The sequence below is a fragment of the Magnetovibrio sp. genome (assembly GCF_036568125.1).
Taxonomy (GTDB): domain Bacteria; phylum Pseudomonadota; class Alphaproteobacteria; order Rhodospirillales; family Magnetovibrionaceae; genus Magnetovibrio.
Map to the genome: position 1 here is coordinate 1 of NZ_DATCTF010000014.1, position 56,553 is coordinate 56,553.

Sequence of the window (56,553 nt, forward strand, 5' to 3'; positions counted from 1 at the left end):
CTTCCTATACAGGAAGCCCCCGTTTCGCGTTTGGGTTTTTGCAAAACGCTCAGTTGACGGATTTGTCGCTGTTGGCGAGCCAATGCAACGCGTTGGATGCGTTCGCGAAGGATTCTGGGTCTTCGGCCTGCAACTGGTTCATTTTGTTGGATAAATCATAAAAAGTGGAAACCAGGCTTTCGGGCACGTGGGTGGCTACGTTGCAGTCTGAGGAGATCAGGCTGGGAGTCACTTCAGCGCGGATATTGGGCAGTCCTTGCACGGCGTTGATAGGGCGCACTTGCGTCATCATGGCTTTGACCACCGTCAGGAGGGACGAAAGGTCTTCCACCGTTTCGGCTTGTTCGATTTCTTCATGAAGATAATCGAGCATGTGGTGCAGGTTTTCCGGCGAATAATGCGTTTGGCTGGTTTTGCTCATAGCTTTTCCTTGTGCGAACAACCACCGTTGACGATCCTCATTGAGAGTGACCTTGAGCGGTGTAAAGTCGGTCGAGGCCGTTATGTCCTCATCGTGAAAAGTTGAGCATATGTGCGGGGGTTAGGGAGCTACGGAGACGCGTAGGTAGGTCGCAATTGCCGTCTACAGAGGTTCCACTGACTGCATACGTAAGATGAGTTATGTTGAGCGTGCGTATTCTTTGTTGTGGTGATAATATGAAGTGGTGCATTCTAGTGTGCTGACAACGATATAGAGAAACACTGGCAACGAATAAGAGAGCGACCAGTAGCGGTTTGGGATTTGGGGCTACTTCATGACCGTGGCGGAATTCATCGAGAAATCTCTTGGGATAGATGACCCTAATCGTCTGTTCGGGGCGTATTTGCAGGCTCTTTCCGAGTACGGCGTCGATCGGGTCATGTATCTTCCGGTTCGCAATACCCCTTACAGCAACGCGATGATGCCGGGGCTTTCACACTGCTATCCTGAAGATTGGCTGACATACTATGTCGAGCAGAATTATGCGCCGATCGACCCAACCCTCTTGCACGGCATGGGGGTCCGGGATGCATTTTCGTGGGAGGATATGAAGGCCTACCGCGACTTATCCTCACGGCAAATCCTGTTGATGAACCAAGGTAAAGAGGCTGGCCTAAACGATGGTGTCGGGGTGCCGTTGCACGGTCCTATGGGCGAAGTGTACGGCGTCGGCTTGGCGTCCAGCGAACCCAATCCAAGGTTGGCCCAACACCTCAAAGAGCTTCAGATCCTTTCGACGAACTTTCATGTTTTTTATGCCGCGATGCACGACGAAATGCGCAACGCCCATGGCGTTCAATTGACACCGCGCGAACTGGAAGTATTGAAATGGTGCGCCGCGGGTAAAAGCAACTGGTCGATCGGTGAAATTCTGAGCATTAGCGAACATGGCGTGGATTTCCATATGCGCAACATTTTGCGCAAATTGGATGCCGACAACCGCATCACGGCGGTGGTCAAGGCCATCCATAGCGGTCTCATTTCCCTTTAAAAGCGAAAATAACGCCTTGTCCTACGTCGGTACGTAGGTTCGAGCATCGCCAAACGTTGGCAAGCTAACCCTTGTAGTTTCGGGAACAAAGGGTTTTTGCCATGTCTATCGATTGCTTTAACATGACCACCGCTTATCTGTTCGGGGACGCTCTGGCCTCTCAGTTTCGGTTGCGAAAGCGCGTTTTTATTGATCGTCAAAATTATGCAGTGCCGAGTTGGAAGGGCATGGAGTTCGATCAATACGACACGCCAGCGACGCAATACTTCGTGTGGCGCGATGAAGAAGGCGAGGCTCGAGGTGTCGCCCGGTTAGCGCCGACAAGCTTGAAATATATGCTGGAAGAGATTTGGCCTGAAAAGATCACCGCCATCGACCTGCCGCATTCCGACCGCGTGTGGGAAGCCACCCGCTTTGGTGTCGACAACAACCTGCCTCCGCGGGTGCGCAACCAGATCGTCAAGGAACTGATTTGCGCATTGTTGGAATATGGCATCACTCATGGCATCGACAAAATCATCGGCCTGACGGCTGTTGCTGTCATTCGCAATGTTTTCATGCGCAATGGCTGGAGCGCCAAAATGGTCAGCCCGGTATGGCTCGAGGACGGTATCGAGGTGCAGGCGGGGTTGTTGCCGGTGTCCTTGGAAACGCTGCAAAACGTCCGGCGTCATACCCAGGTGGGCACCGTTTTGAACCTTCTGGGCGAAGACTTGGATGGCCGCGAGACCCGCGTCGCCGCTTAAGCTCGCAGCCCGTCGTTACAGACACCGGGGGGCGATTGCTCCCCGGTGTTGCTGTGTGAGCAGTCAGCCAGTTGGGAACTCATCGTACGGGTTCGGGAACGGAATGTGGACGTGAAGCACAAACGCGCTTAAAGGCTGGAAAAAAGGGAGCCTTGGTGTAATATCCCGGTCAAATTCGGGCGTAGAGTCGCGCGCCCTATGTTAAATTTTGTGAATGGGAAAACGTTTGCCATGTCCGATGCCCCGAAATACCGGCGTGTGATGCTGAAATTGTCGGGCGAGGGACTGATGGGGGACAAAGATTTCGGTCTTTGTACCGAAACCGTGAATCGCCTCGCCGATGAAATCAAGGCCGTGCACGATTTGGGCGTCCAAATCTGCTTGGTGATCGGGGCCGGCAATATCTTTCGCGGCGTATCAGCGGCTGCGTCGACGATCGAACGCACCAGCGCCGATTACATGGGCATGCTGGCCACCGTGATGAACGCCTTAGCAATGCAGAGCGCACTGGAAGCCAAAGGCGTCAATACCCGCGTACAATCGGCCATCCCTATGGATACCGTGTGCGAACCGTTCATTCGTCGCCGCGCAGTTCGCCATCTGGAAAAAAACCGCATCGTGATCTTCGCTGCAGGCACCGGCAACCCGTTCTTCACCACCGACACCGCCGCCGCGTTGCGCGCGATCGAGATGGGGGCTGATGCCTTGCTCAAGGGAACCCAAGTTGATGGCGTGTACAACGCCGATCCCAAGACCAACCCGGATGCGCTGCGCTATGACACGCTGAGCTATCAGCAGGTGTTGAGCCAGAACTTACGCGTCATGGACACCTCAGCGATTGCGCTGGCGCGCGACAATAAATTGCCGATTTTGGTGTTTTCACTGCATAAACCCGGCGGTTTCGTCGACGTCGTGCATGGTCGAGGCACTTATACCATCGTTGAATGATGCGCGCCGCGCCGGACAACAGCAATTGGCTGTCGGCTCGGATCGCGCTACAAGAACAGACCTAAGACTATAAGGGGATAAATCGTGGCGGACATTAACGCTTTGAAATCGGATCTGACGCGCCGCATGGAAGGCGCGATCGAGGTTCTTCACAAGGAGTTCAGCGGCCTACGCACGGGGCGTGCGTCGACGAGCCTGCTCGATCCCGTTACCGTGGAAGCTTACGGTCAGGCCATGCCTCTCAACCAAGTCGGCACCGTCGGGGTGCCCGAACCGCGCATGTTGACCGTGCAGGTGTGGGACAAAGGTATGGTCAAAGCGGTAGAAAAAGCCATCATGGACGCTGGCCTTGGTCTTAATCCGCAGGCCGACGGTCAGTTGGTCCGTATTCCGATTCCGCCGCTCAACGAAGAACGGCGCAAGGAATTGGCCAAGGTCGCGGGTAAATATGCTGAGGAAACCCGCGTTTCAGTGCGCAATGTCCGCCGTCACGGCATGGATGAGCTGAAGAAACTAGAAAAAGACGGCGCTATTTCCGAAGACGAACTGCATCAGTATTCCGATGAGATCCAAAAAATGACCGACGCCAGCGTGGCCAAGGTCGATCATGCGCTGGCGCACAAAGAAGAGGAAATCATGCAGGTCTAACGCGTTCTCTGCGCGTTTTGAAACTGCCGTGAGCATCAACGAGTAAGCAATTTATGCCCATAAAACCTCAATCCCAGAACGGCGACATTCATGTGCCGACGCACGTCGCCATTATCATGGACGGGAACGGTCGATGGGCGTCCGCACGTGGATTGCCGCGTACGGAAGGTCATCGCCAGGGCGCGGAATCCGTGCGTGCGGTGATCAAGGCCGCATCGCGCGCCGGTGTCGAATACCTGACACTGTTCGGGTTTTCCTCAGAAAACTGGAAACGTCCCTCCGGCGAGGTGATGGATTTGATGGGCCTGTTGCGACTATATCTCCGCAAAGAATTGGCCGAGTTGCACAAACAAGGCGTGCGCTTTCGCGTGATTGGCGAGCGCAGTCGTTTGGCGCCGGATATTCAGGCTTTGATCGAAGCGGCGGAAAACCGGACCCGCGATAACGTCGGTCTCACGCTGGTTCTGGCGCTCAGCTACGGTGGCCGCGCCGAAATCGCCAACACAGCCCGTGCGTTGGCCGAAAAAGTTCAAAATGGCGAATTGCTGCCGTCGGATATCGACGAGAACCTGTTCGCTTCGTCACTCGAAACCGCTGATATTCCCGACCCGGACCTCCTCATTCGCACCAGCGGCGAGCAACGCATCTCCAACTTCTTGTTGTGGCAGACGGCCTATACAGAGTTCGTGTTCACCGACACCCTGTGGCCGGACTTCCGCGCTGACGAATTTGAGGCTGCGCTGTCCGCGTTCCGTTCCCGCGATCGTAGGTACGGGGCCGTCGGTGTCTGACATTTTCAAAAAAGCCCTTGTGCTGCGTATTCTGTCGGCGTTGGTGTTGGCACCGTTGGTGTTGGCGACCGTACACTTCGGCGGCATCTACTATAACGTTCTGATCGGGGTTATGGGGCTGATCTTGGCTTCGGAATGGGCCAACATGGTCGGCCGCAGACCGGCCTGGATGGCGCTCGGCGTGCTTTACGTTGCGGTTTCCGTATGGGCATTGTGGCGTTTGCGTCTCGATCCCGAATGGGGCGATATGACGGTCTTTTGGTTGCTGGTGGTGGTGTGGGGCGCGGACACAGGCGGTTATGTGTTCGGCATGAGTTTGCGCGGCCCCAAACTGGCACCGTCCATCAGCCCCAACAAAACGTGGTCGGGATTTTTCGGCGGTACGTTGCTCGGTGCCTTGGCAGGGTGGGGCATGGTGTCTTATTTTCGCCCCGAAATCGCGTTAGAGATGGCAGCGTTTCAGATCGTCGCTTTCAGCGCCGTCATGGCGGTGGTCAGCCAAATCGGCGACTTGCTGGAAAGCTGGGTGAAGCGCCGTTTCGACGTTAAGGACAGTGGTGCGATTATCCCCGGTCATGGCGGCTTGTTCGACCGTGTCGACGGTTTGGTTGCGTCGGCCATCGTATTGGCCTTGATTAACATCGTATTGCAGGGCAACGTTCTGGTATGGCTGTCGTAAGTGCATCACAGAAAATACGACCCGACGCGAGTGCGCAACCGCGCTCGGTGAGCGTTCTCGGCTCGACCGGTTCGATCGGCTGCAACACAGTCGATTTGTTGATGCGCAATCCAGATACTTTTTGTGTCGAGGCATTGACCGGGAACCGCAATGTCACGCTGTTGGCCGAGCAGGCCGTGAAATTGGGAGCGCGCCAAGCAGTCATCGCCGACGAAAGCCTTTACAGCGAGTTGAAGTCGTTGCTTTCGGGAACCTCTGTCGAGGCTGCGGCCGGCGACGCTGCGGTGGTCGATGCGGCGGGGCGTCCCTCTGACATCGTGGTGGCGGCGATTGTCGGTACGGCAGGGCTCAAACCGACGCTGCAAGCCGCGCGACGCGGTGCATTGGTGGCTTTGGCCAACAAGGAAACCTTGGTGTCGGCTGGCGCGATCATGACTGAAGAGGTCAAATCTGGCGGTGCGACGCTCATTCCGGTCGACAGCGAGCACAGCGCGATCTTCCAGGTGTTCGACTTTGATCGCGCCGATGCCGTATCCAAGATCACGCTGACCGCATCAGGCGGCCCGTTTCGCGAAAAATCATTGGCCGAAATGGCCGCCATGACGCCCGAACAGGCCGTTGCACACCCCAATTGGGACATGGGCGCGAAAATCAGCATCGACAGCGCGACGATGATGAACAAAGGCCTTGAAATGATTGAGGCATTTCATCTTTTCCCGGTGGCGACGGACCAGATCGAAGTGCTTGTCCATCCCCAGTCGGTGATCCATTCGATGGTTTCTTACGTCGATGGCTCGGTGTTGGCGCAGTTGGGGACGCCAGACATGCGCACGCCGATCGCTTATGCCCTGGCATGGCCGGCGCGCATGGCTGCACCGTCGCCGACCTTGTCATTGGCTGAAATCGGTACACTCAGTTTCGAAGCGCCGGATATGAAGCGCTTTCCGGCCTTGCGGTTGGCCCGCGAAAGTCTGGAAGCGGGCCGTAGCGCGCCGACGGTTCTCAACGGTGCCAACGAGGTGGCCGTGGCGGCTTTCCTCAACCGCGAGATCGGATTTCTCGACATTGCTCACGTGGTTGAAACGGTGTTGGATGAGATGGGCGCCGTAACTCTCGGCGATATCGAAACGGTGTTCGCCATCGACGCCGAAGCCCGCGCGCGTACGGTTGCCGTAATCGCCAATAAATGATTCGTCTTAAACATTAACAAAACAGAGTAAGACGCTTAATAATATGGATTTTATAACCTTTATCCTCCAGTATGCTGTGCCGTTTCTCGCGATTTTAACGGTGCTTGTGTTCGTCCATGAACTGGGCCATTTTCTCCTGGCGCGGTGGAACGGCGTGAAGGTTGAGGTGTTCTCGGTCGGGTTCGGCAACGAGTTGTGGGGCTTTAACGACAAGCACGGCACCCGTTGGCGGTTGAGTTCGGTACCTTTGGGCGGCTACGTCAAGATGTTCGGCGAAGGTGACATGATCACCGGCGTTGACGACACTGAAGATCGTCCCATGACCGAGGATGAGAAAAAGGTTTCCTTCCATCACAAGAACCTGCGCCAACGCACCGCAGTGGTCGCTGCTGGACCGCTAGCGAATTTCCTGTTTGCGGTGCTGGTGTTTTGGGCCATCAATGCGGCGTTCGGTGTACCTACTCTTCTTTCGGCGGTGGGTGAGGTGATCGAAGACACCGCAGCCGAAGAGGCCGGTTTTCAGGCTGGCGATGTCATTTTATCGATTGATGGCCGTGCTATTACCGAATTCAACGAACTCAGCGAAATCGTGTCCGCCAATCCTCACGTCACCTTGAATTTTGAGGTGTTGCGCGGCGATGCGGTGTTGCATCTCAACGCCACCCCCCGGACCTGGAAAGACCCAGAAGCGGACGACGAAGAGTCCGAACACGCAAACACAGGGACCTCCAAAGGCTTGTTGGGTGTGCGTCCGTCCATGGAACATGTGCGTACGGAGCGAACCGGTATTTTCCACGGATTGGTGCTGGGCGTCGAGCAAACCTATTTTTTCACCGCCAACATTCTCGCCGGCTTGGGGGAGATGTTCTCGGGCGAGCGCAGCGCCAACGAATTGGGCGGGGTGCTATCCATCGCGCAGTTTTCCGGTGAAGCGGCCCAAGGCGGCATCGTCAGCACCTTGCGGTTTTTGGCGATCTTGTCGATCAACCTGGGCCTGATCAATTTATTCCCGGTTCCGGTTCTGGACGGGGGACATTTGGTCTTTTACATGGCCGAGGCTTTGCGTGGTAAGCCATTGAGTCAAAAGCTACAAGAATACAGTTTCCGTTTTGGTTTGGTTCTGGTATTGCTTCTTATGATATTTGCGACCTGGAACGACTTTGGGCGGCTTTTTGAAAAGTTCGGATGATCAATTCCGATCTGAACAAAACGCCCGAGGGCGGTTTTTGTCGTTTGGGGTTGGAGCCTTCGGGTGGTCATGAAGTCGAACACGCATAAAAATAAAATGACGAGGGTGGGGCACATCGTGCACAGGTGCGTATTTACTAAATTGATGGCTGTCATGATGCTGGGCGGGCTTTTGTTCGCCTACGCACCGTCCGCTCAGGCCCAAGAAAGTGACCGTATCGCGGCCATTGCCGTCGAAGGTGCTGCGCGCGTCGAGGCGGAAACCGTGCGTTCTTACCTTTTGGTCCGCGAGGGCGACAGCTTCGATCCATTGCGCATCGATCGTTCATTGAAGTCTTTGTTCTCTACCGGTTTGTTTGCCGACGTCTCGTTACGCCGGGAAGGTAACACCTTGGTCGTGGTGGTGTCGGAAAACCCGGTCATCAACCGTATCGCGTTTGAAGGCAACAATCGCATCAAGGATGAAGAGCTGGCGGCGGAAATCTCCTTGAAGCCCCGCGTGATCTACACCCGCTCGAAAGTTCAAAACGACGTCAACCGTATTCAGACCATTTACCAAAAAAGTGGTCGTTTCGCGGTGTCGGTCGAACCGAAAATCATTCAGTTGCCGCAAAATCGCGTCGATTTGGTCTACGAAGTGGACGAAGGCGCGCAGACCGAGGTGCAAAATATCCGTTTTGTCGGCAACCGCGTGTTCGACGACGGTGATTTGCAAGAGGTTGTTCGCACTCGTGAAACCCGCTGGTATCGTTTCCTTAGTTCTGACGACACGTACGATCCTGACCGCATCACGTTCGACCGCGAATTGCTTCGTCGGTTCTATCTGCAAAATGGCTATGCCGATTTCAAGGTTTTGTCCTCAATCGCGGAATTGACGCCGGATCGTAACCAATTCTTCATCACCTTCACGGTTGAAGAGGGGCGACGCTACAAATTCGGCGAAATCGATCTGAAGGCCGAATTGCGTGACCTCAAGGCCGAGGATGTGGCGGATAAGCTGCAGGTCGAAACCGGCGATTGGTACGATGCCACCGCCGTCGACGATACCGTTACGGCATTGACCGAGGCTGCGGGCAACCTGGGCTACGCGTTCGTCAATGTGCGCCCCAACGTGCAACGTAACGTCGAATCTGGTGAAATCGGGATCACGTTCGAAATCGAAGAAGGTCCACGTGTGTTCGTCGAACGCATCAACGTCACCGGTAACGTGCGTACCCTCGACGAGGTGGTGCGCCGTGAATTCCGCATCGTTGAAGGCGATGCTTTCAACGCTGCAAAATTGCGTCAATCTCTAACGCGCATCGAGGATTTGGATTTCTTCCAGAGCGTGAAGATGACCCAGACCCAGGGTTCGGCGCCGGATAAAGCCGTCGTCAATGTCGACGTGCAGGAAAAATCCACCGGATCGCTGTCCATCGGTGCAGGGTATTCGACCAGTTCGGGTGCGTTGGCGGAATTCGGAATCCGCGAACGCAATTTGTTGGGGCGCGGCCAGGATTTGAGCTTGAACCTGCGGGTGTCCGAGCGTCAAAGCCAGATTGATTTGAGCTTCACTGAACCGCATTTCATGAACCGCGACGTTAGCGCCGGGTTCGATTTGTTCAGCACCGAGACCGACAATCAGACGGCCAGTTCCTATAATACGAAAACCAACGGTGCAGGGGTGCGGTTCGGGTATCCGATCACCAGCCACCTCAAACAAGCTTGGCGCTATACGCTCAAGGCATCGCAGATTTCCGGTGTGCCGTCGACGGCGTCGATCTACGTGAAAAATCAGGCGGGCGACAAAACCTTGTCGGAAGTCGGACACACGCTGTCTTATGACCGTCGCAACAGCAAAGTCACGCCATCTGAAGGTTACGTTGTGCAGATGAACAACGATTTGGCCGGTTTGGGAGGCGATACCAACTATTTCCGCAACCAAGTCGTCGGCGCGCACTACTTCAAGATCGCGGACGGCTGGGTGACGACCACGCGCGGCAGCGCCGGTGTCATTATGGGCATCGGTCAGGATGTCGGCCTGTTGGATCGCTTCTTCGTCGGTGGCGACAATTTGCGCGGTTTTGAAATGGGCGGCATTGGTCCGCGCGACACCTCGTCGGACGATTCACTGGGGGGTGAGTTCATGTATACCGGCAGCGTGGAGCTTTCGGTGCCGTTGGGCCTGCCCAAGGAATTGGGTGTTTCGGGCAAAGTGTTTACCGATTTTGGTAGCCTGATGACGGTCAATCCCTCGGGCACCAATGTGGTCGATAACGGTTCCATTCGCTCTGCCGCTGGTGTTGGCGTCAGTTGGATATCACCGGTGGGCCCGATCAGCTTGGATTTCTCTCAAGCGATGTCCAAAGAAAGCTACGATAAAACTGAAACGATGCGTGTCAACTTTGGCACCAAATTCTAGGAGATGGCATTGACCCTCAAATCTATCGCGTTTTCGTGCGCAGTTCTGCTGGGTGCCTTGTCCTTTGCACCCGTGGTGTCCGCTCAAGATGCGGCTCCGAACGAAGACCCCCGCGGTGGTGTCGTGTATTGGGCCATTTTGGATACCGATGGTGTGTTCGCCGAGTCCAAGGCGATGAAGGACATCCACGAGCAAATGGCTAAGTATCAGGCTGAAATCCAAGCCGTGATCGACAAGGAAAAAGATGCCGTCCAGAAGGAAGAAGAAGAATTGATGCGCAAGCGCAATCTTTTGGCCCCGGAAGTGCTGGCCGAAGAGCGCAAGAAATTCCAAGACCGCATCGTGGGCTTGCAGCGCCGTGTTCAGGAAACGAACCTGAAACTCAATCAAGTGCGCGCCGAAGCTACCGAGAAGGTTACCGATGTCTATCGTTCGGTGGTCGCCGACGTGGTTAAGATCAACCAGATCAGCATGGTCTTCCAAAAAGCCCAGGTGGTTTACGCGGACCCTAAGCTCGACATCAGCGCAATTGTTCTCCAGGACTTGGACGCACGATTGCCGTCCGTTCAGGTTGCCAACCCCAACAAATAAAGGGGGGCGACGATGGCTGACGCCCGATTTTTCGTCAACGCCGGTCCATTTTCTCTGAGTCAACTGGCTTCGATCGCCGAAGCCGAGATTGCCGTGGGCGATCCTGAGGCCATGTTCGCTGACGTTCAGCCGTTGCAATCGGCGACGGCTGAACAGATCAGCTTTCTCGACAACAAGCTATACATCGATGCATTCGAGAACAGCACGGCAGGGGCGTGTCTGTGCGATCCCAAATATGTCGAACGCGCGCCCGACGGCATGGCGCTGCTGGTGACGACTGAGCCCTATCGTGCCTATGCACGCGTTGCGCAGGCTTTTTACCCACAACAAGCGCCCGTTCCCGGCATTCATCCCTCGGCAATTGTCAGCGATACGGCGGTCCTGGGGGTGGGGTGTCAAATCGAAGCCGGTGCGGTGATCGGCGATCACGCCGAAATCGGCGCCGCCTGTCGCATTGGCGCCAACAGCTATATCGGCACCGGTGTGGTGATGGGCGACGGCTGCGACGTCGGCCCAAACGTGACGATCCAGTGCGCGCTGATCGGAAAGGCGTGCGTGTTCCATCCCGGTGCGCGGATCGGACAAGACGGATTTGGTTTTGCGCCGGGTGCGGTGCACCTGAAAGTGCCGCAATTGGGCCGCGTGGTGATCGGTGACGGCGTCGACGTCGGCGCAAATGCCTGCATCGACCGGGGTACCGGTCCCGATACCGTGGTCGGTCCCGGCACCAAGATCGATAACTTGGTGCAAATCGGCCATAACGTTCAAATCGGGGCGGGGTGTTTGTTCCCGGCGTTGTCGGGTATCTCCGGCAGTACCAAGATCGGAAATTATGTCATGATGGGGGGCGCCACTGGAATCGCCGGCCATCTGCACATCGGTGACGGTGCGCGCATTGCCGCACAAAGTGGCGTGATGCGTGATGTCGAACCGGGTCAGACGGTGGCCGGTTCGCCAGCTTTGCCGGCCAAGGAATACTGGCGGCAGGTTGCCGCGTTGAAGAAACTGACAAGACCAAAGAAGGGGGCTTGAACATTGAGTTCCGAGACCGTGATTGACGTAAACCGGATCATGGAAATGATCCCGCACCGCTATCCGTTTTTGATGATCGACCGGGTCAAGGACGTGGTTCCCGACCACCAGGCCGTAGGTATCAAGAACGTCACCGCGAGCGAGCCGCATTTCCAAGGCCATTTCCCAAACCACCCGATTATGCCGGGGGTTCTGATCGTCGAAGCCATGGCCCAAACGGCGGCCGTTTTGGTGGTTGAAACCTTGGGCGCGGAAGCCGAGGGCAAACTGGTGTATTTCATGTCGGTCGACAACGCACGCTTTCGCAAGCCTGTAACCCCAGGCGACGTATTGGAAATCACCGTGACCAAGGTGCGTTCGCGCGGTAACGTTTATAAATTCGAAGGCAAAGCTCACGCCTCCGGCGTCTTGATGGCCGAGGCCGTCTTTTCCGCCATGATCATGGACAGCTGATATGACCAATATTCATCCCACCGCGATCATCGAAACAGGCGCGGAGTTGGGCGAAAACGTCACCGTGGGGCCGTACTCGATCGTCGGCGCGCAGGTCAAACTGGGCGACGGCGTGCGCCTGGAAAGCCATGTGGTGATCGGCGGCGACACCACCGTCGGCGCCAATACCCACATTTTTCCGTTTGCATCCATCGGTTTGCAACCGCAAGACCTGAAATTCAAGGGTGAACCTTCGCGCCTTGAAATCGGTTTCAACAACGTCATTCGCGAACACGTGACCATGAACCCCGGCACCGAAGGCGGCGGTCTTTTGACCCGCGTCGGCAACAACTGTCTGTTCATGGTCGGTGCGCACATCGCGCACGATTGCCAGATCGAAGACCATGTAATCTTGGTCAACAACGCCACCTTGGCGGGGCACGTGACAGTCGGCGAATTCGCCATCATCGGCGGCCTGTCGGCGGTTCATCAGTTCGTGCGTATCGGTAAGCACGCCATGCTGGGTGGGATGTCGGGGGTCGAAAGCGACGTCATTCCCTACGGCACCGTGACGGGCAACCGGGCGCATCTGTCGGGCCTCAATTTGGTTGGCTTGAAGCGTCGCGGCGTCGATCGGGAAACCATCCACGCATTGCGCAACGCCTACCGTTTGCTGTTCGCCCAAGAGGGCACCATGGCCGAACGTTTGCAAGACGTCGCGGAAATGTTCAAAGACAACGAACCGGTGATGGACATCATCCGTTTCATCGAAGGCAACGGTTCGCGCGCGATTTGCCAGCCGAAAATGGAAGATGCCGCCTGACGCGCCGAAACTGGGCATTCTGGCCGGTGGCGGGGAACTGCCGCGGCTGTTGATCCAGTCGTGCCGCGATCAGGGCCGCGGCGTGTTTGTGATCGCCTTCAAAGGCCAATGCGACGCGGAAACCGTCGAGGGTGTCGATCACGCATGGGTGCGGCTCGGTGCTGCAGGCGCATCGATCAAGTTGCTCAAGGATAACGGTGTCACCGAATTGGTCATGGCCGGTCATATTCGTCGTCCCTCCATGGCGGCATTGATGCCCGATGCGCGCGCCATCCGCTTTCTCGCCGGCGGGGCGATGAACAAGGGCGATGACGGATTGTTGCGGTCGATTATTTCAGGTTTGGAACGCGAAGAAGGCTTTCGCATGGTCGGCGTGCACGACGTGATGCCCGAATTGCTGTCGCCCGAAGGCCCCATCGGTCACATTGCGCCCAACGTCCAGGATCAACACACCATCGACGTCGCCGTCAAAGGCGCATTGGACTTGGGCGCGGCCGACAAAGGCCAGGCCGCCGTGGCCCTGGACGGCGCGATCGTCGCTTTGGAAGATCAAGACGGCACCGACGCCATGTTGCGGCGTCTGGGGAAATCGGGTCAGGCGCGAGGCGGAGTGCTCGCCAAAATGACCAAACCGGGTCAGGAACGCCGCGCCGACTTGCCCGCCATCGGTCAACTAACGGTGCAAAACGCCCACGCCGCCGGTCTCAAGGGCATCGTGGTCGAAGCGGGCGGCTCCATAATCGTCGGCCGTGGCGCGCTGGTAGAAACAGCCGATGCCTTAGGTCTGTTCGTCGTGGGGGTGACGCGGTGACGAATACGGAACGCGTGCCGTTGGTGTTTCTCATCGCCGGTGAAAATTCGGGCGACGCCTTGGGCGCGAGCTTGATGAAGGCGCTTAAGCTGAAAACAGATGGCCACATCCGCTTCGCCGGGGTCGGCGGCCCGGAAATGACCGCTCAAGGTCTGACCAGCCTGTTTCCCATGCAGGACTTGGCGGTGATGGGGGTGTTCGAGGTGCTGCCGCGCTTGGCACTGTTGCTGCGGCGCATGACGCAAACGACGGATGAGATCGAACGCCTCGCCCCCGACGCGGTGGTGAGCATCGATGCCCCAGATTTCTGTTTTCGCGTGATCAAGAAACTCAAGTCCCGCCGGGTGGACAGCCCCGTCATTCATTACGTCGCCCCGACCGTGTGGGCATGGCGCCCCAGCCGTGCGGCCAAGGTGGCGAAGTTTCTCGACCATCTGATGTGCCTGTTGCCGTTCGAGCCGCCGTATTTCCACCGCGAAGGCCTCGACGCCACCTTCGTCGGCCATCCGGTGGTGACGCAAACGTTTACGCCCGCCATGGGGGGGGAGTTTCGTGATCGCCACAACATCGCAGTCGATACCCCGGTTTTGTGCGTACTGCCGGGCAGTCGCAGCGGCGAGGTGTCGCGCTTGCTGGCGGTATTCGGCGAGACCGTGGAACGCTTGCAAGCCCAATTTCCTGCCCTTACGGTGATCATTCCCACCGTCGATCATGTGGCTGAAACGGTGCGCGCCACCGTCGCAGCGTGGAATACCCCCACCGTGGTGGTCGGCGCCAACGAAAAGCGCGCCGCCTTTTGCGCATCCGATGCCGCCTTGGCCGCCAGCGGTACGGTGAGTCTGGAATTGGCCATGGCCGGACTGCCGCACGTGATCGGCTATCGCGTCAACGCCTTGACCGCGTTTGTCGGCAAGATGCTGATCAAAACCCCGTATGTGAATTTGATCAATATCTGCTTGGGGCGCGAAGTGGTGCCCGAATTCATTCAGGAAAATTGCACCCCGGACAATCTGGCACGCGAAGTTGCGCGCCTACTGGACGACGAAGGCGCGCGGGAGGTACAACGTGCGCAAGCGGCGGATGCGTTGACACAGCTGGGCCGTGGCGGCCCACCACCGGGGGAACGCGCCGCGGATGTGGTGCTGGGCGTGATGAACAAGATGCACAAAAGGGAGGGATGAATGGATACCTCGAAGTTTCGTTTTCTGCACACCATGATCCGGGTGCTCGACCTGGATCGCTCGATCGATTTTTACACCCGCCATCTGGGCATGCAGGTGTTGCGCCGCAGCGACTATCCCGAAGGCAAATTCACCAACGTGTTTGTCGGCTATGGCGATGAAAATGCCAACGCGGTGATCGAACTCACCTACAACTGGGATCAAGAGACCCCGTATGAACTGGGCAGCGGCTTCGGTCATCTGGCGCTGGCGGTGCCCGACATTTACGCCGCCTGTGATGCGATGGAAAAAGAAGGCGTGTCCATCCCCCGTAAACCCGGACCGATGAAACACGGCACCACCGTGATCGCGTTCATCGAAGACCCTGACGGCTATAAGATCGAACTGATCGAACGGAAGTGATGCGCACATGAACATCATCATCATCGGCATGCGCGGTGCCGGAAAGTCCAATGTTTCAAGGCGCTTGGCAGTTCTGACCAAACGCCCGGTGCTGTCGTCGGACACCCTGATCGAATATGAAAACGGCGGCAAGACCATCGCTCAAATCATCAGCGACAATAACGGCGACTGGCGGGCGTTTCGCGATATGGAATTCGAGGTGATCCGCAAAATCGCCGCCATGGATGGCGTGATCGTCGACTGCGGCGGGGGGGTGATCGTCGATTTGGACGCTGACGGCAACGAGGTGTTTTCCACCCGCAAGGTCGAGGCGCTGAAGAAAAACGGCACCATCATCTGGCTGAAAGGCGACATCAAGCGGTTGGTCGAAAAGGTCAAGGACAAGGCCGAACGACCGACTTTGGATCTTACGCGTTCCGCGGAAGAACTGATGCGCCGTCGTCTGCCGTTTTACGAAAAGGCCGCCGACATCGTCATCAATATCGACGGCAAGAAACGCCCGGAAATGGCCGAATCCATCGTCAAGATGTTCAAAGATCAACTCTGATCCGTATCGCTCTGCGCACTAATGAAGTCTGTGGCCAGGACGTAACGGTTTTTGCCCAGACGTTTCGCTTCGTACATCGCCGCATCGGCTTTAGACAACAGATGCTTGAGATCAGAGCCGTCATCGGGGGCGAAGGCGATGCCGATACTGGCCGAAAGGTTGGTGATCTGACCACAGGACAAATCATACGGCGCTGCAAGAGTTTCGAGCAGCTTTTGCGCCACCAAGATTGTCGTGTCGCGCGACACTTTGCCTTCCAAAATGACCGCGAATTCGTCGCCCCCCATGCGCCCGGCGATGTCGCTTTTACGCAACAGCGTGACAATGCGCGCGGCGATTTGTTTAAGGGCCTCATCACCAGCTTCATGACCGCACTTGTCGTTGACGTCCTTGAAGCCATCCATGTCGATGAACAACAACGCGAGTTGCGTGCGGGTGCGGGCGGTTCGCGCCAAGGCGTGTTCGAGGTTGGTGTCTAATTCGCGGCGATTGGCGATATTGGTCAGATCGTCCAGGCTGGCGAGGGCTAACAGTTTGTCTTCGAGTCTTTTGCGTTCGGTGATATCGAGCATCACGCCGATGATGCCGCCGGGTTGATCGTTGGATTTGCGGAATACGGCTTTGTGGAACATCACGTCGTGGATCGTGCCATCGCCATGGGATACGGAGGTCTCGTAGACCTGAGAACCACCTTGACGAATCAGGTCGAGATCCGCCTGATGGTAGATCTCTGCGAGCTTGGAAGGCGCGACGTCGTATACCGTCTTGCCGACGATTTGATCGCGTGACAGGCCCAAGTACTTCTCGAATTGTTCGTTGCAGCCGGTGTAGACGCCATCTTCGTTTTTGTAAAAAATCGGCGCCGGGATCGCATCCATCAGGCTTTCCAAAAGCCTTGTTTGATCTTGCGCTTTGTTTTTATCTTCGGCCAAGCGCGGGAATATCCAGAAATACAAACTTCCCAACAGTGTGATCGATACGATTGTCGCATCGATGGCAGCCAAACCGATGTGGGAAATGGTCGTGACATTATGAATCACGACCATTATGCCAAACTCGATCGCAAAGCACAGGACCGTCACCCATGCGAAATAGCGAAAGTGCGGCTTCAACTGCAAAAAATTCGGTTTGGACATGAGGGCGCAACCGATAACAGACAATGAAGAGTGCGGCGATAGCGTAAGAAGTGCAGCGACTTACCCGAACAATTTAAATTCTATACCATAATATTGTATGTGGAAATAATCGCCTTGATCTAGGGGCTTGCGTGCGAAATGTTAGACATAAAAAGAAACGGCGGCCCGAAAGCCGCCGCTTATATGAACTTGATGGCCTTCGATTAGGAACGTGAGGAAATCGGCGCGTAATGGCGTTCCGTGTGGCCGGTGAACAATTGACGCGGGCGGCCAATTTTCTGCGACGGATCCTCGATCATTTCGTTCCATTGCGCCACCCAACCGACCGTGCGCGCCACGGCGAATAGCACCGTGAACATGTCGGTGGGAATGCCCATCGCGCGGAAGATGATACCGGAATAGAAATCCACGTTCGGGTAAAGCTTCTTTTCCACGAAATACGGGTCTTCCAAGGCGATCTTTTCCAACTCCATGGCCAGCTTGAGCAGCGGGTCGTTTTCCGCGCCCAATTCCTTAAGCACCTCGTGTGCGGTCTGGCGCATGACCTTGGCGCGCGGGTCGAAGTTCTTGTAGACGCGATGGCCGAAGCCCATCAGGCGGAAGGCGTCTTCCTTGTCTTTCGCGCGGGCGATGTATTCGGGGATGTGATCGACCGAGCCGATTTCTTCCAACATGGTCAAAACCGCCTCGTTGGCGCCGCCGTGCGCAGGGCCCCACAAGCACGAAATGCCCGCGGAAATGCATGCGAACGGATTGGCCCCGGACGATCCCGCCAAACGCACCGTCGAGGTCGAGGCGTTTTGTTCGTGATCGGCGTGCAAGATCAAGATCCGGTCCATGGCGCGCGCCAGCACGGGGTTGACTTCGTATTCCTCGCACGGGTTGGAGAACATCATGTAAAGGAAGTTTTCCGAGTAGTTCAGGTCGTTGCGCGGATAGACGAACGGCATGCCCTGGGAATACCGGTACGCGTTTGCGGCGATGGTCGGCATTTTCGCGATCATGCGCGTGGACGCGACGAAGCGGTGCTTGGGATCGGAAATATCGGTGCTGTCGTGATAAAACGCCGCCAACGCGCCGACCACGCCGACCATAACGGCCATCGGGTGGCTGTCGCGGCGAAAGCCGTGATAGAAGCTGTGGATCTGTTCGTGCAGCATCGTGTGGTAGGTGATGCGGTGGTTGAACTTATCTTTTTCTTCCTGGGTCGGCAGTTCGCCGTAGATCAGCAGGTAGCACGTTTCGACATAATCGGAACTCACCGCTAGCTCTTCGATGGGATAGCCGCGATACAACAATTGGCCTTTGTCGCCGTCGATGTAGGTGATGCCCGATTGGCAGCTGCCGGTGGAGGTGAAGCCGGGGTCATAGGTAAAGTGACCCGTCTCGGCGTACAGTCGCCGCACGTCGATCACACGCGGTCCCACGCTGCCTTCCAGCACGGGCAGTTCCCAGCTTTCGCCGGTATCGTTGTTGGTCAGCGTGAAGGTGTGTTCGATTACATCTTTTTGTTTCATGGGGCTCCTCACCAATTCTCTTGTCGTCCTGGCCGCGCCTTCGCAACCGGACGGTCGGTTTCCGACAGGGGGGATCCTGTCAGTCTGGGCGCTTGTGCGCCTCTTGAAATAGGCTTTATGCAGTGCTGCCTAAGGCGTCATCAATACGCCCCAGGGTTTCGTCTTTACCCAAAATTTCCATGACCTCGAACACGCCGGGCGAGACGTTGGATCCCGTCAGCGCCGCGCGCAAGGGCTGGGCGACTTTGCCCAGTTTCAATTCGGCCCCTTCGGCGTACGCCTTGGCCTGGTCCTGCAACGGCCCGGAGTGCCAGTCGTCAAATGCGGCCAAAATGTCGCGCATGCGCTGCAACACCTCGCGGCCTTCGTCGTTGAGCAACGCGATGGCCTTGTCGTTCAACGGGATGGGGTGAGTGCGAGCGTAAAATGAAGCGCTTTCAGTAAGTTCTATGGTGTTCTTCGCGCGAGCCTTGAGGTCGGTCATGCCGGTCAGAATGCGCTCGGCGGCGTTTTCAGCCACCTTGCCGTCAAGCAATTGGACCACGCCGGGCCAAATCAGTTCAAACAAGCGATTGTTTTCGGCTTCACGCATGTAATGGGCGTTGAGGCTGGCCAGTTTATCGGCGTCGAAGCGCGCGGGGGCTTTGCCGACGTCGACGACGTCGAACCATTCGATGGCTTGCTCGCGCGAAATGATTTCCGCGTCGCCATGGCCCCAGCCCAGGCGCAGCAGGTAATTGTTCACCGCTTCGGGCAGCAGACCCATGTCGCGATAGGCCTCGACCCCCAGCGCACCGTGGCGCTTGGACAGCTTTTTGCCGTCCGCGCCGTGCAACAGCGGCATGTGGGCGAAAATCGGCCGTTCCCAACCCATGGCGTCGTAGATTTGCATCTGGCGGAAGGTGTTGGTCAAATGATCGTCGCCGCGTACCACGTGGGTCACCCCCATGTCATGGTCGTCGACCACGACGGCGAGCATGTAGGTGGGCGTGCCGTCGCCGCGCAAAATGACGAAATCGTCGATTTCGGCGTTGGAAACGGTCACTTTTCCTTGGATCAGGTCCTCAATCACCGTTTCGCCGCTGTGTTCGGCTTTGATGCGCACCACCGGGTCCACGCCCGCGGGCGCTTCGGACGGGTCACGGTCGCGCCACAGGCCGTTGTAGCGCATCGGCTGACCGGCGGCCTTGGCGGCTTCGCGCATTTCGGTCAGTTCTTCCGGCGTGCAGTAGCACTTGTAGGCTTTGCCTTTGTCGAGAAGTTCCTGGGCGACCTCGGCATGACGTGCGGCGCGGGAAAATTGCGACACCGCTTCGCCGTCCCAATCCAGTCCCAGCCATTTCAGCCCGGCGGAAATCGCATCGACGGCTTCCTGGGTGGAGCGCTGGCGGTCGGTGTCTTCGATGCGCAGCAGGAACTTGCCGCCCATATGTTTGGCGTAGAGGTAATTGAACAACGCCGTGCGGGCGCCGCCGATGTGCAAAAAGCCCGTGGGAGAGGGCGCAAAACGTGTGACGACGGTCATGATTGCCGTATTTTCTCTCAAATCTAATTTCGTGTAATCTAAATGCGCTTGGCACCAATTTGGTGTGGTTTAGCACATTCTCTTCGCTATTGCAGCATTTGGCTATGAATTTATCGCTGCAACGGGTTCGCATTCATACGTTAAATGATCTTCAAAGGACAGAGAAATCCTGATGATGTCGCGCCCGTTCAGATCAGTTTTGCTTGTATACCAAGCCTTTATAGGCGATCGGGAACGCTGGCCGTTGTGGTTGCCGGTGCTGTTGGGAAGCGGAATCGAGATCTATTTTTCTTTGCCGTCCGAACCACCCTTATGGGCGGGGTGGGCGACGGCGGCGATTCTGGCGACCATCGCGTGGCGACTCCTGGGCAAGAGCGATGTGTTTTTGCTGTTTCTCGCGTGCGCGGTCGTCTCGCTTGGTGTCGGCGTATCGAGTTTGCGCACCTGGTGGGTGGCCGCGCCGGTGATAGCGACGGAAACCGGCCCGCTTAGCCTTACCGGACAGGTTCGGCACGTGGAACACTTGGTCAGTGGGCAGCGCGTGACCCTCATACACCTGAGCGGATCGCGTCTAGCCCCGGCCAGCACACCGCAGGCGGTGCGCGTCAAATTGATGGGCGAACAGCCCCCCTTCGGACCCGGCGATTGGCTGGAGCTGCGCGCCAACCTGTTGCCGCCGCCGCCGCCGGCGATGCCGGGGGCGTTCGATTTTCAGCGCCAAAGCTATTTTCAGGGTCTAGGTGGGGTCGGTTTTGCATTCGGCAAGGTCGCGGTTATCGGCGCGGCGCCACACATGGGCATCGACAGCCTGGGCTTCGCGTTTCAGCGTGTGCGCGTCGATCTGGCGCGGCGCATCGGCGCGGGATTCGCTGACGAACCAGCCGGGCGCGCCGTGGGCGGGGTCGCCACCGCACTGATGACCGGCGAGCGCGGCGCCATCCCTGAAACCGTCCTGGACGACATGCGTGCCAGCGGCTTGGCGCATTTGTTGGCGATATCCGGTCTGCATGTCGGCTTGATTGCGGGCATCGTGTTTTTCGCGCTGCGCGGCGCCCTGGCCCTGATCGCTCCGTTGGCGTTGCGCTATCCGATCAAGAAATGGGCCGCCGTGGGGGCATTGTTCGCGGCGTTCGGTTACGCGCTGCTGGCCGGTGCGACGGTGCCGACCCAACGCGCCTTTTTGATGATCGCGTTGGTGTTGCTGGCTGTGCTGTTCGATCGCCGCGCCGTGTCCATGCGCTTGGTGGCGTGGGCGGCGATGGCGATTTTACTGCTGAGCCCGGAAAGCCTGCTGGGGGCGAGCTTTCAGATGTCGTTTTCCGCCGTGGTTGCGCTGGTCGCGGTCTACGAATACCTCAGGCGCAAAGGCGTGTTCGACACGCCCCCGCAAACCTGGAGTGGCAAAGTCGGGCGCTACGTCGCGGGCGTGGCGCTGACCACCGCCGTCGCCGGGGTGGCGACCGGAGTATTTGCGGCCTATCACTTCAACCGGGTGGCGGATTTCAGTTTGGCGGCCAATTTGATCGCGGTGCCGGTTACGGCGTTGTGGATCATGCCGTGGGCGGTCGTGGCGTATGCATTGATGCCGTTTGGCCTGGAATATCTAGCCTTGGCGCCGATGGGATGGGGGATCGAGGCCGTAATCGCCACGGCCCGCGAAGTCGCCCATTGGCCCGGCGCGGTTACGGACATCGCGGCGTTTTCCGTGTGGGGGCTCGTGTGGGTGGCGGTGGGTGGGCTGTGGTTGGCGTTGTGGCAAAGGCCTTGGCGCTTGTGGGGGGCGCCGGTGGCGGTCTTGGGGCTGCTCGGCGTGCTTGGCGGCCCGTCCGCGCCGGATGTGTTGATCCATCCGGACGGTAAGCTTGCGGCAGTGCGCACGGGGGCGGGCGATTACAGCGTCTCGACCCTGACGGCGGCGAAGTTTGAGCGCGATGTGTGGTTGCGTCGCGCCGGGCTGAGCGCCAAGCCCCGCCGTTGGCGCGATCCGGATACCGACCCGCAGCAACTGCGTTGCGACGCTCTAGGCTGTTTATACCGCACGGCGGGACGCAGCGTGGCGTTCACCCGTGCGCCGGAAGCGCTGAACGAGGACTGTTGGCGCGCCGACGTGCTGGTCGCGGCCATGGCGTTGAACCCGGCTGCACAAGACAGATGTCGCGTCGCCACCCGTCTGATCACGGCTGAAGATTTACAACGCGGGGGAACCCATGCCATTTGGCTGGGGGATGGGAAGGGGGGCGATAGCGGCCCGGTGCACATCGAAACGGTGAACGGTCAACGCGGTGATCGCCCTTGGGTGATCAAGGCCAAAAAGTAAGCCAAATCCTCAATATTTGCGCAGCAGGCCCACCAAGCGGCCTTGGACCTGCACGCGGTCGGGGCCGAAAATACGGGTTTCGTAGTCTTTGTTGGCCGGTTCCAAGGCGACCTTGTCGCCTTTTTTGTGGATGTATTTGAGGGTCGCTTCCTCGTTGTCGACCAAGGCGACGACGATCGCGCCGTTTTCGGTGCGTTCGGTCTTTTGGATGATCACCGTGTCGCCGTCGAAAATGCCCGCGTCGATCATCGAATCACCGTCGACTTCCAGGCAATAGTGATCGCCACCGCCAAGCATGCTCGGCGGCACTTCGATGAACGAGGTGGGATCGGAAATCGCTTCGATCGGCGTGCCCGCAGCGATGCGGCCCAAAAATGGTAGTTCCACGCCGCTATCGGGCGCGGTGTGGGCGGGGGTCGGCTTGGCGCCGAATTCACCCTTGACCACGTTGGCCATGTGCGACGGCGTTTCGGATGTGGAGGCTTGTTCGCGTTGGTTTTCACGGTCGCGCTCGACGTTTTCCGGCATCTTGAGGACTTCAAGCGCGCGGGCGCGATGGGGCAGGCGACGGATGAAGCCACGTTCTTCCAAACCGCTGATGAGGCGGTGAATGCCCGATTTGGACTTTAGACCCAAGGCATTTTTCATTTCTTCGAACGACGGCGGCACTCCGGCTTCGTTGATGCGCGCTTCGATCAAAAGCAGAAGTTCGTACTGTTTGGTTGTCAGCATGGCGTCACCTGCATCCGCATGAAAAATGAAGTCCTTGGTGCGTATGGCGTTGGTGTTCAAATGATAAAGAACAAAACAAAAACACGCATTTATGTTCTACTTTGGTTCCATTGTGCGGTCAAGGGCTCAATTGGAAAAAAATGTCTCGGATTCTGAGTTGCTTGCCATCGATGTGAAGGCACATAATGCGTCATGGCTCAGAAACGCTTCATGTTCGGTGGGCTTGGTGCCCTGTTTACGGTTCTGGTGCTGGCATCGTGCGACGCCGAGCCGCCCGCCATCGAGCCGGAAGTGGAGCATTGCGCCATCACTGCGGGGCGCGCGACGCAAACGTATGGCGACATCACCATCGTGCGCATGCGGCATTGGACCTTGGAAGACGTGCGCGGGGTGCAGTTGCGGTTCGAATACCCGCCCGATTATGAAGAATTCCGCTTCGGCAACATTTTGTGCACCTATGCGTTTCCCTTAGACATTCGCTCAGATCTCAAGCGCATCGTCAAAGCCCAGTCGGTTTACTTCAAGGGACGTTATCTGTCTGAAAGTGAACTGCATTTTCTCAACACATCGCCATTTCGGCCGCAGCCAAAATTTAAGCTTACACCGTAAGCCTTATTTCAGATGTCGAGGCAAAATGCATCCGGGTATATGACAAAACCGGAGAAATCGTCAAAAACGCCCTGTTTTAGGGTCAAAACCATCGAAAATGGGCCTGAAAATGGGCTTTTCAAACATTCGGCGATTTGGGCGCTGAACCCAAAACGCGGATAAAACCGTTCATGACCCACGACAACGACCGCTTCGATGCCGTTTTCACGACATTTTTCAAGACCTTGACGTACAAGTTCAGATCCGATGCCGAGTCGCTGGTGGGTCGGAGCTACCGCCATGGGGGCAAGGGCTGCTGCGCGAATGGACCTCTTGTGGTCGTCAGAGGTCACCTCAAGCTCTGAAAACAGGATGTGACCGACGATTTCGCCATATTCTTCCGCCACAAGCGCGGTTATCACCAAATCAGCCTCGCGCAGGCGATCGATCAATTCAGACTCGTCCGTGCCGCCGAACGCGGCGTCATTCACGGCGCGAATGCCCTCAAAGTCGTCCGGTTGCTCTTCGCGGATGCGCATCACAGCGATATGCGGCCGGTGCGAAGCGGGACAATCTCGACAATCTCACCGGCCTTGCGCGCCGGGTCATGGGGCGGGCGGATCACCAAACAGTCGGCCTCGGCGAATTTGGCGAGCATGGCGCTGTCTTGCTTGGAAAACACGGTCGCGACGCGCTCGCCGTTCTCATCCGTGGACAAGGTCGCGCGGCTGTATTCCTGGCGCTGGTCGTTTTCGCCGACATCGTGGGCTAACTTGGCGGTGTCGGGATGGGTGTTCTCGGCCTTCATCCCCAGCATCGCTTCGATCGCGGGGCGCAAGAACACGGCGCTGCTGGCGCCAACGCTGACCGGGTTGCCGGGCATGCCCATCACCGGGGTGCCGTCCAGAAGGCCAAAGATAACCGGCTTGCCAGGACGCATCGCGACCTTGGAGAAGAACAGCTTCATGCCTTCGTTGCCAAGCACCTGGGCCACCAAATCATAATCACCGACAGAAGCGCCACCGATGGTGATCAGCATGTCGGCTTGCTTGGCCGATTGCACCAAACGGGTGAGAGAGGCCATATCGTCGCGTGCAATCCCGAGGTCCAGCGGCTCACCACCGAAGGCCTTCACGGTCGCCGACAGCATCACCGAATTGGAACTGATGATTTGATTGTCGCCCAAGTCATCGCCGGGCATCACCACTTCGTTGCCGGTGGCGATGATCGCGATGCGCGGTTTGCGCCGCACCTGCACCCATGGCACGTTCGCCGCGGCCGCCAAGCCAATGTCGCGTGCCGTCATCACGCGACCGGCCTGGATCAACACTTCACCGGCTTTGAAATCCAGCCCCGCCGGGCGGATGAAACGCCCGGCGGGCGCCGTTTCCAGGACCTTGACCGTATCGCCTTCGCGTTTGGTGTCTTCTTGAATGATGATGGTGTCTGCGCCGCGCGGCATCGGCGCGCCGGTGAAGATGCGCACCGCTTGCCCTATGCCGACCTCACCGTCGTAGCACCCGCCTGCCGGGCTTTCGCCGATGACGTTCAAGTCGACCGGCACCGTCGCGACATCGGCCTGGCGCACCGCGTAGGCATCCATGGCCGACACGTCCGCCCACGGCTGGGTCAGGCGCGCGATGATGTCTACGGCCAGAACCCGGCCCAAGGCATCGGGCAGGGCGACTTGTTCGGCGCATGTCTCGTTGACGTTGGCGATGACCTGGGACAGCGCTTCGGCGACGGAAATCATCTCATTCGGTCCTTTAATCGGCTGTGAATTCGCCGGATTTTCCACCGGCCTTGTGCACCAAGCGGATGTCGGTGATGTGCATGGCTTTGTCGACCGCTTTGCACATGTCGTAGACCGTCAACGCCGCCACCGACACGGCCGTCAGCGCTTCCATTTCCACCCCGGTCTTGCCGCTGAGCTTGCAGGTCGCTTCGATGTCCACCGCATTTCGCGCCGGATCGCAGCTCAGATGCACTTTGACCGAGGTCAGCATCAGGGGATGGCACAGCGGGATCAGGTCGGGGGTGCGTTTCGCGCCCATGATGCCCGCCAACTGCGCCACCGACAGCACGTCGCCTTTTTTAAAGCCGCGCTCTTGGATTTTTGCCAATGTTTCCGCCGCCATCAACACGGTGCCCTTGGCGGTTGCGGAGCGTTCCGTGACGTCCTTGTCGCCGACGTCGACCATGCGGGCGTTGCCCTCAGCATCCATGTGGGTGAAGTCAGACATCTGCAGGTTCCTTGGTGAGAATGGCGCGGGTCGCGGCTTCGACGTCGTCTTGGCGCATCAGGCTTTCGCCGATGAGGAAGCAGCTTGCCCCGACCTTGGACATGCGCGCCAGGTCGGCGGGCGTGTTGAGGCCGCTTTCCGACACCAGCAAGCGGCCTTGCGGCACCATCGCGGCGAGCGCTTCGGTGGTGGCGAGGTCCGTGACCATGGTCTTGAGGTTGCGGTTGTTGACGCCGATCAGCTCGGTCTTGAGCTTCAGCGCACGTTCCATTTCCTCGGCGTTGTGGACTTCGACCAAAACGTCCATGCCGAACTCTTCGGCGACGCTTTCCAATTCGGCCGCTTGCGCGTCGCTGAGCGACGCCATGATCAACAAGATGCAGTCCGCGCCAAAGCCGCGCGATTCGATCACTTGGTAGGGATCGAGCATGAAATCCTTGCGCAAGACCGGCAGCTTAACGGCGTTTTTGACCGCCACCAGATATTCGTCCGCGCCTTGGAAATAGCGCTCGTCGGTTAACACCGACAAACATGTCGCCCCGGCGCGCTGATAGGCCTTGGCCAGCTTGGGCGGGTTGAAGTCTTCACGGATCAAACCCTTAGAGGGCGAGGCTTTCTTAATTTCGGCGATCAGGCCGTAGCGGCCATCGGCCACTGCGGTTTTGAGCGCCTTGATGAAGCCGCGCGGCGATTCAGCCATGTGCGCCATGTTTTCCACGTCGCCGATGGAACGGATGGCCTTCATGTTGGAAACATGATTGCGCTTGTAAGCGTTAATTTTCTTGAGAATGTCGGACATCAGCCGCCCACCTCGTCGGTCATCGCCTCGGCATCGGCGTCGTTGGTGATGTTGATCAGGTTTTCCAGCGTTTCCAAAGCCTTGCCCGCATCCAGCGTCTGAGCCGCCTGGGCCGCGCCGTCTTTGAGGTCTTCGGCTTTGCCCGCGACCAACAACGCGGCGGCGGTGTTGAGCACCACGCAGTCGCGAAACGCGCCTTTTTCGCCTTGCAGCATTGCTTTCATGGCTTCGGCGTTTTCTTCCGGCGTGCCGCCTTTTAGGTCTTCGGGCTTGGCGAGGGCGATCCCGGCATCAGTTGGACTGATTTCGAACTCACTCAGTTCACCGTCTTTGATTTGCGCCACGTAGGTCGGCCCGGTGGTGGTGATTTCATCCAAGCCGTCGGAACCGTGCACCACCCAGGCCATCTCGGCACCCAGATTGGCGAGCGTTTGCGCCATCGGTTTGATCCACTGGCGGCTGAACGCGCCGGTCAGCTGGCGCTTGACGCTTGCGGGGTTGGACAGCGGGCCGAGGATGTTGAAGATGGTGCGCACGCCCATTTCGATGCGTGCGGGCATCACAAATTTCATCGCCGCGTGGTGACGCGGGGCCAGCAAAAAGCCGATGTTGGCTTCCCAAATGGAACGCTTAACCAGTTCCATGTCGCATTCGAGGTTTACGCCCAAGGCGCTGAGCACATCGGCGGTGCCTGATTTGCTGGAAAGCGCGCGGTTGCCATGCTTGGCGACGGGCACGCCGCACGCCGCCGTCAACAGCGCCGCGCCGGTGGAGATGTTGTAGGTGCCCGACGCATCGCCGCCGGTGCCGACGATGTCGATGGCGTCATGGGGGGCCGCGATCTTGTGCATTTTGGCGCGCATGGTTTTGACCGCGCCGGTGATTTCGTCGACGGTTTCGCCGCGCACCCTGAGCGCCATCAAAAAGCCCGCGATCTGCGCCGTGGTGGCGTCGCCGGACATGATGATGCCAAAGGCGTCTTCAGCCTCACTGGCGCTCAACGCTTTGCCGTCCGCGACTTGGTTGAGGATCGGTTTGAGGGCGCTCGGGATGTCGTTCATGCCGCGGCTTTCCTGTTTTTCGAAATGTCGATGAAGTTCTTGAGAATGTCGTGGCCGTGTTCCGACGCAATGCTTTCGGGATGAAACTGCACGCCGAAAATCGGGCGGGTCTTGTGCATCAGGCCTTGAATGACGCCGTCGTCGCTTTCGGCGGTGATTTCCAGGCAATCGGGTAGGCCTTCGCGCGCCACCATCAGCGAGTGGTAACGCGTGCACACCAACGGTGAGGGCAAGCCGCGAAACACGCCGCGTCCGGTGTGGGTGATTTCGGAAATCTTGCCGTGCATCGGCGCGGGCGAACGCACCACTTGGCCGCCGAAATGCTGGCCGATGGTCTGATGACCCAGGCACACGCCGAAAATCGGCAAATCGTCGGGCGCTTTCGCCACCACATCCAGGCAGATGCCCGCTTGATCCGGATCGCACGGTCCCGGCGACAAGACGATGCCGTCGTAGCCGCCGTTGACGGCTTGCTCCGCCGTGATGGCGTCGTTGCGCTGCACTTCGACCTCGGCCCCAAGTTCGCCCAGGTAGTGCAGCAGGTTGTAGGTGAAGCTGTCGTAGTTGTCGATAAGCAGAAACATTTCAAAGCCTTAAGGGGCAAAGCCAAAGCCACGCCGGATAAATGATCGGTGTGCGCACAATGCCCGCCCAAAGCCCCAATCGTCAAGGAAAACAGGGCGCCTTGACCTTCCCACCTTGGGAAGGTTTACACTCAACCTTAAACCAAAATGGAAGGTTGTTGAAACATGCCCAACACAGCGCAATACAACGGACACAATGGCACACACATCACGTTGCCGGTCGAAGGCATGACCTGCGCGTCGTGTTCGGCGCGGATCGAGCGACAGTTGTCCAAACTCGACGGTATCGAAACGGCGGCGGTCAACTTGGCGGCGGAAACAGCGGATGTGCAGTTTGACCCAGCGCGTGTGAGTGCGGACGACATCAAACGCACCATCGAAAAGACTGGGTTTAGTGTACCTGAACGCACCATCAAGTTGAGCGTCGAAGGCATGACCTGCGCGTCGTGCGTGGCGCGGGTGGAAAAGGCCGTTGCCAAGCTTCCGGGGGTTTCGGCGGTCAGCGTCAATCTCGCCAGCGAGACGGCCCACGTGACCTCAAGTGTGGTCAGCGCCGCCGACATCGTGCGCGCCATCGAAAAAACCGGTTATACGGCGCGTCTCGATGAAGACGTTGAAGCGTTCGGTGCGGCGGATGAAGCCAAGGCGGCGGTGCGCTTGCGTCATGATCTGATCAATTTGGCCATCGCCACTGCCTTCACCACGCCGCTGTGGGCGCAGATGCTGTGGAACGTATTTGGTCTAGACGGCATGTTGCCGGGGTGGGTGCAGTTGGCGTTGGCCTCGGCGGTTCAGTTTGGTGCGGGCTATCGTTTTTACGGCCCTGCCTACAAAGCCCTGCGCGCGGGCAGCGGCAACATGGACTTGCTGGTGGTCTTGGGCACCACCGCAGCGTGGATGCTGAGCGCGTGGCGGGTGTTGTGGCCGATGGCGGACGGCCAGGGACATCTGTATTTCGAAGCCTCCGCCACCGTGATCACCTTGATCCTGTTCGGTCGTTTTCTGGAAAGTCGCGCCAAACGCGGCACCACCGGGGCGATCCGCGCGTTGATGAAATTGCGCCCCGAAACGGCGCGGGTGCTGTCCGCCGACGGCACGGAAGTCGAATTGCCCGCCAGCAGCGTCAAAAGCGGCGACGTGGTGGTGATCCGACCCGGCGAACGCGTGCCGGTGGACGGCGAGGTGATCGAAGGCCGCAGCTCGATGGACGAAAGCCTGCTCACCGGTGAAAGCCTGCCGGTGAGTAAAAACGTCGGCGATGGCGTCACCGGCGGGGCCATCAACGGCAACGGTTTGGTGCACGTCAGGGCCACCCGGGTGGGCCAGGCGTCGACGTTGGCGGGCATCATCCAACTCATTCAAAATGCACAATCTTCCAAGGCGCCGGTGCAAAAACTAGTAGACAAAATCGCGTCTGTGTTCGTGCCCATTGTGGTCGCCATTGCGCTTTTGACCTGGATTGGCTGGACCTTGGCGGGGTTCGGTTGGGAAGTCGGCTTGATCAACGCCGTGACGGTGTTGGTGATCGCGTGCCCGTGCGCGCTGGGTCTGGCGACGCCGACCGCCATCATGGTCGGCACCGGGGTGGCGGCCAAGCACGGCATTTTGATCAAGGACGCCGAAGCCTTGGAGCACGCCCAAAAAGTCGACACCGTGGTGTTCGACAAGACCGGCACGCTGACCAAGGGCGCATTGCAGGTGGTGTCGGTCAATCCGGTGGTCGGCGACGACTTGACATTGCTGGCGGTTGCGGCCAGCGTTCAGCACGGCAGCGAGCATCCCATCGCACGGGCGATTATGGCGGCAGTTGGAGACGGCAATTTGGCGACGGTGAGCGATTTCACCGCCCATCCCGGCAAAGGCGTCGAAGGCCATGTCGATGGCCGTATCATTCTCATCGGCAATCGCACCTTGATGCATGAGCACGCCATCGACACAGCGCACCACGAAGACGAGGCGCAAGGTTTTGAAAATCACGGCAACACCGTGGTGTGGGTGGCCGAACGCGGGCACGGGCTGCTGGGCTTCATTGCGGTCGGCGACGTAGCCAAGGAAACAGCCCCCGCCGCAGTCGCCGGGCTGCAGGCGTTGGGAATCCGCACCGTGATGCTGACCGGCGACAACCGCCGCACCGCCGAAGCCATGGCCGGACGTTTGGGCTTATCCGATGTGATCGCCGAGGTGTTACCCGATGGCAAGTCGGGCGAGGTCGCGCGTCTGCAAGCGGACGGGCGTGTCGTCGCCATGGTCGGTGATGGCGTCAATGACGCGCCGGCGCTGGCCCAGGCCGACGTCGGCATCGCCATGGGTACCGGCACCGACGTCGCCATGCATACGGCGGGCATCACCTTGATGCGCGGCGCACCTGAATTGGTGGCCGGGGCCTTGGATGTGTCACGTGCGACGGTGAGCAAAATCCGTCAAAATCTATTTTGGGCCTTTTTTTACAATGTGATCGCGCTGCCCCTGGCGGCAGGCGGCTTTTTGAGCCCGGCCATCGCCGGTGCCGCCATGGCCTTGAGCAGCGTATCGGTGGTCACCAATTCTTTGTTGTTGAAACGTTGGAAGACGGGAGAAGGTGCATGAACATCGGACAAGCCGCAAAATTGTCGAAGGTTTCGGCCAAGACCATCCGCTATTACGAATCCATCAACCTGATCCCCAAGGCGGCGCGCAGCGACAACGGGTATCGCGATTATTCCGACAACGACGTGGAAATGCTGCGTTTCATCAAGCGTTCGCGCAATTTGGGTTTTGCGGTCGACGACGTTGCCAACCTGCTGGACTTGTGGCTCAACAAGCAACGCGCCAGCGCCGACGTCAAGGCGGTGGCGCTGAAACATATCGAAGATGTGGAAAAGCGCATTCGCGAACTGGAAGGCATCCGCGACACGTTGAAAAATCTGACCGAGTGCTGTCATGGCGACGACCGGCCCGATTGTCCGATTTTGGAAGGCCTCGCCGGTCACAAGGAACCCGTCGCGAGCGAACAGCCGTGCTGTCATAAATAAGCCGCCATGTAATGTGATGGTCGGCGTTGACGTGCGCCGCAGGGCGTAGGACCCTAGCGGCCAGATTCGATTGACACGGAACCTCTACGTGGCGCGCAAACCTGCTTCATCCTCGTCGAAAACCCGCAAAGGCACGCCTTTGCGAAATGCGTCGCGCAAGCACAAGCCGCCCCACGCCCAATCGCTGATCAAGCGCACGGTGGCCAAGCATAAAGCGCGCAAGGCCGGGCGTGCGTGGGCGCGATTTAAGCCGCATATCAATAAATTGATGGCGAAAACCTTGCGGGTGCCGCAGTTGGGCCTCGACCTGCCGGTTGTCGGGATTATGGCTTTCGTCGGCGTATTGGGGTTTGCCGCGGGTGCTGGCTATTGGGGTGCGCAGTCGATGTTCGGCCCGACCGATGCCGTGGTGTCTGCGTCCACGACCCGGGTGCTCATTCAACAGACGCAAAGTCCGCGCGGCGTGATCTTGCCTGAACCGAACGGCACGCAGCCCCACGGCACGCTGGCTTATGAAGAAAAAGCCCTGGAAGAGGTCTACGACCCGCTTCATCCCCAGGCTGTTGCGCCGACATCGCCGCCCGTCGAAGTCGCCAGCGCACCGCCGCCGACGGCCGACATTCCCCATGATGGCGATAAACCGCTTTGGCTGCGAAACGCCTTGGCGTTTTCGGCCCCCCAGGGTGCGCCGATGATTTCCATCGTCATCGATGACATGGGGGTGGATCGCAAGCGCTCGCTGCACATGTGGCAGGACGTGCCCGCGCCTTTGACGCTGTCGTTTATGACCTACGCCGACGACCTCCCGGCGCAGACCCAAGCGGCGCGCAAAAACGGCCATGAACTGATGCTGCACATGTCCATGGAACCTTCCAGCGCAACCATCGACGCCGGTCCCAATGTTTTGATGACGGCCATGGGCAGCGCGGAAATCCGCTCGTTGGCGAATTGGGGCATGAACAGGTTCGAGGGTTTCGTCGGCGTCAACAATCACATGGGCAGCCGCTTCACCGAAGACGAACGCGCCATGCGGGTGGTGTTGGAAGAAATCCAAAAGCGCGGGCTCATGTTTCTTGACAGCCGCACCTCCAGCCATACCGTGGGGCCCAAAATCGCACGCACATTGGGCATGCCGGCGTTGGAACGCAATGTCTTTCTCGACAACGACAACGTTCCCGAAAAGGTCTTGAAGCAGCTTGATGAGGTCGAGCGCCTGGCGCGCAAATACGGCCACGCCATCGCCATCGGCCACCCGCGCGACGCCACCATCGAAGTGCTCAAAACCTGGATCCCCAAGGCCCGCGAGCGTGGTCTTGCGATCGTGCCGGTGTCGACGTTGATGAAAGAACGTCTGAAACGCCAAACGGGGTAGGGAACGGGTCTTGACCTTGCTCGGACGGGAAGGCTTAACGTGGTATATGTTTCATTCGATTTATCACGGCATTATGCCGTAAGAGGCAAATATGACAGATACTTATAAAGTGATCGGCATGACCTGCGGGGGCTGCGCGAAATCCGTCACCAACGCTATTATGGACGTCGCGCCCGGCGCCGAGATCAGCGTCAACCTTGACGAAAAAACCGTCAGCGTCGCCGGTGCGGATGAGTCTGCGGTCAAACAGGCCGTGGAAGAAGCGGGTTTTGAGTTTTCAGGCCGGGCGTGAACGCATATAGTTTCTCTTGAAATTATGGCGCGTCAGTGTGGGAACGCAAAATGCTTATGGTTGTCGTTGCGGGATCGTTCGTGATCCTGTTTTGCATGTTGAGCGTCTTGCACGTTTATTGGGCCTTTGGGGGGCAATCCGGGCTCGACAAGGCTGTTCCCAGCATCGACGGCCGACCCGCGTTCCAACCGGGCGTGACGATCACGATGGTTGTCGCACTGGCGCTGCTGGGATGCGCCGCCGTGGCCGGACATTTGGGGTTTTCAGACCAAATCCAATGGCCATACGCACATTTGGCCCCGTACGCAGGGGCGGCCCTGGCGTTGGTCTTTTTGCTGCGCGCGGTGGGCGACTTCCATTATGTGGGTTTTTTCAAAACGCTAACGGGTTCACCGTTTGCAAAACTCGATACACGATTATACTCGCCGTTGTGCATTGTGCTGTCCGCCGGGTTCGGTTTTTTATCGCTCGCGGCCAGCGCATAGCAGAAGGCGCATCGTACGATTGAAAGAGGGATGAAGCATGCTTAAGACCACCTTGCGCACCGCGCTTGGCGCGATATTGATGTTCTTTGCGGCCCTGACGCCGAACGTTGGCAGCGCAGCCGATTTCATCATCGAACCGTTGGATTACGACATTCCGGCGGAAGTCCAGGCTGCCGCCGATGACGGCAAGAATCTGGTGGTGATGTTCGGCCAGAACGGTTGCCCGTACTGCGACAAAATGCACAAACGAGTCTTTCCCCATCCCAAAGTGGCGGCACAGTACGGCGAGGATTTCGTGATGTTCGAAATCAACATCAAAGGCGATTTGGAAGTCGTCTCGCATGATGGCGAAGCCACCACCGAAAAGGAATATGCCTCCAAGATGCGCGCCCGCGCGACGCCGCTGTTCGTCTATTACGACAAGCAAGGCAAGGACGTTCTGCGTCTGACCGGCTATCAAGAGCCCGGCATTTTCATGACCGCAGGGCGATATGTCAGCAGCGAAAGCTACAAGGACGGAACTTCGTTCCTGGCCTTTGTGCGCAGCGGTAAATGAGGGGGGATATCTCGATGAACATGTTGAAATCCAGATTTCGCACCTTCGCCACCGCGCTTGCGGGTATCGGCCTGATCACCGCGCTGACGTTTGATGCGCGCGATGCGCACGCGGACATGGCCCAAACGGATGTCGCCTTGGTCCAGCAAATGGCCGAAGCATCCACCGACAAACAGCTCGAAGCGTTGGAGATCTATTACGCTCTACATGTATCCGAATTGGCTGTGCAAAACATGAACGAACGGCGCACCGGCGCAATGTTCGCCGTGCAGCGCGCCAAGGCGGACAACAGTCCAAAAGGCAAAATTTCCGCGTTGGAACAAAAAGCCCAAGAGGTGGTCGCCGAACGCACAGCCAAGGTCGAAGAGAACCAGAAATTGCGCAAAAAACTGTCGGAAATCTCCGGTCTCGATTTTGCCGAACCGCTGGTGATGGCGCCCGATGCACCGATGGATATGCCGACGGCGCCAGCTGGCGTTCCCGCCGACTTGGTCGCAGCGCAAAAGGATGCCTGGACCGCGTTGCTGGCGGCGCAAAATGCGTGGCAGGAGGAACGTCTGACGTTGCTCGACGCGCAGCAACGCTATGACGAAACGCGCGACGTGCCCATCGGCGATCATCTGCGCGCCATGACGCTGGCGGAAACCGCTTACGCCAAGGCCATTGGCGCGTGCCGGTTGATCGAGGCGAAAATCGCGGCCGCGCAGGGCAAGTCTTTGGCCGAGGTGTTGAGCGCGCTCTAGCCCGTCAAAGAACTGTTACCTCGGCGTAGTAAAAGGCTCAAGCCCTCAACCTCAACGCAGGTTCGTCGCCATGGAACTGACCGCCTACATAGACATTTACTGCGAACGAACCCAACCGGGTTTGTGGAGCGAGCCGCTCAACGCCGTCACCAATTTGGCGTTCTTGTTGGCGGCGTGGCTGTGTTGGCGTCATTACGGGCAAAAAGGCCCTAATCTCGACAAAAGCGGTGCGCTGCTGATGAGCTTGGTCGGTTTGATCGGCATCGGCAGCGGACTTTTTCACACCGTTGCGACCCAATGGGCCATGTTGGCCGACGTGATTCCCATCGCCATCTTCATTCACGCCTTTTTGTTTTTCGCCTTGCAGCGTTTTTTCGGTTTGAACCGGATCGTCAGCGTCGCCGGGGTGGTGGGCTTTTTGGGCTTGTCGGGGGTGGTGGACGTGGCCCTGCCCAACGAGGTGCTTAACGGCAGCGGCGGCTATATCCCGCCGTTCGCCGCATTGACCGCCATGGGCGCGGCCATGTTGGCACGCAATCACCCCTATAGCGACCACATGTTGATCGCAGCCGCGGTGTTTTCGGCATCCCTGACGTTTCGCACCGTCGACATGATGGCGTGCGAGATGGTGCCGTTCGGCACTCATTTTTTATGGCACACGCTCAACGGCGTTTCTTTGTATCTGGTCGGGCGGGCGTATTTGTGTTCCCATTCGTCCCACGCCCCTCAACCGGCTTGATGACCTGCAAGGCGTCCCCATATGAATTGAACCGAGGTTCTTTCGATCATGGAAAGGCGACGTGGATGAGAGCTCTGCTCCGAATTTTGGCCGTTTTCGGCGTGTTTGCCTTCGTTTCGACGGCGACGGCGCAAGCTCAAGACGTCATCGCGCATGTCACGCGCCTGCAAAATGCCGCCACGGTGGAGCGGAGCGGACTGCCCGCACCGTTGACGATGAACATGGCCCTTGAAAGCAACGACACCGTCGCCACCGCGACCGATGCGCGTCTGGAAATCACTTTTGTCGACGGCACCACGTTGACGCTCGGCGAACGCGCCCGCATCACGTTGGACGACTATGTCTACACTCCCGGCGAAACGGCGAACAAACTGGCGGTTTCCGTGGCCCAAGGCGCGTTCCTGTTCGTTTCCGGGGCAATGGGCAAGCAGGCGGAGCGGGAAATGCAGGTCACCACCCAACTGGCCACCATCGGCATTCGCGGCACGACGTTTTGGGGCGGCCCGTTGGATACCCCCTTGGACGTGTTGCTGTTGGACGGCAAGGTCGAGGTGCGCAGCCCCGGCGGTGCGGTGATCTTGGATCAGCCGGGTAAGGGCACCACGGTCCCGATGCCCGGACAAAGCCCCACACCGCCGACGTCGTGGCCCGAAGACAAGCGCCAACGGGCCTTCGCCACGGTTGCTTTTTAAGACTTAGTTGTTGCGCCGCGCGTAGCGCACGGCTTCTTCGGCCGCGCGGATCAGGGCTTTGGCCTTGTTGCAGCTTTCTTGGTATTCGCCCTCAGGGGTCGAATCCGCAACCACGCCGCCACCCGCCTGGGCGTACAGCCAGCCGTCCTTGATCACCGCGGTGCGCAGGGCGATGCAGGTATCCATTTCGCCGTCGGCACCGAAATAACCGATGCACCCGGCGTAAACGCCGCGTTTTTCCGGTTCCAGCTCGTCGATGATTTCCATCGCGCGAACTTTGGGCGCGCCGGACGTTGTGCCGGCGGGAAAGCCTGCGTAGAGCGCGTCGATGGCGTCCTTGCCCGCAGCGATGCGGCCTTCGACGTTGGACACGATGTGCATGACGTGGCTGTAGCGTTCGATGATGTAGCTGTCGGTAACCTTGACGGAACCGATTTCCGCGACCCGGCCGACGTCGTTGCGGCCCAAATCCAACAGCATCAGGTGTTCGGCGCGTTCCTTAGGGTCGGCCAAAAGTTCTTCTTCCAAGGCCTTGTCTTCGCTGGGCGTCGCGCCGCGCGGGCGGGTTCCCGCGATGGGACGAATGGTGACGGTGCCGCCCCGCAAGCGCACCAGAATTTCGGGGCTGGAGCCCGCTACCTGAAAATCGCCGAAGTTGAGATAAAACAGGAACGGTGACGGATTGACGCGCCGCAGCGAGCGGTAAAACGCGAACGGCGGCAAACTGAACGGCAGCTTGAAGCGTTGGCTCAGCACCACCTGGAAGATGTCGCCGGCGAGGATGTATTCCTTGGCCTTTTCGACCATTTCGTAGAATGCCGACTTGGTCATATTCGAAACCGGTTCGGGCAGGTCCAAGGCTTCGTCGTGCACAGGTTGGGGCGGTAGGGCGCTTTCGAAATCGCTGACGGTGCGCGACAAACGTGCTTGGGCGTCCTCGAAAGCTTGAGCCGCGGTGGTGTCGTCGCTGGGATAGACCGGCGTCACCACGAACACGATGTCGGATGCGTTGTCGAAAATGGCAATCACGGTGGGGCGCAAGAACACCCCGTCGGGCACGCCCAATACGTCGGGGTTGGCGTCGGGGATGTTTTCCACCAGACGCACGCTGTCGTAGGACAGGTAGCCGATCAGGCCCGCCGCCATCGGCGGCAACACGCCATGGCTTGCGCTCGACATGTCGATGCGGCTTTCGGCCATCAGCGCGCGCAGTGACTTCAGCGTGCCTTCGGATGCGGCCACCGGGCAGGGTTCGAACGCATTGCTGTCGTTGAGGGCGTTGCGGTTGATGTCGGCATGGTCGCCCACCGCCCGCCACACGATGTCGGGGCGGCAACCGACGAAGGAATAACGGCCGCGATTGGCGCCGCCTTCGACCGATTCCATCAAAAAGCCGAGACTGTCGGCCCCCACCAGCTTCATGTAAGCGGAAACGGGGGTATCCAGATCGCCGACCAAAGTGGTCCATACGACTTGCGCGCGGCCCGCATCGTAGGTCTTTTCGAAATCGGAAATCCCGGGGTTGAGGTCCATCACATCAAATGTCCATCGGGCCGATCAATAGGCATCGTTGAGGGCTTTTTGGTTGATGGTAACGCCGTAAGTCCCTTCCAATGCGCTGCTCAGCTGCGACAGCAGGTCACCCTGCATGTCGTTGAGAGCCTTGTCCGCGACGGCGCGATAAATGGCCGAGCCGGTGTCGGGCGTGGCGGGAACGATCGTCGCCAGACGCGCCACGGTGTGCGCGCCGGTGCCTTCGGCCGATGTCGCTTCGCCGGTTTTGAGGGTGAACAAGGTGTCGATCAGGTTGGCGGGCAGGGCACCCAGTTCCAGCCCCTTGCCGTCGCGGGTGAACGGCGTGGTGACGGTGGCGGCGAAACCGATCGACTGGGCGACGGTGGTGGCATCTTCACCGGCTTGCAGGCGCGCTTGCGCGGCTTTGGCCAGTTCACCGGCCATTTCGGCGCGCTTTTGCGCATCCCAAGCCATGGCGACATCGTTTTTGACGGTGTCCAGCGGTCGCAGCGCGGGGGCCGTGATGCCATCGACGCGCACCACCACGAAGGCGTTGCCATCAGTGGTTTCGCTCATCTGGCCGTCTTGGCCCTCGCTAAGCTGAAACGCCTGATTGACCACGTCGGCGACATAAGGCGTCGTCAGCGGCTTGCCGTCCGGGCCCAGGCCCTGGGCGTCGACGGCGGCGATGTGGGTCGCGGTGGTGCCCAATGCGGTGGCGGCTTCTTCAAACGTCATGCCGCTGCCCAGCAAATCTTCGGTCTTGGTCGACTGTTCGTACAAGGCCGTCAGTGCTCGGTCCATCTTCACCGCTTTGGCGAGTTCGTCGTGGACGTCGGCCAGCGGTTTGACGACGCTCGGCGTGATGTCGACGACTTCGAACACGTGCCAACCGAGCGGGCTTTGCAACACGTCGCTGCGTCCACCCTTGGGCAGGGCGAACAGGGCGGTGGCGATATCGGCGCTGAGGTTCGAGGCGTCTGCGGTGGTGAAATCGCCGATCTCGATCATGGCCGGATTGGCGCCGACTTCGGCGGCGACCTCGGTGATCGCCTTGCCGCCGTCCAACAGCGTCTTGGCCTTTTGCGCACTGGCTTCGTCGTTGGTCACGATCTGGCGCAGGGTGCGCTTTTCGGGCGTCAGGTAATCGGCTTCGCGCTCGTTGTAGGCATTTTGGATGTCTTCTTCGCTGACCGTGATGCCGGCGGCGATGGTTTCGCCCTGCAGCACGATGGCGGTGATTTTGCGGTATTCCGGGGCCATGAAGCTGGCGGCATGGTCTTGGTGGAACTGCGCCAACTCCGCGTCGCTGGGCGCTTTGACGTTGAGCAGGTTGGCGTGTTCGATGCGGATGACTTCAGCCGAACGCTGTTCGGCGGCGTGGGCGTATAGAGCAGACACCAACGGTTTGGGCACGATCGCGCCGTCACGGATCGGCCCCAGATATTGCTGACGCGCCATGTTTTCACGCACCCGGGCGACGTAGCTGTCTTCGCTAAAGCCGTTGCGGCCGAGGATGTTGATGAAGATGTTGCGATCGAACTGGCCGGCGTCGTTGAAGAATTCCGGCGTGCGCTTGATCTCGTCGAGGATCTGCGCGTCGGTGATCATCAAGCCGATGTCGCGCGCGCTCTCATTGATCAGGGCGCTTTGCACCAAACGACCGACCAGCAGGTTGCCGATGCCCATGGCTTGGCCCTGTTCGCGGGTGATCTCTTGCCCGAAGATCTGCGACATGCGTTGCAGTTCGCGGGCGAATTCGGCGCGGAACGCTTCGGCCGAAATGTTCGTGTCGCCGACAGAGGCGACCGCCGTGTTGGCCGCGCGGCCGCGGAAAATGTCGCCAATGCCCCAAGCGGCGAAGCTCAAAATCAACAGGCCCAGGAACGCCTTGATGAAGATGGTATTGGCGGATTTGCGCATGAATTCGAGCATGAGGGCACGGTGTCCTAAATAAACGTGAATTTTGAAAGGCGAAACGCCCCCCAATCAATTGGCGCGCATCATAAAAGGGGTGCGGGGGCGGGGCAAGCGGCGAATGTGCACAATGCATAATGTCATCGACATGTCTGTACAACCGTCGATAAAGATCCTCAAAGTGTGCGCGCAAGCTGATAGAAGCAGCGCCATGACGACCACTTGCCAGAAAATCTCGCTTTGCTAATATTTGTGTCCGACCGTTCTCGGAATAGTTATCAGAGGGAGAGTTGATTATGATTGTTTTGCGTCTTGCCGTTTTTTTCATGGCTATGGTCACGTTCGCCGGAAGCCTTGTCTTGGCCGTCTTAACGATGCCGCTCGGCTTAAACAATGCCATGGGCATTATCGGTGCGGTCGCCGTCGGCACAGCTGTTGCTGTTCCAGTCGCCTGGGTGGTCGCCAATAAGATGTCCGCAGGGATGAACAGCTAAAATTCACAGAATTCGATATGTCTTAAAAAAACGGAGCGTGATGTCCATCACGCTCCGCTTTTTTATGCAAAATGCCCGAGGCGCTACCGTTTAGTCATACATCACGGTTGTGCCTGGGGACACTAGGTCCAAGTCGTATGGCTGCCCCGCGCTTTGAACGACAAAACGACTGATGGGTTCTAGATACAGACGGTATGTCGAATGATGGATGGGGAGGATTTTGCGTGGTGAAACTTGACCCGCAAGTTCGATCACGTCATCGGCCCCCATACTTATCTTCCCAAGCGGCCCGCTGGTGCCGACGCCGCCCATGTTCGGGATCAGAATATCGGGTTTGCCAAGGTCTTTGAGGGACTGTACCACATCGGGCGTGGGAAATGAGTCTCCAGTCCAATACAGCGTGCGTCGCCAATCTCCTTGGGAAAATTCAAGCCAATAGCCATTCCCGACACCCAAAATAGGATCCAACTGGCGATTGTGCGTGTGATGCGCTTTGAGTGCGGTAATGGTGACGCGCCCCGCACCAGCGTTGAAGCTATAACTTTCATGCCAAGCCAAACCCTTCACTTTGGCAAATCCCATGGCGAAGACTTTTTCGCGGTCACTCTGCGGCGTTATGAAGGGTTTCGTTTCTGGAATTTGAGCCTGCGCCGTTTGATCGAAATGATCTTCGTGGGCGTGACTTAACAAGACGACATCGTAATCCGTGGGCCGTGCGCCGGGAAAGGGTGATAACCGGGCAAAGGTTTTCACCGTAGGGCCGACGTTGAGATCGAACATTTCATTGGGATCGCCCATGGTGAAGGCATGCAAACCGTCACCGAATGTTGGGTCCGTCAGAATGGTCAAATCGTTAAACGAGATCGCCATTGTCGCACCGCCAAACCACTTTACTTGAACGTAGGGCTGAGGGGTGCTTGGAGCTGCAAATGCGTTCGAAATGCCGAACAGGGCGATGAGGATGGTGAGGGTGCTGATCAGAAAAGGTCGAAACATCTCGGGTCTCCTAGTTTGGGATCCTCGGATGTTGCCACATCGATTTTGAATGCATTATCCGGTTAATGTTGATCAAACAATCCGATATAATCGTTCAATGGTAAATCTTACTCAACTTCAAACGTTTATCGAAATAGCCCGCACAGGAAGCTTCACGCAAGCCAGTCAACGTCTGTCCGTGCCGCGTTCCACAGTGAGTGCGCGCATGCAGGCGTTGGAAGAACGGCTGAACGTGCGGCTTTTGCATCGCACCACACGGCGGGTTGCCTTGACGAGTGAAGGGCGCAGCTATCTCGACACGTGTCAAGCTGCTCTCGACCGTCTGATGGCCGCAGAATCCGAATTGGCCCAAACGAACAGATTGTCGGGCACGATCCGCATGACGGTGCCGATTGATATGTCGAAAACATATCTGGCGCATACCTTGAATGCGTTCCTGGCTGAAAACCCGTCACTCAATATTGAGGTGGTGGTCAGTGATGAAACGCTTGATCTCGTGGCGAACCACATCGACTTGGCTCTTCGCGGCGGTGCGCCGGGCGGTGAGGGGTTGGTCGCGCGGCGGTTTGGGGAAGGGCGGATGGCGCTATATGCCAGCCCCGCCTATAAAACCGCCAATATTTCCCAAGCCCCCTTGCAAAGCTTAACCGGTCACATTCTTTTCGACCCCGCCCAACAGCGGCGCAGAACCAAAGCGTTGAACGGAGCGCAAAAAGGGCCCATTGAAACGCGAAATTTCGAGCTCGCTAAAGCCCTGGCCATCCAATCGGCCGGTATTGCCTTGTTGCCACAAAGCCTATGTCGTCAAGAGGTTGCCGCTGGGCTCTTGGTACCCCTTGAATTTGACAAGGTCTTAACGGATTTGGCGCTGTATATCGTCTTACCGACACGCCAATACGTTCCCGCCCGGGTACGCGCCTTGATCGATTTCCTCGTATCTACAGATAAAATCTCTGACCAACTGACGTGAGCTAACCTCTAGCTTTTTTGCCCACCCCAAAGTGTATGTCGCTTTGCCGGGCAGCTGTGATAGAACTCTTCACCTTATTTTTGACACTCACACTCGAATTCCGGGGGATGGAAACCATGACCGCACGCCGCACGTTGATTGCAGGCAATTGGAAAATGAACGGGCTGAGCGCTGATGGCGTCGCGCTGGCTTCTGGCTTGGCCGACAAAATGAAAGCGGCCGGCGCTGTCGACTTCGACATGCTGGTGTGCCCGCCGGCGGGCTTGATCTCCAAGGTCGTCGACGCAGTGGCCGGTTCCGGCATGCACGTGGGCGGCCAGGACTGCCACATGAACGAGAAGGGCGCGCACACCGGCGACACGTCGGCCGCTTTGCTCAAGGACTTGGGTTGCAGCTACGCCATCGTCGGCCATTCCGAGCGCCGCACCGACCACGCCGAAACCGACGCCATCGTCGCCGCCAAAGCCGCCGCGGCGCAGGCCCAAGGCCTGATCGCAGTGATCTGCATCGGCGAAACCGAAGCCCAGCGCGATGCGGGGCAGACGCTCGACGTCAACGGTTCGCAAATCGCCGGTTCCGTACCCGAAGGCAGCACCGCCGCCAACACCGTCATCGCTTACGAGCCGGTGTGGGCCATCGGCACCGGCCGCACGCCGACCAGCGCCGAAGTGCAAGAGGTTCATGCCTTCATCCGTGGCGAGTTGGCGAAAAAGATCGGCGCGGACGAAGCGGCCAAGACCCGTATTCTGTACGGCGGTTCCATGAATCCGAAGAATGCGGCGGAGCTGCTGGCGCTGGCGGACGTCGACGGCGGTTTGATCGGTGGCGCAAGCCTCAAGGTCGACGACTTCTGGACCGTGGCCCAAAGCGCCTAAGGCGGGCGGAAAATTATAATTTTCCCTAGCCAAGACGGCTTTTTGGGACTATTTACGGCACAACAAATAACTGGGCCCGGGTAACGCCCTCTATAGGCTCCCCGGGCTCTTTCACTTGGAAACTGATCTATGTCGTCACTTTTGCCTGTTTTGTTGGTCATCCATGTTCTCGTCACCATCGCGCTGATCGGCATCGTGCTGATCCAAAAAAGCGAAGGCGGTGCGTTGGGCATCGGCGGCGGTGGCGGTGGCGGCATGGGCGGTTTCATGACCGGTCGCGAAACCGCGAACCTGCTGACTCGCACCACGGCGATCTTGGCGACGTTGTTCATGGGCCTCAGCCTGACCATCGCGATCATCACCGGCGCGGATAAAGAGTCCGGCTCGATTCTCGATTCGGCACCGAACGCCGTTCAAACGGCCCCTGCACCGGTCGCTCCGGCCGAACCGGAAACGCCTTCCGCGCCCACCGCACCGGTCGCACAATAACCAGGATTTCCGGGGCTCTCAGCCGATGAGCTCAAGATACCCACAGGGGCGGCAAAACATTGCCGCCTCTTTCATTTTACACGCACGCACACTTAGCTATATTGGGGTTCCATGACACGGTATATTTTCATCACTGGTGGCGTGGTTTCCTCACTCGGAAAAGGGTTGGCATCGGCCGCCTTGGGCGCAGCGCTTCAGGCGCGCGGCTACAGCGTGCGTTTGCGCAAACTCGACCCTTATATCAACGTCGATCCAGGCACCATGAGCCCCTACCAGCACGGCGAAGTCTTCGTCACCGACGACGGCGCCGAAACCGACCTGGACTTGGGACATTACGAACGCTTCACCTGCGTCAACGCGCGCCAATCGGACAACGTGACCACCGGCCGCGTCTATTCCGAGGTCATCGCCAAGGAACGCCGTGGCGACTATCTGGGCGCGACGGTTCAGGTCATTCCGCACATCACCGACAGCATCAAGAATTTCGTGCTATCGCATGAAGGCGACGAAGATTTCATGCTGATCGAAATTGGCGGCACGGTCGGCGACATCGAAAGCCTGCCGTTCCTGGAAGCGATTCGCCAGTTGGGCAACGAACTGGGCCGGGCGCGGGCGATGTACATTCACCTGACGCTGCTGCCTTACATTCCGACCGCGGGCGAGCTCAAGACCAAACCGACCCAACACTCGGTCAAGGAACTGTTGAGCGTTGGTATCAAAGCCGACTTGCTGATGTGCCGCGCCGACCGCGACATTCCCGAAGGCGAACGGCGCAAGATCGCACTGTTTTGTAACGTCGCGCCGGACGCGGTCATTCCTGCGCTCGATGTCTCCAGCATCTACCAGGTGCCGATCAGCTATCACGAACAGGGCCTGGACGACCAGGTGTGCAAGCACTTCGGCATCACCGACGCGCCTGCGCCGGACCTGTCGCGTTGGCAAGACGTCGTCGACCGCGTCACCAACCCCGAAGGCGAAGTCGCCATCGCCGTGGTCGGCAAGTATGTCGAATTGCTCGATGCCTACAAATCCCTGGCCGAGGCGCTGACCCATGGCGGCATCGCCAACACCGTCAAGGTCAAGCTGGAATGGATCGACGCGAGTATCTTCGAAGAAGATGAGCAGTCCGTCGTCTATCACCTGGAAGGCATGCACGGCATTTTGGTGCCGGGCGGCTTTGGCGAACGCGGCACCGAAGGCAAAATCAAGGCGGTGCAGTTCGCGCGCGAACACAACATCCCGTATTTCGGTATTTGCCTCGGCATGCAGGTCGCGGTGATCGAAGCGGCGCGCAACAAGGTCGGCTTGGCCGGTGCGGGGTCGACCGAACTGGGCAATCCCACCGAGCCTGTGGTCGGCCTGATGACCGAATGGGCCAAAGAGGGCGATCTTGAAAAGCGTGCCAAGGATGGCGATTTGGGCGGTACTATGCGCTTGGGAGCCTACGATTGCGTGCTCAAGGAAGGCACCAAGGCCCACGAAATTTACGGTGCGACGCAAATTTCCGAGCGCCATCGTCATCGTTATGAAGTAAACACCGCGTATATGGATCGCCTGGAAGCGGCGGGGCTCAAATTTTCCGGCATGTCGCCCGACGGCGTGTTGCCGGAAATCGTCGAATGGCCGGACCATCCGTGGTTCGTTGCGGTGCAGTTCCACCCGGAACTCAAATCGCGCCCGTTCGAACCGCACCCGCTGTTCGTATCGTTCATCGAGGCGGCGGTCCAGCAAGCCCGTTTGGTATAAAGAAAGCAGTTTCGAACATGGTCGATACCCGTCACGTCGCAGCAGGTCAGGTCACTTTCGGTAACGATCTGCCCTTGGCGTTGATTGCGGGCCCGTGTCAGATGGAAAGCCGCGCCCACGCCATGGAATTGGCGGTGGCGTGCAAGGAACTGACCGCAAAGCTCGGCATAGGCTTCGTTTTCAAAGCCTCGTTCGACAAAGCCAACCGCACCTCGCTGAAAGGCCAGCGCGGTTTGGGGTTGAGCAAGGCACTTGACGTGTTCGCCGAAATCAAGGAAAGCCTGGGCGTTCCGGTACTCACCGACGTGCACAGCGAGGCACAGTGCCAGCCGGTCGCCGAAGTGGTCGACATCTTACAGATTCCTGCTTTTTTGTGTCGCCAGACCGATCTGCTGGTCGCGGCCGCCCAGACCGGCGCGGTGATCAACGTCAAAAAAGGCCAATTTCTGGCCCCGTGGGACATGAAAAACGTTGTCGCCAAGCTGACCGACAGCGGCAACAATAACGTTTTGGTGACGGAACGCGGCACCAGCTTCGGCTACAACACCCTGGTCACCGATATGCGCGGCTTGCCGCAAATGGCGCACGACACCGGCATGCCGGTCATTTTCGACGCCACCCATTCCGTGCAACAACCGGGCGGACAAGGCGGTTCGTCGGGCGGCGATCGTCGCTTTGCGCCGATCTTGGCGCGCGCCGCCGTCGCCGTCGGCATTGCCGGCGTGTTTATCGAAACCCACGACGATCCGGACAATGCGCCCTCGGACGGGCCCAACATGATCCCGATCCGTGACCTCCCCGACGTGCTGGAGATCCTCATAGCGATCGACAAGGTAGCCAAAGCGCACCCTGTATCGTTATAGTCCGGCGCGAAATGAACGAGATATAGAAGGAAAAGATTGAAATGACGGCGATTGTCGACATTTACGGCCGCGAAATATTGGATAGCCGCGGCAACCCCACCATCGAAGTGGACGTGGTTTTGGAAAGCGGGGCGTTCGGCCGCGCTGCGGTGCCCTCGGGGGCCTCGACCGGCGCACACGAAGCGGTCGAACTTCGCGATGGCGACGCCAAACGCTACGGCGGCAAGGGCGTGCTGAAAGCGTGCGAAAGCGTCAACGGCGAACTGTCCGACACGCTCAGCGGTTTGGACGCCGAAGACCAGTTGCTGATCGACAAGACCATGATCGCGCTGGACGGTACCGAAAACAAAGCCCGCTTGGGCGCGAACGCGATCCTCGGCGTGTCCATGGCGGTCGCCAAGGCCGCGGCGGAAGAGGCGGGCCTGCCGCTTTACGCCTATTTGGGCGGTCCCAACGCGCACGTGTTGCCAACCCCGATGATGAACATCATCAACGGCGGCGAGCATGCTGACAATCCCATCGACTTTCAAGAATTCATGATCATGCCGGTCGGTGCGGAAACCATCGCCGACGCCGTGCGCATGGGCTCGGAAGTCTTCCACAAGCTCAAAAAGGGGCTGCACGACGCCGGTCACAACACCAACGTCGGTGATGAAGGCGGCTTTGCACCGGGCGTCGCGGGCACCGACGAAGCCATCGGCTTCGTGCTCAAGGCCATCGAAGCGGCAGGCTACACGCCGGGCGACGACGTGATGCTGGCGCTTGACGCGGCCTCGACCGAATTTTATCGCGACGGCAAATACCACATCAGCGGCGAAGGCAAGATCCTCGGCCCCGATGAAATGGTTCGCTATCTCGAAGACCTGGTCGGCCAATACCCGATCTTCTCGATCGAAGACGGCATGGCCGAAGATGATTGGGACGGCTGGAAAAGCCTTACCGACGCCATCGGCGACAAATGCCAGCTGGTCGGCGACGATCTGTTCGTCACCAACCCGGTGCGTTTGGCCGACGGCATCAAGAAGGGCGTCGCCAACTCGATCCTCATCAAGGTCAACCAGATCGGCACCCTGTCGGAAACATTCGAAGCTGTGGAAATGGCGCACCGCGCCGGGTACACCTCGGTCATTTCGCACCGTTCGGGCGAAACCGAAGACACCACCATCGCCGACATCGCGGTGGCGACCAACGCCGGTCAGATCAAAACCGGTTCGCTGTCGCGCTCGGACCGTATGGCCAAATACAACCAGTTGATCCGCATCGCCGAAGAACTGGACCCGGTGGCCAAATACGCCGGTCGCGCCATCTTGCGCTAAGCATCGACCTCTCTTGTGAAAGAGCGTCCCCCGGATCAAAATGGGGGACGCTCTTTTTTTGCCATCTTGGGAACTGTGAGCACATGAAGAATATGAAAACGATGATCGTGGGCGGTGTCGTGGTGATGATCACGGTGCTGTTGCTGGTCAGCAATGTCTACCTGTCGTCGACCGGTGATTTCAAATGCACCAACACCGAGGACGCCATCATCAAAGTCTCTGCCAAAGTGGTCATGCCCAGCCGCCCGACCGACCAGGAAAAGAAAGACGCCAGCTTGAGCAAATACTGCGCCATGCACACCCAAGTCTGCGCCACCAAGACCAGCGAAAAGACGCCGCAAGTTCTCGAAATTTGTCAGCCCTATCGTTAACGCTCGAAAAAGGACCGATCCATGCCCAATTTCCGCGTCGCCGTTGCCTTCGTCGCCGTGACCGCCATGGTGAGTGTGGGCGCGCCTGTCAAAGTTCAGGCCCAAGACTGGATGAAAACCTTGCAAGACGTGGTCGGCACCGCCGCCCAGCGTAGCGCGCCTGTGGTCGACACCACCGCGCTGAGCGCCCTGACGAACGAAGACATGGTCGCGGGCCTGAAAGAAGCCTTGCGCGTCGGCACGGAAACGGTGAGCGGGCAATTGGGCGCCGTGAACGGTTTCAACGCCGATCCGTCGATCCACATTCCGTTGCCCAGGGAACTGCAATCGGTTCAATCGACGCTCAAGAAGTTTGGCCTGGGAAGCCTTGCCGACGAAGTCGAATTGAAACTCAACCGTGGCGCCGAAGCCGCCATGCCCAAAGCTAAGGCGCTGGTGTGGCAGGCGATCTCGACCATGAGCCTGGATGACGCGAAAACCATCCTGAACGGCCCGGACGACGCCGCGACCCAGTACTTTCGCCGCGTTGCGACGCCGGAACTCACAGCCACGGTCGCTCCGGTGATCGAGCAGAACCTGCAAAACGTCGGTGCGGTGGCGGCGTATGATCAACTGCTGGGCCAGTACAAAAACATCCCGTTCGTGCCCGACCTGAAAGCCGACCTGACTTCCCATGCGACGACCTTGGCGTTGGACGGCTTGTTTTTGTACCTGGCGCGCGAAGAAGCCGCGATCCGCAAGGACCCGGCCAAGCGCACCACCGAAATCCTCACCAAAGTGTTCAGCGCGCTGTAGGCATATCGCATTTCCTCCGTCTCGTTCGGCGTGCTAAGATTCGTTTCGCGCCAGTGTGTTGAGGGGGAAAGACCATGTTTGAATCCGCAGAATTGGGCCACACCGTCAGCAAGGCCGAATACAATGCTGAAGTTCCCAACTTGCGCGAACAGCTTTTGGACGTGCAGTTTGAACTGGCGGAAAAAAAACCGTTCCCGGTCATCCTGATCATTTCCGGCGTCGATGGCGCGGGAAAAGGTCAAACGATGAACACACTTCATTTCTGGATGGATCCTCGCAACATCCATGCGCATGCGCTCGGCGAAGCCACGGATGAAGAGTTGGAGCGCCCGGCCATGTGGCGGTATTGGCGTAAGCTTCCGCCGCGCGGGTCAATCGGTGCGTTTTTCGGTTCTTGGTACAGCCATCCGATGCGCATGCGTATCGATGGCGGTAAGGACTGTGACTATCTGGACAGCTATCTGGTCGACTTCTTGCGGTTCGAGCGCATGCTCGCCGACGAAGGCGCATTGATCTTGAAGTTCTGGTTGCATCTGTCCAAGGATGCGTTGAAACAGCGGCTTACCGAGTTGGAAAGCGATAAAGCCACAAAGTGGCGGGTGACAAAAAAAGATTGGGATCGCTATGAGCGCTATGACGATCTGCGCCCGGTTGCCGAGCACGTACTGCGCCGCACCTCCACCGGTCATGCGCCGTGGATCGTGGTGGAAAGCTCGGATGAAAGGTATCGCAATCTTACCGTCGGACGGACACTCTTAAAGGCCTTGCAAGCGCGTCTCGGCGAAAAGGTGCAAGCCACCACAGCCTCGGTTCCGGTCCAGGCCTTGGCGCAAGACGATAATGTTAATTTGTTGACCAACCTCGATTACACAAAGGAACTGAGCAAAAAAGAATACAAAAAACAGCTGGAGCTTTATCAAGGCCGTCTGCACAAACTCAGTCGTTCACCAAAATTTCGCGATCATTCCGTGGTGGCTGTGTTCGAAGGCAACGACGCGGCGGGCAAGGGTGGGGCAATCCGTCGTGTGATCGGCGCCATGGACAGTCGCTTTTACAACATCGTTCCCATCGCCGCGCCGACCGACGAAGAAAAGGTTCAACCCTATCTGTGGCGGTTTTGGCGACATCTCCCGCGCAAGGGGCACTCCGTAATCTTTGATCGTTCCTGGTACGGGCGCGTCTTGGTGGAACGCGTCGAAGGCTTTTGCGCCGAAGGCGACTGGATGCGTGCTTACGGCGAAATCAACGATTTCGAAGAGGAAATGGCCCGTCATGGGGTCATCGTGGTGAAGTTCTGGCTGTCAATCACCGCCGAAGAGCAGCTCAAACGCTTCCAAGAACGCGAAGCCACCGGCTACAAACGCTTCAAGCTCACCGACGAAGACTGGCGCAATCGCGAAAAGTGGGACGAGTATTCCGCGGCCGTATGCGACATGGTCGAACGCACCTCCACTGAAATCGCACCGTGGACGTTGGTCGAGGCGAATTCGAAATACTACGCCCGTATCAAGGTGTTGAAGACCTTGTGCAAGCGGTTGGAGGCCGAACTTTAACGGTCCCGCTAAGTCGTTGTTAACGCATCCCTGTGCATAAAGGTTCTGTATGGTGCGACGCGGCCAGATGCGTTCGCGCGCCAAGCGACCGGGAAGAAGGCCAGGTCATGGGGATCATTCGTGAACTCAAGGTTCGCGCAGGACAAATCGCAGGACCCGTCATCGGCATGACGGTGGTGGTTTATTTCGCCTACCATGCCGTGCAGGGGGATCGCGGCTTGTTGGCGCTGGGCAAGTTGCGCGGCGAGGTCAACACCTTGCAGGCCGAAGTGCTCGACGTGCGCAACGAACGCTTCGAGCTTGAAAAGAAAGTCCACATGCTGCGCCCCGAAACCCTCGACCCCGACCTGCTGGAAGAACGCGCCCGCGATTTATTGGGATTCGGCAAGCCGGACGAGTGGATCGTCATCCTGCATCCCGACGACCCGACGCTCAGCGCCTTGGCGACGTTCAAGCAGCCATAACCCCGCCATACCCCCATTGCCAAATTCCATGCCTTGATGCACCCTCACGCCAGTTCAATGATTCGAGCAGGAGTTGTCCGAATGTCTGAATCCAAACGCCCGTCCTATGCGGTTATTTTCCCCAGTCAACGCACCAATGAAGACCCCGAAGGCTATGCCAAGACGGCCCAGCGCATGGTCGAACTTGCACTACAACAACCTGGATGCCTCGGCTTTGACAGCGCGCGCGACACCCAGGGCTTTGGCATCACGGTTTCATACTGGGAAAGCCTCGAAGCGATCAAAGCTTGGCGCGATCAAGGCGAACACTTAGAGGCGCAGGCTAAAGGCCGCGAAACTTGGTATGCAAATTACGATGTGCACATCACCAAAATCGAACACACCTATTCATTCCGAAAAAGCTGATCACCGCGTGCAGAGCTTGTAATATTGTTGCGCATTACGCTTGATTGAAGTGTTTAAATCAATGGATATTGGGTGTATGCGCAACGTCATTTCATTGGTTAATCATCATTAGGTTAATCGATATTTATTTATATATTTCATATAGTTGATAGATTTTAAAAATGTTGCCAGCCGTCGCGAGTGCGCGTATGGTGATCCGGTATCGCCAATAAAGAAGGTCCCGGGGCACTGCAATTCGCCACCGACTTAAAGGGACCCAGGCCGTGATTGAACCATGCGGCGGCGTCCCTTTATGTGTTGGAGGTGAAGTCCGATGGCCAAAGCCACTCAGACCAAAGCGCAAAGCAAACCCACGAAATCATCCGTTGCCAAGGCGCCCGCGAAAAAGCCCGCGCGTCGTCGTCCCACCCAAGCCCAGCCGGCTCCTTCCAAGGAAGAGTTGCTGGGCTTTTATCGTGAGATGTTGCTGATCCGCCGCTTTGAAGAAAAAGCCGGTCAGTTGTACGGCATGGGGTTGATCGGTGGGTTCTGTCACCTCTACATCGGTCAGGAAGCGGTGGTTGCGGGCGTTCACGCCAACGCACTGCCGCAAGACAGCGTCATCACTTCGTATCGCGATCACGGCCATATGCTGGCGTGCGGCATGGACCCCAAGGGCGTGATGGCCGAGTTGACCGGTCGCGAGGGCGGCTATTCAAAAGGCAAGGGCGGCTCCATGCACATGTTCAGCCGCGAAAAGAATTTCTACGGCGGTCACGGCATCGTCGGCGCGCAGGTGCCGTTGGGCACCGGCCTAGCGTTCGCGCACAAGTACAACAAGGATGGCGGCGTCTGCTACACCTACTTCGGCGACGGTTCCGTCAACCAAGGCCAGGTCTACGAAAGCTTCAACATGGCGCAATTGTGGAAGCTGCCGGTGCTGTACATCATCGAAAACAACAAGTACGGCATGGGTACCTCGATCCAGCGTGCGTCTTCGACCACCGAACTGTATCAACGCGGTTCCGCCCACGGCATCCCCGGCGCGCAGGTCGACGGCATGGACGTCATCGCGGTGCGAGACGCCACCGCCAAGGCGTTGGAACACGTGCGCGAAGGCAAGGGGCCTTACATCCTGGAAATGCTCACCTATCGCTATCGCGGCCATTCGATGTCCGACCCGGCGAAGTATCGTTCCAAGGACGAAGTGTCCAAGGTGCGTTCCGAACAGGACCCCATCGACAACCTGCGTCAGATGATCTTGAAGACCAAGGCTGCCGACGAAGCGGCGCTCAAAGCCATCGACGGCGACATCAAGGCGATCGTCACCGCCGCCGCCGACTTCGCTAAAGCCAGCCCCGAACCCCAGTTGTCGGAACTCTACACCGACATTCTGGTCGAAGCCTGAGAGCGGGAGGAACACCTATGCCGATCCAAGTTTTGATGCCCGCCCTGTCACCGACCATGACCGAGGGCAATCTCGCCAAATGGAATGTCGCCGAGGGCGATACCATTTCCGCCGGCGACGTCATTTGCGAAATTGAAACCGACAAGGCGACCATGGAAGTGGAAGCCGTCGACGAAGGCGTGATCGGCAAGATCCTGGTTCCCGGCGGGACCGAGGCTGTCGCCGTGAACCAAGCAATCGCGTTGTTGCTGGAAGAGGGCGAAGACGCCGCCGCGTTGGATGGCTATACGCCGTCTGCGGGCGGCGCTGCGCCTGCTGCAGAAGCTGCACCTGTTGCGGAATCTGCCCCCGTTGCTGCGGCACCTGCACCGGCTGCTCCTGCGGCAGCGTCTGCCGCATCCGGTTCACGGGTGTTCGCATCGCCCCTGGCGCGGCGCATCGCTGCCGACAAGGGCCTGGATCTCGCCACCGTGAGCGGTTCCGGTCCCCATGGGCGCATCGTCAAACGCGACGTCGAAAACGCCAAGCCGGGCGCGAAGCCTGCCACGACAGCGGCATCCACGGCCGCGCCGACGCCGAGCATCAGCGTCAACGATCCGGCGTTCGCCAACATGCCGGAATTCGAGGCCGTGCCCAATTCTACCATGCGCAAGATCATCGCCAAGCGCCTGACGGAATCGGCCCGCGACGTGCCGCACTTCAACCTCACGGTCGACGTCGAAATCGACAAGCTGTTGGAGATGCGCAAAGTCCTCAACGCGCGCGAAAATGCCAATTACAAGATCTCGGTCAACGACTTCATCGTTAAGGCCACGGCCTATGCATTGACCCAGGTTCCGGCGTGCAACGTGGCCTACACCGACGACGCGATCTTGCAGTTCAAGCAGGTCGACATGGCCATTGCCGTGGCCATCGACGGCGGCCTGATTACGCCCATCGTCAAGGACGCCGCGAACAAAGGCTTGGCGACCCTGTCCAACGAAATCAAGATGTTGGCGGGCAAGGCGCGCGACGGCAAGTTGATGCCCGAAGAATTCCAGGGCGGCACCTTCACCATTTCCAACCTAGGCATGTTCGGGGTCAAGGGCTTCAACTCGATCATCAACCCGCCCCAAGGCGGCATCTTGTCGGTCGGCGCGGGCGAACAGCGCGCCGTGGTCAAGAACGGCGAGCTGGCCATCGCCACGGTGGTGACGTTGACGCTGGCGGTCGATCATCGCTGCATCGACGGCGCGACCGGGGCTGCGTTCATCAAAGAACTCAAGGCGGTGGTGGAAAATCCCGTCGCCCTCATGCTGTAAGGAGCTTTGGGCATGGCTGATAACAATTTCGATATCATCGTCGTCGGCGGCGGGCCGGGCGGTTACGTCGCCGCGATCCGCGCCGCGCAGCTGAAAATGAAGGTCGCGTTGGTCGAAGCCAACCACTTGGGCGGCATCTGCCTCAACTGGGGCTGCATCCCGACCAAGGCGCTGCTGCGCTCGTCCGAGATTTACCACAACATGCAGCACGCCAAGAATTACGGCCTGTCCGTCGAAGGTCTCGGCTTTGATTTGGACGCCATCGTCAAGCGTTCGCGCAAGGTTTCGCGCCAACTCAACGGCGGCGTCGGTCATCTGTTGAAGAAAAACAAGGTCACCGTGTTCGACGGTTACGGCAAGCTCAACGGTTCCGGCAAAGTTCATGTGGAAAAGGATGGCAAGGGCATTGCCGATTTGACGTCCAAGCACATCATCCTCGCCACCGGCGCGCGCGCGCGCGTGCTGCCAGGGATGGAACCGGACGGCAAGCTGATTTGGTACTACAAGGACGCACTCGTGCCCGATACCGTGCCGGAACGGCTGTTGGTCATCGGCTCCGGCGCCATCGGCATCGAATTCGCCAGCTTCTTCCATACGCTCGGTTCCAAAACCACGGTGGTGGAGATGGTCGACCGCATCGTGCCCGCCGAAGACGCCGAAATTTCCGCATTCTTGCAGAAATCCCTGACCAAGGACGGGATGGAGATTTTGACCTCCGCCGGCGTTAAGGCGCTGAAAAAGGGTAAAGAGTCTGTGACCGCGACCCTTGAAGTCGGCGGCAAGACCGAAGAGCGCGAATTCGACCGCGTCATCGTCGCCGCGGGCATCGTCGGTAACGTCGAGAACTTAGGTCTCGAGGGCACCAAGGTCAAAGTCGACCGCACCCACATCGTCACCAACGAATGGCTGGAAACCGGCGAGCCGGGCGTCTACGCCATCGGCGACGTCGCGGGCGCACCGTGGCTGGCGCACAAAGCATCCCACGAAGGCGTGCTGTGCGTGGAAAAGATCGCCGGGACCAAGGGCCTGCATCCGATCAATCCCGACCGTATCCCGGGCTGCACCTACTGCCGCCCGCAAATCGCCAGCGTCGGCCTGACCGAAGCCCAAGCGAAAGAGCGCGGCCTCAAGGTCAAAGTCGGGCGTTTCCCGTTCCAAGGCAACGGCAAGGCCATCGCCTTGGGTGAGCCGGAAGGCCTGATCAAGGTGTTGTTCGACGACAAAACCGGCGAATTGCTGGGCGCGCACATGATCGGTGCGGAAGTCACCGAACTGATCCAGGGTTACGGCATCGCCATGGAGCTGGAAACCACGGAATCGGAACTGATGCACACGGTCTTTGCACACCCGACCCTTTCTGAAATGATGCACGAAAGCGTGCTCGACGCATTCGGGCGTGCGGTTCATTTCTAAGGGAAGCATATCGTGACCATAACCGTTCGGGACTTGCGCCTCGCTGACGAGCCCCGCTGGCGGGAATTGTGGGCCGGGTATTTGGATTTTTACGAATACCCCGATCTCGATCCCAAGATCACCGCCAACACCTGGGCGATGCTCAGCGGCGAGCGGGCGGACGTGTTCGGCATGGTCGCGGAAGCGGACGCGGGCGCGGTGATCGGCTTCGTTCACGGCGTGGTGCACGCCAACACCTGGATCGACAAGCCGATTTGTTATCTGGAAGACCTGTTCGTCGATCCCTCCGTGCGCGGCCAAGGGGCGGGGCGGGCGCTGATCGAGGCTTTGATCGCCCACGCCAAGGCCAACGACTGGGGCCAGGTCTATTGGCGCACGGCGGAAACCAACCCGGCGCGCAAACTTTACGACCAAGTGGCTGACAAAATCGATTTCGTCACCTATGTACATGCCCTGAGCCCGAAGACCGTCTAAGGATCACCACCATGTCCGACACCAACCACCACGACGTGCGCAAAACCGTGCGCGAAAGCTACGCGACCATCGCGACCCAGGGCGGCAATTCCGGTTGCTGCGCGCCGACGGCGGATGGCGGCGGGTGCTGCGGGCCGTCTGACGACGTCGAAATCCCCAGCGCCGAACAGATGTCGGCGTTTTTCGGCTACAGTTCGGAAGAAATGGCCGCCGTGCCCGAAGGCGCGAACCTGGGCCTCGGCTGCGGCAATCCCCAGGCCATCGCCGACATGACAGCCGGCGAGGTGGTGATCGACCTGGGCGCGGGCGCGGGCTTCGATGCGTTTTTGGCCGCCGGTAAGGTCGGCCCGAACGGCCACGTGATCGGCATCGACATGACCCACGAAATGCTCGCCAAGGCGCGCGCCAACGCCGAAAAGGGCGGCTACAAGAACGTCGAGTTCCGCTTGGGCGAAATCGAGTACATGCCCGTCGCCGACGACACCGCCGACGTGATCATATCCAACTGCGTCATCAACCTTTCGCCCAACAAGCCGCAAGTGCTGCGCGAAGCCTTTCGCGTGCTCAAGCCGGGCGGGCGTCTGGCGATTTCCGATGTGGTGGCGACCGCACCGTTTCCCGACGATTTCAGGGACGACGACCACTTGCTGTCGGGGTGCGTGACCGGGGCGTCGATGGTCGACGATCTGCAAACGTGGCTGGAAGACGCGGGCTTTGAGCGGGTGTTGATCGACATCAAGGAAGAAAGCCGCGCCGGAATCGCCGATTGGGCGCCCGGCCGCGGGGTCGAAAAGTATGTGGTCTCAGCCATCATCACCGCGACGAAGCCGGGTGGGGGATGCGGCTCGCAAAGCGGTTGCTGTTGACGCGCTCGGCGTGAAGAGATAGGCAAAGGTTCATGGACACCACAATAAAGCCCGAAAACAAGCCCAAAC

Annotated in this window: 60 protein-coding genes (1 of these 60 only partly in view); 46 read left to right on the forward strand and 14 right to left on the reverse strand. The window is 58.7% G+C overall.

What is annotated here, in order from left to right; genetic code table 11:
* Positions 1-49: 49 nt before the first annotated feature.
* Entirely contained in the window at positions 50-421 is a 372-nt protein-coding gene (locus VIN96_RS11645) for a hypothetical protein (protein ID WP_331896395.1), read from the reverse strand.
* A gap of 334 nt (positions 422-755) precedes the next feature.
* Here VIN96_RS11645 and VIN96_RS11650 point away from each other — a divergent pair, with 334 nt between their 5' ends.
* The 17 genes from VIN96_RS11650 to VIN96_RS11730 all read left to right on the forward strand — a co-directional run bounded on the left by VIN96_RS11650 (position 756) and on the right by VIN96_RS11730 (position 15,882).
* Positions 756-1,472: a LuxR family transcriptional regulator gene (locus VIN96_RS11650; protein ID WP_331896396.1), complete on the forward strand. Its 717-nt coding sequence runs from the start codon at positions 756-758 to the stop codon at positions 1,470-1,472.
* Between the two features lie 101 nt (positions 1,473-1,573).
* Positions 1,574-2,218: an acyl-homoserine-lactone synthase gene (locus tag VIN96_RS11655; protein WP_331896397.1), complete on the forward strand. Its 645-nt coding sequence runs from the start codon at positions 1,574-1,576 to the stop codon at positions 2,216-2,218.
* Positions 2,219-2,449: 231 nt separating this feature from the next.
* A complete protein-coding gene (gene pyrH / locus VIN96_RS11660; RefSeq protein WP_331896398.1) occupies positions 2,450-3,166 on the forward strand; it encodes a UMP kinase in 717 nt (238 codons plus the stop codon).
* 126 nt (positions 3,167-3,292) lie between these two features.
* Complete coding sequence (gene frr, locus VIN96_RS11665) at positions 3,293-3,814, forward strand: ribosome recycling factor (RefSeq protein ID WP_331896587.1); 522 nt, start codon at positions 3,293-3,295, stop codon at positions 3,812-3,814.
* Positions 3,815-3,867: 53 nt separating this feature from the next.
* On the forward strand, positions 3,868-4,605 hold the full coding sequence (locus VIN96_RS11670; protein ID WP_331896399.1) for an isoprenyl transferase: 738 nt from the start codon (positions 3,868-3,870) through the stop codon (positions 4,603-4,605).
* A complete protein-coding gene (locus VIN96_RS11675; RefSeq protein ID WP_331896400.1) occupies positions 4,598-5,284 on the forward strand; it encodes a phosphatidate cytidylyltransferase in 687 nt (228 codons plus the stop codon). Before VIN96_RS11670 ends, VIN96_RS11675 begins: the two co-directional genes overlap by 8 nt.
* Positions 5,272-6,474: a 1-deoxy-D-xylulose-5-phosphate reductoisomerase gene (locus tag VIN96_RS11680; RefSeq protein ID WP_331896401.1), complete on the forward strand. Its 1,203-nt coding sequence runs from the start codon at positions 5,272-5,274 to the stop codon at positions 6,472-6,474. Before VIN96_RS11675 ends, VIN96_RS11680 begins: the two co-directional genes overlap by 13 nt.
* A gap of 43 nt (positions 6,475-6,517) precedes the next feature.
* Positions 6,518-7,663, forward strand: coding sequence for an RIP metalloprotease RseP (rseP, locus tag VIN96_RS11685; protein ID WP_331896402.1), 1,146 nt, complete (start codon positions 6,518-6,520; stop codon positions 7,661-7,663).
* A 144-nt stretch (positions 7,664-7,807) separates the two neighbouring features.
* On the forward strand, positions 7,808-10,063 hold the full coding sequence (bamA, locus tag VIN96_RS11690) for an outer membrane protein assembly factor BamA (protein WP_331896403.1): 2,256 nt from the start codon (positions 7,808-7,810) through the stop codon (positions 10,061-10,063).
* Between the two features lie 9 nt (positions 10,064-10,072).
* On the forward strand, positions 10,073-10,654 hold the full coding sequence (locus VIN96_RS11695) for an OmpH family outer membrane protein (protein WP_331896404.1): 582 nt from the start codon (positions 10,073-10,075) through the stop codon (positions 10,652-10,654).
* A 12-nt stretch (positions 10,655-10,666) separates the two neighbouring features.
* Positions 10,667-11,686, forward strand: coding sequence for a UDP-3-O-(3-hydroxymyristoyl)glucosamine N-acyltransferase (gene lpxD, locus VIN96_RS11700; RefSeq protein WP_331896405.1), 1,020 nt, complete (start codon positions 10,667-10,669; stop codon positions 11,684-11,686).
* Between the two features lie 18 nt (positions 11,687-11,704).
* Positions 11,705-12,139, forward strand: coding sequence for a 3-hydroxyacyl-ACP dehydratase FabZ (gene fabZ, locus VIN96_RS11705; protein ID WP_331896406.1), 435 nt, complete (start codon positions 11,705-11,707; stop codon positions 12,137-12,139).
* A 1-nt stretch (position 12,140) separates the two neighbouring features.
* Positions 12,141-12,941, forward strand: a complete 801-nt coding sequence (lpxA, locus tag VIN96_RS11710) for an acyl-ACP--UDP-N-acetylglucosamine O-acyltransferase (RefSeq protein ID WP_331896407.1) — start codon at positions 12,141-12,143, stop codon at positions 12,939-12,941.
* A complete protein-coding gene (locus tag VIN96_RS11715; protein WP_331896408.1) occupies positions 12,931-13,752 on the forward strand; it encodes an LpxI family protein in 822 nt (273 codons plus the stop codon). The genes lpxA and VIN96_RS11715 overlap by 11 nt, the downstream gene beginning before the upstream one ends.
* On the forward strand, positions 13,749-14,933 hold the full coding sequence (lpxB, locus tag VIN96_RS11720; RefSeq protein ID WP_331896409.1) for a lipid-A-disaccharide synthase: 1,185 nt from the start codon (positions 13,749-13,751) through the stop codon (positions 14,931-14,933). Before VIN96_RS11715 ends, lpxB begins: the two co-directional genes overlap by 4 nt.
* Complete coding sequence (gene gloA / locus VIN96_RS11725) at positions 14,934-15,335, forward strand: lactoylglutathione lyase (protein ID WP_331896410.1); 402 nt, start codon at positions 14,934-14,936, stop codon at positions 15,333-15,335.
* A gap of 7 nt (positions 15,336-15,342) precedes the next feature.
* The gene (locus VIN96_RS11730; protein WP_331896411.1) at positions 15,343-15,882 is read left to right on the forward strand and encodes a shikimate kinase; all 540 of its coding nucleotides are present in this window, start codon (positions 15,343-15,345) and stop codon (positions 15,880-15,882) included.
* Here VIN96_RS11730 and VIN96_RS11735 read toward each other — a convergent pair.
* The 3 genes from VIN96_RS11735 to gltX form a co-directional block, all read right to left on the reverse strand.
* Positions 15,873-17,018 carry a diguanylate cyclase domain-containing protein gene (locus tag VIN96_RS11735; RefSeq protein ID WP_331896412.1) on the reverse strand — a complete coding sequence of 382 codons (1,146 nt, stop codon included), beginning with the start codon at positions 17,016-17,018 and terminating at the stop codon, positions 15,873-15,875. The genes VIN96_RS11730 and VIN96_RS11735 overlap by 10 nt on opposite strands.
* 203 nt (positions 17,019-17,221) lie before the next feature.
* Positions 17,222-18,535, reverse strand: coding sequence for a citrate synthase (gene gltA / locus VIN96_RS11740; protein ID WP_331896413.1), 1,314 nt, complete (start codon positions 18,533-18,535; stop codon positions 17,222-17,224).
* A gap of 115 nt (positions 18,536-18,650) precedes the next feature.
* Positions 18,651-20,060, reverse strand: a complete 1,410-nt coding sequence (gene gltX, locus VIN96_RS11745; protein ID WP_331896414.1) for a glutamate--tRNA ligase — start codon at positions 20,058-20,060, stop codon at positions 18,651-18,653.
* Positions 20,061-20,232: 172 nt separating this feature from the next.
* Here gltX and VIN96_RS11750 point away from each other — a divergent pair, with 172 nt between their 5' ends.
* A complete protein-coding gene (locus VIN96_RS11750) occupies positions 20,233-22,377 on the forward strand; it encodes a ComEC/Rec2 family competence protein (RefSeq protein ID WP_331896415.1) in 2,145 nt (714 codons plus the stop codon).
* Positions 22,378-22,386: 9 nt separating this feature from the next.
* Here the strand turns inward: VIN96_RS11750 and lexA are convergent, their stop codons facing one another.
* The gene (gene lexA / locus VIN96_RS11755; protein WP_331896416.1) at positions 22,387-23,109 is read right to left on the reverse strand and encodes a transcriptional repressor LexA; all 723 of its coding nucleotides are present in this window, start codon (positions 23,107-23,109) and stop codon (positions 22,387-22,389) included.
* Between the two features lie 192 nt (positions 23,110-23,301).
* Here lexA and VIN96_RS11760 point away from each other — a divergent pair, with 192 nt between their 5' ends.
* Positions 23,302-23,718 (forward strand): hypothetical protein, encoded by a 417-nt coding sequence (locus tag VIN96_RS11760; protein WP_331896417.1) that lies wholly within the window; start codon positions 23,302-23,304, stop codon positions 23,716-23,718.
* An 8-nt stretch (positions 23,719-23,726) separates the two neighbouring features.
* On the opposite strand, the gene VIN96_RS11765 is transcribed toward VIN96_RS11760, so the two are convergent.
* The 6 genes from VIN96_RS11765 to VIN96_RS11790 are packed head-to-tail and all read right to left on the reverse strand — an operon-like array spanning position 23,727 to position 28,384.
* Positions 23,727-24,236 carry an N-acetyltransferase gene (locus VIN96_RS11765; RefSeq protein WP_331896588.1) on the reverse strand — a complete coding sequence of 170 codons (510 nt, stop codon included), beginning with the start codon at positions 24,234-24,236 and terminating at the stop codon, positions 23,727-23,729.
* Positions 24,236-25,450 (reverse strand): gephyrin-like molybdotransferase Glp, encoded by a 1,215-nt coding sequence (gene glp / locus VIN96_RS11770; RefSeq protein WP_331896418.1) that lies wholly within the window; start codon positions 25,448-25,450, stop codon positions 24,236-24,238. The genes VIN96_RS11765 and glp overlap by 1 nt, the downstream gene beginning before the upstream one ends.
* 13 nt (positions 25,451-25,463) lie before the next feature.
* Entirely contained in the window at positions 25,464-25,940 is a 477-nt protein-coding gene (moaC, locus tag VIN96_RS11775; RefSeq protein WP_331896419.1) for a cyclic pyranopterin monophosphate synthase MoaC, read from the reverse strand.
* Positions 25,933-26,739, reverse strand: coding sequence for an indole-3-glycerol phosphate synthase TrpC (gene trpC / locus VIN96_RS11780; protein ID WP_331896420.1), 807 nt, complete (start codon positions 26,737-26,739; stop codon positions 25,933-25,935). Before trpC ends, moaC begins: the two co-directional genes overlap by 8 nt.
* Positions 26,739-27,800: an anthranilate phosphoribosyltransferase gene (gene trpD, locus VIN96_RS11785; protein WP_331896421.1), complete on the reverse strand. Its 1,062-nt coding sequence runs from the start codon at positions 27,798-27,800 to the stop codon at positions 26,739-26,741. The genes trpC and trpD overlap by 1 nt, the downstream gene beginning before the upstream one ends.
* The gene (locus VIN96_RS11790) at positions 27,797-28,384 is read right to left on the reverse strand and encodes an aminodeoxychorismate/anthranilate synthase component II (protein ID WP_331896422.1); all 588 of its coding nucleotides are present in this window, start codon (positions 28,382-28,384) and stop codon (positions 27,797-27,799) included. The genes trpD and VIN96_RS11790 overlap by 4 nt, the downstream gene beginning before the upstream one ends.
* 165 nt (positions 28,385-28,549) lie before the next feature.
* Here VIN96_RS11790 and VIN96_RS11795 point away from each other — a divergent pair, with 165 nt between their 5' ends.
* The 9 genes from VIN96_RS11795 (at position 28,550) to VIN96_RS11835 (ending at position 36,274) form a co-directional block, all read left to right on the forward strand.
* A complete protein-coding gene (locus VIN96_RS11795; protein WP_331896423.1) occupies positions 28,550-30,970 on the forward strand; it encodes a heavy metal translocating P-type ATPase in 2,421 nt (806 codons plus the stop codon).
* Entirely contained in the window at positions 30,967-31,395 is a 429-nt protein-coding gene (gene cueR / locus VIN96_RS11800) for a Cu(I)-responsive transcriptional regulator (protein ID WP_331896424.1), read from the forward strand. Before VIN96_RS11795 ends, cueR begins: the two co-directional genes overlap by 4 nt.
* A gap of 88 nt (positions 31,396-31,483) precedes the next feature.
* On the forward strand, positions 31,484-32,767 hold the full coding sequence (locus VIN96_RS11805; protein WP_331896425.1) for a divergent polysaccharide deacetylase family protein: 1,284 nt from the start codon (positions 31,484-31,486) through the stop codon (positions 32,765-32,767).
* Positions 32,768-32,858: 91 nt separating this feature from the next.
* Entirely contained in the window at positions 32,859-33,059 is a 201-nt protein-coding gene (locus tag VIN96_RS11810; protein WP_331896426.1) for a heavy-metal-associated domain-containing protein, read from the forward strand.
* Between the two features lie 50 nt (positions 33,060-33,109).
* Positions 33,110-33,544: a DUF3995 domain-containing protein gene (locus tag VIN96_RS11815; protein ID WP_331896427.1), complete on the forward strand. Its 435-nt coding sequence runs from the start codon at positions 33,110-33,112 to the stop codon at positions 33,542-33,544.
* A 37-nt stretch (positions 33,545-33,581) separates the two neighbouring features.
* Positions 33,582-34,100, forward strand: a complete 519-nt coding sequence (locus VIN96_RS11820) for a thioredoxin family protein (RefSeq protein WP_331896428.1) — start codon at positions 33,582-33,584, stop codon at positions 34,098-34,100.
* A gap of 14 nt (positions 34,101-34,114) precedes the next feature.
* A complete protein-coding gene (locus VIN96_RS11825) occupies positions 34,115-34,843 on the forward strand; it encodes a hypothetical protein (RefSeq protein ID WP_331896429.1) in 729 nt (242 codons plus the stop codon).
* A 70-nt stretch (positions 34,844-34,913) separates the two neighbouring features.
* Positions 34,914-35,582 carry a hypothetical protein gene (locus VIN96_RS11830; protein ID WP_331896430.1) on the forward strand — a complete coding sequence of 223 codons (669 nt, stop codon included), beginning with the start codon at positions 34,914-34,916 and terminating at the stop codon, positions 35,580-35,582.
* A 65-nt stretch (positions 35,583-35,647) separates the two neighbouring features.
* Positions 35,648-36,274 carry a FecR family protein gene (locus VIN96_RS11835; protein ID WP_331896431.1) on the forward strand — a complete coding sequence of 209 codons (627 nt, stop codon included), beginning with the start codon at positions 35,648-35,650 and terminating at the stop codon, positions 36,272-36,274.
* Between the two features lie 3 nt (positions 36,275-36,277).
* On the opposite strand, the gene trpE is transcribed toward VIN96_RS11835, so the two are convergent.
* Together trpE and VIN96_RS11845 are read right to left on the reverse strand one after the other, a co-directional pair.
* Positions 36,278-37,807 carry an anthranilate synthase component I gene (gene trpE / locus VIN96_RS11840; protein WP_331896432.1) on the reverse strand — a complete coding sequence of 510 codons (1,530 nt, stop codon included), beginning with the start codon at positions 37,805-37,807 and terminating at the stop codon, positions 36,278-36,280.
* A gap of 24 nt (positions 37,808-37,831) precedes the next feature.
* Positions 37,832-39,724: a SurA N-terminal domain-containing protein gene (locus tag VIN96_RS11845; protein WP_331896433.1), complete on the reverse strand. Its 1,893-nt coding sequence runs from the start codon at positions 39,722-39,724 to the stop codon at positions 37,832-37,834.
* A gap of 278 nt (positions 39,725-40,002) precedes the next feature.
* On the opposite strand from VIN96_RS11845, the gene VIN96_RS11850 reads away from it, so the two are divergent.
* Complete coding sequence (locus VIN96_RS11850; protein ID WP_331896434.1) at positions 40,003-40,200, forward strand: hypothetical protein; 198 nt, start codon at positions 40,003-40,005, stop codon at positions 40,198-40,200.
* A gap of 90 nt (positions 40,201-40,290) precedes the next feature.
* Here the strand turns inward: VIN96_RS11850 and VIN96_RS11855 are convergent, their stop codons facing one another.
* A complete protein-coding gene (locus tag VIN96_RS11855) occupies positions 40,291-41,196 on the reverse strand; it encodes an MBL fold metallo-hydrolase (protein WP_331896435.1) in 906 nt (301 codons plus the stop codon).
* A 49-nt stretch (positions 41,197-41,245) separates the two neighbouring features.
* Between VIN96_RS11855 and VIN96_RS11860 the strand changes: the two genes are divergently transcribed.
* The 17 genes from VIN96_RS11860 to lipA all read left to right on the forward strand — a co-directional run.
* Positions 41,246-42,166, forward strand: a complete 921-nt coding sequence (locus tag VIN96_RS11860; RefSeq protein ID WP_331896436.1) for a LysR family transcriptional regulator — start codon at positions 41,246-41,248, stop codon at positions 42,164-42,166.
* A gap of 116 nt (positions 42,167-42,282) precedes the next feature.
* A complete protein-coding gene (gene tpiA, locus VIN96_RS11865; protein WP_331896437.1) occupies positions 42,283-43,041 on the forward strand; it encodes a triose-phosphate isomerase in 759 nt (252 codons plus the stop codon).
* A 129-nt stretch (positions 43,042-43,170) separates the two neighbouring features.
* Positions 43,171-43,530 carry a preprotein translocase subunit SecG gene (secG, locus tag VIN96_RS11870; protein ID WP_331896438.1) on the forward strand — a complete coding sequence of 120 codons (360 nt, stop codon included), beginning with the start codon at positions 43,171-43,173 and terminating at the stop codon, positions 43,528-43,530.
* 111 nt (positions 43,531-43,641) lie between these two features.
* Entirely contained in the window at positions 43,642-45,276 is a 1,635-nt protein-coding gene (locus tag VIN96_RS11875; RefSeq protein WP_331896439.1) for a CTP synthase, read from the forward strand.
* 17 nt (positions 45,277-45,293) lie between these two features.
* Positions 45,294-46,139, forward strand: coding sequence for a 3-deoxy-8-phosphooctulonate synthase (kdsA, locus tag VIN96_RS11880; protein ID WP_331896440.1), 846 nt, complete (start codon positions 45,294-45,296; stop codon positions 46,137-46,139).
* A gap of 41 nt (positions 46,140-46,180) precedes the next feature.
* Complete coding sequence (eno, locus tag VIN96_RS11885; RefSeq protein WP_331896441.1) at positions 46,181-47,455, forward strand: phosphopyruvate hydratase; 1,275 nt, start codon at positions 46,181-46,183, stop codon at positions 47,453-47,455.
* 83 nt (positions 47,456-47,538) lie between these two features.
* Positions 47,539-47,826, forward strand: a complete 288-nt coding sequence (locus VIN96_RS11890; protein ID WP_331896442.1) for a hypothetical protein — start codon at positions 47,539-47,541, stop codon at positions 47,824-47,826.
* 21 nt (positions 47,827-47,847) lie between these two features.
* The gene (locus VIN96_RS11895) at positions 47,848-48,621 is read left to right on the forward strand and encodes a DUF4197 domain-containing protein (RefSeq protein WP_331896443.1); all 774 of its coding nucleotides are present in this window, start codon (positions 47,848-47,850) and stop codon (positions 48,619-48,621) included.
* 74 nt (positions 48,622-48,695) lie between these two features.
* Positions 48,696-50,174 carry a polyphosphate:AMP phosphotransferase gene (gene pap, locus VIN96_RS11900; RefSeq protein WP_331896444.1) on the forward strand — a complete coding sequence of 493 codons (1,479 nt, stop codon included), beginning with the start codon at positions 48,696-48,698 and terminating at the stop codon, positions 50,172-50,174.
* A gap of 107 nt (positions 50,175-50,281) precedes the next feature.
* Positions 50,282-50,638 carry a septum formation initiator family protein gene (locus VIN96_RS11905; protein ID WP_331896445.1) on the forward strand — a complete coding sequence of 119 codons (357 nt, stop codon included), beginning with the start codon at positions 50,282-50,284 and terminating at the stop codon, positions 50,636-50,638.
* Positions 50,639-50,719: 81 nt separating this feature from the next.
* Positions 50,720-51,043 (forward strand): antibiotic biosynthesis monooxygenase, encoded by a 324-nt coding sequence (locus VIN96_RS11910; protein ID WP_331896446.1) that lies wholly within the window; start codon positions 50,720-50,722, stop codon positions 51,041-51,043.
* Between the two features lie 313 nt (positions 51,044-51,356).
* Positions 51,357-52,430, forward strand: a complete 1,074-nt coding sequence (gene pdhA / locus VIN96_RS11915; protein WP_331896447.1) for a pyruvate dehydrogenase (acetyl-transferring) E1 component subunit alpha — start codon at positions 51,357-51,359, stop codon at positions 52,428-52,430.
* 17 nt (positions 52,431-52,447) lie between these two features.
* Positions 52,448-53,731, forward strand: a complete 1,284-nt coding sequence (locus VIN96_RS11920; protein WP_331896448.1) for a pyruvate dehydrogenase complex dihydrolipoamide acetyltransferase — start codon at positions 52,448-52,450, stop codon at positions 53,729-53,731.
* Positions 53,732-53,743: 12 nt separating this feature from the next.
* Positions 53,744-55,144, forward strand: coding sequence for a dihydrolipoyl dehydrogenase (gene lpdA / locus VIN96_RS11925; protein ID WP_331896449.1), 1,401 nt, complete (start codon positions 53,744-53,746; stop codon positions 55,142-55,144).
* 12 nt (positions 55,145-55,156) lie between these two features.
* Positions 55,157-55,618 carry a GNAT family N-acetyltransferase gene (locus VIN96_RS11930; protein ID WP_331896450.1) on the forward strand — a complete coding sequence of 154 codons (462 nt, stop codon included), beginning with the start codon at positions 55,157-55,159 and terminating at the stop codon, positions 55,616-55,618.
* 11 nt (positions 55,619-55,629) lie between these two features.
* Positions 55,630-56,484, forward strand: coding sequence for an arsenite methyltransferase (gene arsM, locus VIN96_RS11935; RefSeq protein WP_331896451.1), 855 nt, complete (start codon positions 55,630-55,632; stop codon positions 56,482-56,484).
* 32 nt (positions 56,485-56,516) lie between these two features.
* Positions 56,517-56,553, forward strand: partial view of a lipoyl synthase gene (gene lipA / locus VIN96_RS11940; RefSeq protein WP_331896452.1) — the beginning only. It continues 932 nt past the right edge of the window; only the first 37 of its 969 coding nucleotides appear in the window; it begins with the start codon at positions 56,517-56,519; its stop codon lies off the right edge, out of view.

Bases quoted from the DNA above. Each gene is read 5' to 3' on its own strand.
- glp (WP_331896418.1), bottom strand. From the start codon at position 25,450: ATGATTTCCGTCGCCGAAGCGCTGTCCCAGGTCATCGCCAACGTCAAC.
- VIN96_RS11850 (WP_331896434.1), top strand. From the start codon at position 40,003: ATGATTGTTTTGCGTCTTGCCGTTTTTTTCATGGCTATGGTCACGTTC.
- VIN96_RS11905 (WP_331896445.1), top strand. From the start codon at position 50,282: ATGGGGATCATTCGTGAACTCAAGGTTCGCGCAGGACAAATCGCAGGA.
- trpE (WP_331896432.1), bottom strand. From the start codon at position 37,807: ATGGACCTCAACCCCGGGATTTCCGATTTCGAAAAGACCTACGATGCG.
- VIN96_RS11890 (WP_331896442.1), top strand. From the start codon at position 47,539: ATGAAGAATATGAAAACGATGATCGTGGGCGGTGTCGTGGTGATGATC.
- VIN96_RS11855 (WP_331896435.1), bottom strand. From the start codon at position 41,196: ATGTTTCGACCTTTTCTGATCAGCACCCTCACCATCCTCATCGCCCTG.
- VIN96_RS11875 (WP_331896439.1), top strand. From the start codon at position 43,642: ATGACACGGTATATTTTCATCACTGGTGGCGTGGTTTCCTCACTCGGA.
- VIN96_RS11815 (WP_331896427.1), top strand. From the start codon at position 33,110: ATGCTTATGGTTGTCGTTGCGGGATCGTTCGTGATCCTGTTTTGCATG.
- VIN96_RS11750 (WP_331896415.1), top strand. From the start codon at position 20,233: ATGATGTCGCGCCCGTTCAGATCAGTTTTGCTTGTATACCAAGCCTTT.
- VIN96_RS11860 (WP_331896436.1), top strand. From the start codon at position 41,246: ATGCATTATCCGGTTAATGTTGATCAAACAATCCGATATAATCGTTCA.
- VIN96_RS11790 (WP_331896422.1), bottom strand. From the start codon at position 28,384: ATGTTTCTGCTTATCGACAACTACGACAGCTTCACCTACAACCTGCTG.
- pap (WP_331896444.1), top strand. From the start codon at position 48,696: ATGTTTGAATCCGCAGAATTGGGCCACACCGTCAGCAAGGCCGAATAC.
- VIN96_RS11650 (WP_331896396.1), top strand. From the start codon at position 756: ATGACCGTGGCGGAATTCATCGAGAAATCTCTTGGGATAGATGACCCT.
- lpxA (WP_331896407.1), top strand. From the start codon at position 12,141: ATGACCAATATTCATCCCACCGCGATCATCGAAACAGGCGCGGAGTTG.
- bamA (WP_331896403.1), top strand. From the start codon at position 7,808: ATGGCTGTCATGATGCTGGGCGGGCTTTTGTTCGCCTACGCACCGTCC.
- moaC (WP_331896419.1), bottom strand. From the start codon at position 25,940: ATGTCTGACTTCACCCACATGGATGCTGAGGGCAACGCCCGCATGGTC.
- gltX (WP_331896414.1), bottom strand. From the start codon at position 20,060: ATGACCGTCGTCACACGTTTTGCGCCCTCTCCCACGGGCTTTTTGCAC.
- secG (WP_331896438.1), top strand. From the start codon at position 43,171: ATGTCGTCACTTTTGCCTGTTTTGTTGGTCATCCATGTTCTCGTCACC.
- gltA (WP_331896413.1), bottom strand. From the start codon at position 18,535: ATGAAACAAAAAGATGTAATCGAACACACCTTCACGCTGACCAACAAC.
- pyrH (WP_331896398.1), top strand. From the start codon at position 2,450: ATGTCCGATGCCCCGAAATACCGGCGTGTGATGCTGAAATTGTCGGGC.
- rseP (WP_331896402.1), top strand. From the start codon at position 6,518: ATGGATTTTATAACCTTTATCCTCCAGTATGCTGTGCCGTTTCTCGCG.
- gloA (WP_331896410.1), top strand. From the start codon at position 14,934: ATGGATACCTCGAAGTTTCGTTTTCTGCACACCATGATCCGGGTGCTC.
- VIN96_RS11825 (WP_331896429.1), top strand. From the start codon at position 34,115: ATGAACATGTTGAAATCCAGATTTCGCACCTTCGCCACCGCGCTTGCG.
- VIN96_RS11895 (WP_331896443.1), top strand. From the start codon at position 47,848: ATGCCCAATTTCCGCGTCGCCGTTGCCTTCGTCGCCGTGACCGCCATG.
- VIN96_RS11760 (WP_331896417.1), top strand. From the start codon at position 23,302: ATGGCTCAGAAACGCTTCATGTTCGGTGGGCTTGGTGCCCTGTTTACG.
- VIN96_RS11765 (WP_331896588.1), bottom strand. From the start codon at position 24,236: ATGCGCATCCGCGAAGAGCAACCGGACGACTTTGAGGGCATTCGCGCC.
- tpiA (WP_331896437.1), top strand. From the start codon at position 42,283: ATGACCGCACGCCGCACGTTGATTGCAGGCAATTGGAAAATGAACGGG.
- arsM (WP_331896451.1), top strand. From the start codon at position 55,630: ATGTCCGACACCAACCACCACGACGTGCGCAAAACCGTGCGCGAAAGC.
- lexA (WP_331896416.1), bottom strand. From the start codon at position 23,109: ATGCTGACAACCAAACAGTACGAACTTCTGCTTTTGATCGAAGCGCGC.
- VIN96_RS11820 (WP_331896428.1), top strand. From the start codon at position 33,582: ATGCTTAAGACCACCTTGCGCACCGCGCTTGGCGCGATATTGATGTTC.
- VIN96_RS11730 (WP_331896411.1), top strand. From the start codon at position 15,343: ATGAACATCATCATCATCGGCATGCGCGGTGCCGGAAAGTCCAATGTT.
- kdsA (WP_331896440.1), top strand. From the start codon at position 45,294: ATGGTCGATACCCGTCACGTCGCAGCAGGTCAGGTCACTTTCGGTAAC.
- VIN96_RS11795 (WP_331896423.1), top strand. From the start codon at position 28,550: ATGCCCAACACAGCGCAATACAACGGACACAATGGCACACACATCACG.
- VIN96_RS11920 (WP_331896448.1), top strand. From the start codon at position 52,448: ATGCCGATCCAAGTTTTGATGCCCGCCCTGTCACCGACCATGACCGAG.
- lpdA (WP_331896449.1), top strand. From the start codon at position 53,744: ATGGCTGATAACAATTTCGATATCATCGTCGTCGGCGGCGGGCCGGGC.
- trpD (WP_331896421.1), bottom strand. From the start codon at position 27,800: ATGAACGACATCCCGAGCGCCCTCAAACCGATCCTCAACCAAGTCGCG.
- VIN96_RS11830 (WP_331896430.1), top strand. From the start codon at position 34,914: ATGGAACTGACCGCCTACATAGACATTTACTGCGAACGAACCCAACCG.
- VIN96_RS11845 (WP_331896433.1), bottom strand. From the start codon at position 39,724: ATGCTCGAATTCATGCGCAAATCCGCCAATACCATCTTCATCAAGGCG.
- frr (WP_331896587.1), top strand. From the start codon at position 3,293: ATGGAAGGCGCGATCGAGGTTCTTCACAAGGAGTTCAGCGGCCTACGC.
- trpC (WP_331896420.1), bottom strand. From the start codon at position 26,739: ATGTCCGACATTCTCAAGAAAATTAACGCTTACAAGCGCAATCATGTT.
- VIN96_RS11910 (WP_331896446.1), top strand. From the start codon at position 50,720: ATGTCTGAATCCAAACGCCCGTCCTATGCGGTTATTTTCCCCAGTCAA.
- eno (WP_331896441.1), top strand. From the start codon at position 46,181: ATGACGGCGATTGTCGACATTTACGGCCGCGAAATATTGGATAGCCGC.
- VIN96_RS11655 (WP_331896397.1), top strand. From the start codon at position 1,574: ATGTCTATCGATTGCTTTAACATGACCACCGCTTATCTGTTCGGGGAC.
- lpxD (WP_331896405.1), top strand. From the start codon at position 10,667: ATGGCTGACGCCCGATTTTTCGTCAACGCCGGTCCATTTTCTCTGAGT.
- VIN96_RS11645 (WP_331896395.1), bottom strand. From the start codon at position 421: ATGAGCAAAACCAGCCAAACGCATTATTCGCCGGAAAACCTGCACCAC.
- VIN96_RS11715 (WP_331896408.1), top strand. From the start codon at position 12,931: ATGCCGCCTGACGCGCCGAAACTGGGCATTCTGGCCGGTGGCGGGGAA.
- VIN96_RS11735 (WP_331896412.1), bottom strand. From the start codon at position 17,018: ATGTCCAAACCGAATTTTTTGCAGTTGAAGCCGCACTTTCGCTATTTC.
- cueR (WP_331896424.1), top strand. From the start codon at position 30,967: ATGAACATCGGACAAGCCGCAAAATTGTCGAAGGTTTCGGCCAAGACC.
- pdhA (WP_331896447.1), top strand. From the start codon at position 51,357: ATGGCCAAAGCCACTCAGACCAAAGCGCAAAGCAAACCCACGAAATCA.
- VIN96_RS11680 (WP_331896401.1), top strand. From the start codon at position 5,272: ATGGCTGTCGTAAGTGCATCACAGAAAATACGACCCGACGCGAGTGCG.
- VIN96_RS11835 (WP_331896431.1), top strand. From the start codon at position 35,648: ATGAGAGCTCTGCTCCGAATTTTGGCCGTTTTCGGCGTGTTTGCCTTC.
- VIN96_RS11810 (WP_331896426.1), top strand. From the start codon at position 32,859: ATGACAGATACTTATAAAGTGATCGGCATGACCTGCGGGGGCTGCGCG.
- VIN96_RS11670 (WP_331896399.1), top strand. From the start codon at position 3,868: ATGCCCATAAAACCTCAATCCCAGAACGGCGACATTCATGTGCCGACG.